This is a genomic window from Thermococcus sp. (assembly GCF_027023865.1).
Classification (GTDB): Archaea; Methanobacteriota_B; Thermococci; order Thermococcales; family Thermococcaceae; genus Thermococcus.
In genome coordinates, this window is sequence record NZ_JALVUC010000019.1 from 101816 (window position 1) to 158559 (window position 56744).

A 56744-nucleotide genomic window follows, 5' to 3' on the forward strand; every position below is an offset into this window, starting at 1 on the left:
AACTTGAACTCTCGGAAGCCAAGTTGACTGAAAAGAAAAAGACGCTCGAAGAGAAAACCTCCAGGATTGAAGGGATCTCCAAAAAGATAGTCGAACTAGAGAAAGATGAGACGACCCTCAGGAAAACCTACGAGGAACTTAAGCGGAAGAACTCCCTTCACCAACGCGCCCTCCAGTTGAAGACTGAGGCGGAGAGGTACAGGAAGGAACTTGAGAAGGCGAGGACCACCCCTGATGAGATCGAAGAAAACCTGAAGACCGTTGAAAAGGCGAAGGAAGACCTAGAAAACCTACGTGAGGAAGCGGCAAGGATAAGGGAGGAGATGGCAAGCCTCAAAGGGCTGAAGGAGAGCCTCCTAGAGAACCTCTCAAAGCTTGAGGGGGCGAAAGTCTGTCCACTGTGCAAGAGACCCATCGGGGAGCACGACGAGGGGGAGATAAAGGCTGAGTACAACGCAGAGATAACTTCCATCGAAAAGAAGCTGATGAGACTTGAAGAGAAGCTGAAGAGGCTCCAAAAGGGAGAACCAGAGCTAAGGAATATTATCAAGAAGGAACCAATGCTCATAAGGCTGAAGAAGACCGCCGACCTGCTGAGGGAGGCCGAGGAGAAGCTTTTCGAGTACGATTTGGAGGAGCTTGAAAAGGCCGCCGAGGAGTTTGAAGATACCAAGGCAAGGCTAATCGAGATAAAGAAGGAGCTGAGACAGTTCAAGGAGGAGCTTGAAGAGTTTGAAGACGCCAGAAAAGAGCTTGATGAGGTAAAGAATAGGCTCGCCGATATAGGAATACAGAAGGAGGAGATAGAGAAGAAGCTGGAAAAGGAAGGCTTTACCTCCTTTAACGGGGTTGAGGTGAGGCTTAAAGAACTCGAGCCAGCCTACCGTGAGTACCTGTCCCTGAAGGGGGTTCCAGAACAGCTAACGAGAGCCAGGGAAAAACTTACCTTCATTGAGCGGAAGCGTGAAGAAAGCGTTAAAACCTTTGAGGAACTGGAGGGGGAGTCAAAGGAGCTGGCGGCGGAAATAGAAAAGCTCTCAAAGGAATTCTCGGACGACAATTACAGGGAGGCCGAAAAGAGATACATGGAGAGTGCGAGGGAGCTTGAGAAGGCGAAGGCAGAGCTTAAAGGGGCGGAAGAACTTAGAGACGAGGTTGCCAAGCTCCTCGACGAGCTGAAAGCCAAGGAAAAGGAAATTGAAGATGCGGAGAAGGAGATAGAAACCGTCGAGAAGGCCATAGCGGATATGACAATCTTTAAGGAGAAGGTGGCAAGGCTCAAGGCGGAGGAGGAGCTTCGCGGGCTGGAGGAGGTTCAGAAGCTCGCGGGAGAAACCTTCTCGGAAATGACAGAGGGCAAGTACCAGGGGATAAAGCTCAAACGGGAAAAAAAGTACGGAAAGGAGAGGATAGAGCTGAAGGTGCTCTACGCCGGGAACGAAGTTGGTTTGGAGTTCCTAAGTGGCGGTGAGAGGATAGCACTCGGTTTAGCGTTCCGCCTGGCGCTCTCGCTGTACAAGGTAGGAAACCTTGAGCTACTGATTTTGGATGAGCCAACACCCTTCCTCGATGAGGAAAGACGGAAGAAGCTCATAGAGGTAATTTCCAGTCAGCTCAGGAAGATACCGCAGGTGATAATAGTTTCCCACGATGAGGAGCTGAAGGACGCCGCCGACTACGTCATCCGCGTGGAGAACGCCGGCGGAAAGAGCAGGGTGGAGGTTGAGAGCCTTGGAGCGTATTGATGACAGGCATATTGAGGAGATCAGACACTTCCTTGAGGAGAGCCGCGGAGAGCTTGAAAGGCTCGTCCCCCTCGTGAGAAAGCACTACCGGTGGGGGAATCTTCCGGAGCCTGAAAAGGCAAGCGTTTACGCCGTGGATGGTAGCAGGATGGCGAGGAGGTTGAGCGGGGCGATAATCTACGCCGTTTCAGCTTCGGCCGTCGGCGACGACATCTACTACTGGAACGACATCGGAACGCTTTTTCCCTACAGCAACGCCGACGACAGAATAAGGATTCACATGGACACCCTGGAGAAGAGGGTGGGTGCACTGGCCGCGGAAACATCGGACCTCGTGCTGATGGACGGCACGATAAGCGGCGCCATAATAAGACCCCCCCACTACGCCAACTCAACGACTCGGAAACTCTACACCGCCCACGGAAGAAACCTGCTCGAGGCCTCGCTGGATTTTCTTGAGGCACTGGACCTCAAGTGGCGCGAGTGGAGGCGCGAATTCAAGAAGGGAATTGTTTCCGGCCCGTCCCTGCTCGCCCGTGGAAGGGAAGGAAAGAGCGTTTTCCAGGTACTCATGGAGAAAGGCTCGAAAAGCCTGAAGAGAAACCTCTGGTGGGTGGCTGATACAGAGAACTTAATAGTCCTCTTTGAGTACCTCGAGTATCTCCACGCCCTTGACAAACTTCTGGGGGGAGAAATAGCCTCGGTGGCCAAGACGTTCTACCGCTCCGACATCATACAGACCGTTGCAGAGAGAGAAAAGCTGAAAAAGGTTCCGATAATGGTGGATACCCCTGTTGTCGCTTCCCTGACCGATAGAAAAGGCTACCTGCGCTTTTCATCGAAGGTCGGCTCAAAGGAGGCACTGGCCCAGATGATCCTCGACCTAATGGAGCACGGTTTTTTCAAGAATCTGCGCGACATCCTCGTCCTCAATGGAAGGAAGATAGAGGGCGCGAGGATAAGGCCTGCCTACGTGCGCTTCGCCGACGGCGGCTTAATTTACCTCCTTGAGGTACCGGAGAAACAAGACTTCGAGGAGACGCTTGCGAAGATCCTCTCGGTGGCAGAGGACGAGTACGTAATCCCACTCGAATACGCTCACCACTCCGTCGTCATAAAGAAGAAGGAGTTCGATGCATATGTCAACGCGGTGCTGAGCGCACTGGTTGGTGAGGATGAGCGCTTCCTCGACTTCTTAAGATATGGGAGGGAGCCGCTGGAGTGAGAGGACGAATAACGTGCCGGATTAGCCCTTCACTGTCTAAAGCCAGGCTTTCTTACTTTTACAACCTCTCCGTTAACCAGAGTCGGCGGGACCTCGCCGTTCTTGAAGGCTATTAGGTTCCTTGCCACAAGCTCCGCCATGCACTCCCTCGCCCCGTAGGTTGCACTCCCTATGTGAGGAGCTAAAACCACGTTCTTCAGTTTAAACAGCTCCTCGTGGTAGTAAGGCTCCTCCTCGAAGACGTCCAGGCCGGCAGCGGCGATCCAGCCCTCCTTCAAAGCTTTCACCAGCACCTCGGTGTCAACCACCTTTCCGCGGGCTATGTTTACCAGAATCGCGGTCGGTTTCATAAGCTTAAGGCGCTCCTCGTTTATCATATGATACGTCTCCCTCGTGAGCGGGACCGCTAAAACCACGAAGTCACTCTCCCCCAGCAGTTCTTCGAGTGGCCTGAACTCCACACCGAGCTCCTTCTCAGCCTCCGACTTCCTGCTCCTCGCGGTGTAAAGGATTCTCATGCCGAAACCCTTGGCGCGCCTCGCTATCGTCCGTCCTATCCTCCCGAAGCCCACTATTCCGATGGTCTTTCCGTAGACGTCGTGGCCAAGGAACATGAGCGGGTGCCAGGCGACTCCTTTCTCCTCCCACTCACCGGAGCGGACGAATTTATCGGCCTCAACGAGCCTTCTGGCGGTAGCCAAGAGAAGCGTCCAGGCAAAGTCGGCGGTGGCGTTCGTGAGCACGTCGGGTGTGTTCGTGACGTAGATACCGCGCTTCGTGGCTTCTTTAACGTCAATGTTGTCGTAGCCGACGGCGTAGTTCGCCACAATCCTCAGCCTTGGGGCGGCGTCGAAAACCTCCTCATCAATCCGCTCGCTGAGCATCGTGACGAGGGCGTCAACCTCACGGATCTTCTCAAGGAGAACCTCCCTAGGTATCTCGTGCTCATCTTCCCAGATCTCGACCTCAAAGTGTTTCCTGAGTAGTTCTAATCCGTTCTCGGGAATCTCCCGCGTGATGAGAACCTTCGGTTTCATCGACACCACCGTAAGAACTTTGGGTGAGGTATAAAAATGCTGTCCCGTACTGGATACCATGATGTTCAAGGGTAGAGTGGGTGGCATCAGCGATGACGGCCTTGGGATGCTTAAAGTTGGGGGTAGGAAGTTCTACGTCCCGTTCGCTTATCCCGGCGACGTTGTGCAAGTTTGGAAGGCAAAGCGCCGCTTCGGTAGGAGAATCGCGCTGGATTTCGAGGTTATCGATGAATCCCCACTGAGGCATGGGGCGAGATGTCCCCACTTTGGAACCTGTGGCGGTTGCCTCTGGCAGGGGCTGAAGTACAAGGAGCAGCTGAGGCTAAAGGCAAAAATTTTTGAAAGGATAACCGGAGTAAAGGCCGAGATAAAGAGTTCCCCCAAGATTTGGGGCTTCAGAAACGTGAGCAACTTCATAGTTATAACCAGCGGGATAGGGCTAAAAGGGTACGGGAATCCCCTAGGAGTGGTCAACCTCCGCGAGTGCCCGGTATTCTCGAAGAGAACGCAGGGATACCTCCGCGCCCTCAGGGGTTTTCTGAAAGAGACCGGTTTAAGACCCTGGAATCCCAGGGAGAAAAGCGGCGAAATCCATTACCTCCAAATCAGAGAGGGGAAGTTCACTGGCGAGGTCATGGTAACCCTCATAGCCCACGTGAAGCCGTCAAATGAGATTCTGAAGGCTTTCAATGACCACTTCTCTCAAGCGGATTCCATCTACTGGAGCCTAAAGGTCGATGGGAGGGACGATCCACGCGGCGAGGCAGGGCTTATAGCTGGAAAACCTTACATACGTGAGCGGGTTAAGGACGTCACCTACTTTCTTCATCCAAACTCTTTCTTCCAGACGAACAGCTACGCCCTGCCGCTCCTCCTGAAGGCCGTTGAAGGCTCCACCGATGGTGAGAGAGTTCTGGACCTCTACTCCGGCGTTGGAACCTTCGGTGTCTGGCTCGCGAAGAGGGGATTTAAGGTTGAAGGCGTTGAGCTGAACCCCTTCGCGGTTGGGATGGCCAATAGAAACGCGGAGCTGAACGGTGTTGACTCCATCTTCAGAGTTGGGAAGGCTGAGGAGACGCCCATCAGGGATTACGACACTGTTATAGTGGATCCGCCGAGGAAGGGGCTGAAAGAAGCGGCCGAGCTTCTCGTGAAAAGTGGAGTTGAGAAGGTCATTTACGTCTCTTGCAACCCGAAGGCGTTTAAACTCGACTACGAGAGGCATCTCAAGGGTGTCTATCATATAGACGGGGCGATTCTCATCGACATGTTTCCGCATACGCCGCACGTTGAGGCGGTGGTGGAGCTCGTGAAGAAGGAATAGGGACCTTAGCCCCCATCCTGCAGGAAAGTGTCAATGCTCGTCTGGCCGGCTTTCTTCGGTTCCCGTCCTTTCACATCACCTTCCAGCTTCTCCGCGATCTTCTTCAGCGTTTTCCAACTCCTCCTGACTATCGGCGGGAAGTTGCTGTGCTCGCGGTAGTATTCCTCAAGGAAGGCCCTTGTCCGCGGGTCGCTGGGGTAGCCACTCCCTATCTCGCCGTACTCCTCCTTCAGCCTCTCTATCGCCCTGTCACGGGTGACTTTCGCGAGGATTGAGGCGGCGGAAACGGGGATGAACTTGTCGTCTGCTTTATGTTCCGCCACGATCTCCGCCTTAAAGTCCAGACCTTTCCTAATGTCCTCGCCGAAGCGGGCCTCCTTAACGTCTGCGGCGTCTATGTAGACCACGTCGGGTTTCACTTTGAGAGAGTTCAAAGCTTTGATAAAGTTCTCGACCTCAAACTCATTGAGGGTGCCTTTCCTTGAGTCTATCTCCTCGGGCCAAAGTTCTATGAGTACGTAATCATCGATGAGTTTGATGATCTCGTTGTAGAGCCTCTCGCGTCGCTTTGGCGTCAGCCTCTTCGAGTCCCTGACACCGAGATCCGCCAGCTTTGGAACGTTATCTTCATCAACGACGACGGCCGCTATGACCATCGGGCCGATGACCGGTCCCCTGCCAGCCTCATCTATTCCAGCCAGCTTCCGTCCCACTTTTTCACCTCCTTAGGAGAAGCGTCCCGTATATCAGCCCCAGCATTATCGTCGCCAGACCGCTGGGTGGGATGTTAGTGAAGTAAGCGAGGGCAACCGAGGAGAGCTGAACGCCGAGGGTAACCAAGAGGCTCATTCCAAGCACCTTCCGCAGGTCACTGCTCACCATGAGGGCTATGGCTCCAGGGAGAACCGCAACCACCTGGAGGGTTATCAGGCCGACAGTTTGGACGATCAAGGCACCGATGGCACCAACTATGGTGTAGAGAATCATGAGGTAGGCGGTTGTGTTGCCACCGTAGCTCTCCATTCCGTCGGGATCAAAGCTGAGGTAGAGGAAGTCGCGGTAGAGGACGAGTATGATGAAGAACAGTACTGCACCGCCGATGGAGAGCGCCTCAAGGTTGGAGAGTGTAATCAAGAAGATGTCACCGGTGAGGTATGAGACTATATCCTCGCTCAGGGGAAAGTAGGGTCTACCGGCCATTACGTTGTAGAGGACACCGAAGCCCAAGACGGTCAGTCCGGCAGCGAAGCTCGCCACTATGCCAACCGCCGAATCCGGAGAAAACCCGCGCTTTTCAAGGTATGCTATGAGGAGGACAACCACAAGGGTGACAAACAGGGCCGTTAGCATGACTAGTGACAGGTTCTCAAAGATCAGGGCGAGTATCATGCCTAAAACCGCGCCGAAGAGAAGTGAGTGGAAGAGGGCATGGGTGAGGAAAGCCAGACCCTTCGTGTTTATCAGAGGGCTTAACATGCCCAGCAGGACGCTCACCATAATGCTCGCAAGGAAGGCGCGGAGGAGATACTCGGGAATCACTTCCCCCCACCCCCATGTCTGTAGAGATGGACATCGCCCGTAATGCAGAAAAGCTTTCCGCCGACTGGAATAACCCTCGCCAGGGGGCCATAGACCGATTTAACGACATCGTCCGTGAGAACATCCTCCGGCTTTCCAAAGGCTATTAACCTCCTGTTTATCAGCATAACCCTGTCACCAATGTCCAGTAGTGGGTTTATGTCGTGGGTCGTGATGACCATCGTGAGACCCTTCCGAGACTTTATCTTGCTGAGAATTCTTGCAACCTCAGCCCGGGCACTGGGGTCAAGTGATGAGAGGGGTTCATCGAGGAGGAGAAGCTTGGGATCGCTTATGAGTGCCCTCGCTAGGAGGATCTTCTGCTTCTGGCCACCGGAGAACTGGGAGAAGAGGCGCTCACCGAGTCCGTCGAGACCTACGAACTCAAGGGCTTCTTCTGCCCTCCTCATAGTCTCGGGTGGGATTTTGAAGTGAACGAAGCCCCTCCTGTAGACCGCACCCATCGCGACAACTTCGAGTGCCGTCAAAGGGACGCGTTCATTGAGGCTGTGGCTTTGAGGCACATAACCTATAAACTCACGCGCCTCACAGGGGTTCTTTCCAAAAACCTCAAGCTTTCCGGTGTACTCCCTGTGGAAGCATGATACGGTTTTGAGTAGGCTGGTCTTGCCTGCACCGTTCGGTCCAAGGAGGAGGAGCGTCTCACCCTTCTCAATGGAAAAACTCACTCCTCCTAGGGCAGGCTTTCCGTTGTAGAGTATCGTGAGGTTCTCTGCGGTTATGGCCTCCATTTCCATCTCCATGTTCATGTTAAGGAGGTCATTTTTAAACTTTCATGCGGTTATAGTGGACAAGAATGTGTACTGAAAGGTTCTTCCAAAAAACCGAAAGTGGGTTGCAAAAATTTTAAAAGCACCAACCCATACCCCAATTATAAAATTTTTGCAAGGCTCAGGTTTATAAGGCTCAAAGTTGAGCGGAGGGAGGTGATGATAATGGCGTATCACAGGCGTGGGAACAACAATAGGAAAAAGAAGAGCAGACAGGTTCAGGGAAATGAGGTGATTCGAGTTCCCCTACCGAGGAACGGGCAGATCTTTGGAGTAATCGAGCAGGCCCTTGGTTCGGGCTGGATGGACGTCCGCTGCTCGGATGGCAAGATAAGGAGATGCAGGATCCCAGGCAAACTCAAGAGAAGGATGTGGATGCGCGTTGGCGACGTTGTCATAGTCCAGCCTTGGGATGTTCAGAGCGACGAGCGCGGCGACCTCGTCTACCGCTACACGAGAACCCAGGTTGACTGGCTCCTGAGGAGGGGCAAGATAAGCAGGGAGTTCCTCACCGGCAGCGAACAGCTGTTCTGAATTGGCCTCTCAGCGACAGGCAGTGATGGAGATGCGCGAGGAAGCCCTTGAGCTTGAAGTTGAGCAGATGCTCCACCACAGGGAGCGAAAGGAAAAGGACAGTGAACTGTACAAGATAGCCAACGAGGTCTTTGACAGAACCACAAATGAGACCCTAGCGTATCTCCACAGAAGGGGCAAAATAGGAACCCTCTATGGTGTCATCAGCACGGGCAAGGAAGCGAACGTTTTTGCAGGGATTGACGCCGATGGGGATAGGATAGCAGTCAAAATCTACCGCACGTATACCACCGAGTTCAGGAGGATGTGGGAGTACCTTGCGGCAGACCCCAGAATCGGTTACATACCGAAGGACATGCGCAAGCTCGTCTTCCAGTGGACGAGGAGGGAATTTAAAAACCTCCAGAGGGCGGTTAAGTACGCCGTAAGGGTTCCTGAACCAGTAGTCTTTTGGAACAACATTTTGGTTATGGAGTTCATAGGCGATGAACTGCCTGCCCCGAGGCTGAAGGACGCCGAACGGGAGTTATCCAGAGAGGATTTTGAGGAGCTCTACAGCTTCACAATGGGCGTAATTGAGCGCCTCTGGAAGCGCGGTGGCATGGTACACGGGGATTTGAGCGAGTACAACATCTTAATATGGGACAGACCGGTTGTCATAGACTGGTCGCAGGCCACCGTGAAGAGGAATAGGATGAGCGTCGAGTTGTTAAAGAGAGATTTACGGAACATTATTAACTACTTCGCCCGAAAAGGCGTTTCGGTTGACGATTACAACCAGAAGCTCCGCGATCTTATTGAGGGGTGAGAGAATGGACGAGTTTGAGAGACTCCTGCGGAAGTACGAGAGGATCGATAAGGATGGCACAGTCCTAAGGAAAGAACCCGAGGAGGAGATGAACTACACTGCAGAGGGCGAGCAGGAGGAGTTCCTGCGCATACCAAGGGAGCGCGTTGGTGTTCTCATCGGGAAAAAAGGTCAAACAAAGAGGGAGATAGAAGAGCGCACAAAGACAAAGATAGAAGTCGATGGAGACACGGGAGAAGTCTTTGTAACTTCCACAGAGGAAACTGATGATCCACTCGCAGTGTGGAAGGCTCGCGATGTTGTCATGGCCATTGGGAGGGGCTTCTCCCCGGAGAGGGCATTTAGACTCTTCAACGAAGGAGAAACCCTGGAGGTGGTCACCCTCACGGATATAATCATCGGCAACGACAAAAACGCCCTGCCCAGGGTCAGGGGTAGGATCATCGGCAGGAAAGGCAGAACAAGGGAGATTATAGAGGAAATGAGTGGAGCTGACGTTAGTGTTTACGGGAAGACCGTCGCCATAATCGGCAACCCCCTCCAGGTTGAGGTTGCGAAGACCGCCATTGAAAAGCTTGCCAAAGGCTCGCCGCACGGCGTCGTCTACAAATACCTTGAAAGGCGCAAGAAAGACCTCGAACTTGAAAGCTCGAACTACTATGAGGCCCTGGAGAGTGAAACCGGAGACTACTCCGAAGGCTCTGAAAACGAAGAGTATTGGGGGGACTGAAGATGGCCGAGGCAAAGCAACTGTTTAAGGAGTTTAAGATACAGAGCGTCAGCGAGTTCTTCAGACGGAACGCGGCAATGCTCGGTTACACGGGCAAGATACGCTCGCTGACCACAGTCATCCACGAGGCTGTTACGAACTCGCTCGACGCCTGCGAGGAGGCAGGGATACTCCCCTACGTCCGCGTTGAAATTGAGGAACTCGGAAGGGAGCACTATATTGTGACCGTGGAGGACAACGGCCCGGGAATCCCTGAGAAGTACATAACCCACGTTTTTGGCAAGATGCTGGCAGGAACCAAGGCTCACAGGAACATTCAGAGCCGTGGTCAGCAGGGTCTCGGTATAAGCGGTGCGGTAATGTTCGCACAGACGACGAGCGGAAAGGCCACGCGCGTCATAACCTCCACCGGGAACGACGAGATAATCGAGGCATGGGTTAAAATAGATGTGGACAAGAACGAGGGTAAAATCGTCAGAAAGGAAAAACACCCAAACCCAAAGGGCTGGCGCGGCACGAGGATAGAACTTGAGGTCAAGAACGTCCGCTACGTCCGCTCGAAGCAGGGAGTTTACTGGTATCTCAAGCTGACGGCAATAGCGAACCCCCACACCCACATCGAGCTTATCGAGCCGGACGGAAAGCTGATAGCATTCCCGCGCTCAAGCGAGGAGGTTCCCGAGCCGCCGGTTGAGATGAAACCCCACCCGCGCGGGGTTCTCACCGATGACATTTACAGAATGGCTAAGAAGACGAGGAGGAACACGGTAAAACGCTTCCTCATTGGAGAGTTCTCGCGCATAAGCGACAAGAAGGTTGATGAACTCGTCGAGTACATAGCGGCCCTAAGGCTCATTAAGACAGAGAAGGACAGGGCCGTTCAGGAGCAACTCTACGAGAGACTTGCCAAAGGTGAGGTTAAGACCGTCCTCCGCTCCTTCAGAGGGTACACCAAGGTCATCAAGCAGGTGGCTAAGATAATGGACGAACCGCCCGAAAAGCTCACCTGGGGGGAGGCGGAGGAGATAGTTGAGGCATTCAAATACATGAAGTTCATGGCACCCCCGACACACGGCCTCAGACCCATCGGAGAGAAAAACCTCGAGAAGGGTCTGACCGGAATCCTCAAGCCGGAGTTCGTGACTGCCGTAACAAGGCCGCCCAAGGTTTACTCCGGTGGGATCCCGTTCCAAGTCGAAGTGGGTTTGGCGTACGGCGGTGAGATTCCGGCGGGGTTTGAACTGCTCAGGTATGCGAACCGCGTTCCCCTCCTCTTCGATGCGGGTTCGTGTGTTACAACACTCGCCGCTCGCTCCGTCGACTGGAAGCGTTATAAAGTCGACGACCTCGACAGGGCGCCACTGGCCCTAATGATAAACGTCATCTCCGTTCATGTTCCCTACACCGGAACCGGGAAGCAGAGCATAGCCAACGTCGAGGAGATTCAGACCGAGATTCGTTTGGCTATAATGGACGCTGCCAGAAGACTGCAAACGTACCTAAGCGGCAAGCACCGGAAGATGGCGCAGGTAAAGAGAAGAAGAACCTTTGAAAAATACGTTCCAGAGATAGCAAGGGCATTGAGCATCCTGATCGGTGAACCTGAGGATGCAGTTAGAGCCTACTTCGCATCATACATAGAGAACCACTTCGCAGAAAAGGAGAATGCGAAGGAGGGGGAGGTGAGCGAGAATGCCTAAAGGCAAAGCCATACACCGCGAAAAGCCAAAGGAGCGCTTTTCATACGACCCCACTAAGGTTCTCACCAAGCTCGAGGAATACGGCAGGAGAATCTTCAAGGAGGTAAAGGCCGGAAGGAACCCCTACTTTGACATACCGATGCGCGGGCTGAACAACGTTTACTTTGATGAGGAAAGGCGCGTCATCAGGATGGGTGATAAGCTCTCAAGGCGCTATTTCCTCAACGTGGCCCACACAAGGAAGTTCATGCAAACGCTCCTTCTCATGGCCTACGTCAAGAGACTCGTCTCCGAGAGGAAGCACGCAAGTCTTCGTGAAGCTTACTACGCCAACAAACACACAATTCCCGGAACCAAAGAGAACACCTTCGAAGACCAGCGCGAGAGCGATCCCATCATAGAGGACCTTGAGAGGATGATGGGTGTATTGAGGGAGGAGATGCACCTAACCGCGGACAGGCGCGGCTACATCTACGGCGACATTGTCATCCGCGACGGAGAGGACGAGTTCAACGCCGGGAAGCTCGGTATGGGCGGCTGGGCCGTTCCCGGAACGGTGGAACACCTTCAGTTCGTTGGGGTGAACGTGGACTATGCCCTCGTAGTCGAGACCGCCGCTATGGCTGACCGCCTGATAGAGGAAAAGTTCGCCCAAAAGCAGAACGCCCTCATCATAGCGACGCAGGGCCAGGCCTCGCGTGGCGTCAGAAGGCTCATCCACAGGCTCCACTACGAGGAGGGGTTGCCAATAATCGTCTTTACCGACGGCGACCCCTACGGCTGGTACATCTACTCCACCATAAAGCAAGGCTCGATCAACCTCGCATACCTCAGCGAGAAGCTCGCAACTCCCGAGGCCAAATTCGTTGGAATGAGCATGGACGACATAGAGCGCTACGGCCTGAAGAACGTTACTGAGAAACTCAAGGGGATCCCGCCCAACAAGAAGGGCGGTCCGACCGGTGACTACAAGAGGATCATTGAGGAGATGAACTACCCGTGGTTCCAGAACAAGGAGTGGCAGAGGCAGCTCAAGATGGCCCTTAAGATGGGAGTCAGGATTGAACAGCAGGCTTTAGCCAACAAGAGCCTTGAGTTCGTTGCCAAGAGGTACCTCCCCGAAAAGATAAACAGCGGGGAGCTGCTGCCATGACGACGACGGAAGAGCTGGTAGCACAGGTCAACAAGATACTGGACGATATTGGCATAGATATGGACGGGTTATTTGAGACCTTCCACCTCCCGTCCATTGCCTATCGTTTGAAGGAGAACCTTTCGCTTTTGCAAGAGCTTGAGAGGGACCTTTCAAAGCGCGTGGGCGAAGTAACCCCGTTCACAAGCATCACCGGGGAAAAGAACCGAGATCCCCACGTCCAGTGGATTTACAGAAAGAAGCGCAACAGGGTTCTCGCCCTAGAGCGTCTCCGCTCGGCAATAACCGCCCACAAAATGGCCCTGGCTTTAATCTCTGCCAACTATACCTTATTCTTTGGGAGAAGGCCAGTAGCGCTCAAGGAGTTAACGAGAGAAAACACGGAGGGAATCAAGGCCGTTCCAAACCTCGTCCAGCTCGGCAGAGTGGAAGTTCTGCCTTACCTGGCTTACTCCGGCGATGTTCTCAAGCTACTCTCAAGGGAGAGCATAGCCGTTAGGGAAGCTTTCAAGGAGATAAAAAGTAGGCTCCGCGAGAAGGGAACGGTGAGGACGCGCGGTTTAAGGATAGAGGTTGAGTACTGGGAGAGCAACAGACTCAAGAAGGCGAGGCTAGACCTCCCCGCCGATGCTGACATCGAAGGAGAGCTTAGGAAGCGCTACGGAAGGCGCTTCCGCTGGAGGGTTCTCAGCTTTGTGAAGACGAAGGGGGCTCTCATAAACAATCACTACACAGTGGACAATCTCTCCCTCGCCTACGCCATCCTCGATCCTGAAAAAGGCGCCGAAAAGCTCGGCCTCGACCTGTTCCGCTACTACTTCCTCACATCCAGCAATGACAGGGAGAACCTTGGCCTCTACCCTGACATAAGGCTCTGCATCGACTGCCACTACTCCCTCTTCGATCTGCCATTTAGGGACGAGCCCGAGTTTAGAACCGGCCATGGGAGCATACTGATAATGAGGAAGTGCGAGATGGAGGAAGCCCTCGTCGGGAAGAGGAAGGAGATATCGAGCATCCCCAACCATCTCCTCGGCGGCGTCCTGCTCTATGGCATGGGTGCATACGACGAGGAAGGAGTGGCTAAGATACTCGGTATAGACAGGGAAGAGCTTGTCGATGCCATAAAAAGGTTCGTCATCTCAGGCCTGCACAAAACCCTATTCGCCGATACGAAGAAGTTCGAGAAGTTCATGCCCAAGAGCGACAGGGCGAAGCAGTTCCTCACCCTTTTACAGGGGTGATCCGATGAGGGTGGAGGTTAAAGCGAAGAACAACGCAGAACTCGTGAGAAAGCTCCGCGAGAGCCTCAGCGATGAGGTTACTGAAGTCTACATCAACCTCCGCCCGACGAAGGAGATACTGGTGAGGATTCTCGAAAACGCCCCAAACGTGAGGAAAATCTCCTGCCCGCCAAGCCTTTATCCAAAGGTCTCGAAGAAGGTTATAGCTGCCCTCGCTCAGATGGGTATAAAACTCCTCCCAGAGGGCTACCCCCGGGGGAGGCCGAGGAAGTACGATGAGGGCACGGTTAGGAGGGTGAGAGAGCTTATACGAGGGGGAATGTCTGCCAAGGAGGTCAGCGAGAGTCTTGGAATCCCCCTGCGGACGGTTTATTACATGGCGAAGCAGGTGGGGGGAGAACGCAGCCGGAGTGGTGGACGTTTTTGACCTACTACATTTAAAAGAGGAAGCCTGAAGCGAGACTGGACTAAAGTGGAAGGTGATTGCCATGCCGATATTTGAGACCCAGGAAGAAACCCCAGAAATCAAAGAGCGCCTCCACCGCGTGGGTATAACCAACCTCAGAACAGTTGCTAAGATAAACTGGAAGGGAAGCGTTTACACGTTTCTCCCGCTCTTTGAGGTCACCATAGACGTTCCCGCGGAGAAGAAGGGCATCCATATGAGCCGCCTGGTTGAGAGCATAACTGAGAGCATGAGCGAGGCAGTTGAGAGCGAGGTTCTGGAGGCCCACTCCTCCCTTGAGGAACTCGGGAAGTGCGTTATAAAGCACATTGAAAAGAAGCACCCGCACAAAAGGGCGGAGGTCTGGATTAAAACCCACCTCGTAATCCCAAGGGAAACGCCGGCGAGCGGAAAGACAAGCTACGAGCCTTACGACGTGGAGGTCGGCGTCATAAAGAACTACGATGGCTCGTTTGAAAAGGTTCTCCGCGTTAAGGTCATTGGCAACACCGTCTGCCCGCACGCGATGGCAAACAACAACGGAAAGACGCACATTCAACGCGCAATTGGGGAGCTTGAGGTCAGGGCGCCCTTCAGTAAGGAAATACCCCTCGAGGACATGATAGACGTCGTTGAAAGCTCCTTCAGCAACCCGACTTACACACTCCTCAAGACGGTCGACGAGAACACCGTTGTTCAGGGCATGTTTACAAACCCCAAGTTCGTCGAAGACGTCGCCAGGGAGATCTTCGCGAAGGCCAGGGAGCGCTTCCCAGGCAAAATCCGCGTTAAGGTCATCAGCAACGAGAGCATACACAAGCACGACGTCATAGCGGAGACGTGGAGCTGAGGTTGAAATTCAAACTGCATTCTCCCCCTTTCCCATAGCCAAACTTTCTTCGGAACTCTGCCACGTTTTGTTAAACTGTTTCGTTAAATTGACTATGATGGAGTTATTAAGTAACCAAATCCACATAAAACTTGACGCAGATAACTATAATGTCAAGCCTCACCGATTTTTTTGGAAATTTAATTTTAAGTTCGAAGTAAACGTTAAATATTACTTAGACGTAGTCACTACCGCCCGTGAGGGCGTATTCTCCGCCCTAGGGCAGGAGGGTCGGCAAACCCCCTGCCAGCAGTTGAAGTTTAAACAGGCACATTTATTAACCTTTCCTTATCCTGCTGGGGCTATTAGAACGAGGGATGGGCGAGCTGAGTGAGGTCTCCCCTTTGGTTCGCTCGCTGGTGGAACTCAAGGCACCCACTGGTACTAGGGAGTCTACGCGAGGGAAGACGTTAAAGATGGAACATCGAGGGCATTAAAAAAGATTTTATAAGAAGTCCGCACCCTCATCGCCAATCACATCCAAAACCCTTAAGTAGTTTAAACGCGTCCTTACCGCCTCCATTCTAAACCGGGAAAAGCTTTATAACCGGACCTTTTAAGTTAAGCCGACAAGCTCATCCAAGGATGGTGGTGTATATGGGAAGAAGGGAAGAGATGATTGCGAAGATTAAGGGATTGATGACCCAGCCTGAAAGGATCAGGAACATGGGTATCGCCGCTCACATTGACCATGGTAAAACAACGCTTAGCGACAACCTACTCGCCGGAGCTGGGATGATAAGCGAGGAGCTTGCCGGAAAGCAACTCGTTCTTGATTTCGACGAGCAGGAACAGGCAAGGGGCATCACAATTAACGCTGCCAACGTTTCGATGGTCCACACATACGGGGGCAACGACTACCTTATCAACCTCATCGACACTCCTGGTCACGTCGACTTTGGCGGTGACGTTACGAGGGCCATGAGGGCCATTGATGGTGCGATAATAGTCGTCGACGCCGTTGAGGGTGTTATGCCCCAGACCGAGACCGTTCTCAGGCAGGCCCTTCGCGAATACGTCAAGCCCGTTCTCTTCATCAACAAGGTCGACCGTCTTATAAAGGAGCTCAAGCTCGGCCCGAACGATATCCTCAACCGCTTTGCGAAGATAATCACCGACGTCAACAGGCTCATCAAGAAGTATGCCCCTGACGAGTTCAAAAGCCAGTGGTTCGTTAGGGTTGAAGACGGTAGCGTCGCCTTCGGAAGTGCCTACTACAACTGGGCGCTCAGCGTCCCTTACATGAAGAAGACGGGAGTTTCCTTCAAGGACATCGTCGAGCTTACCAACAGCGGCGACCTAAAGACCCTCAGAAAGAAGGCCCCGCTCCACGTTGTCGTCCTTGATATGGTCGTCAAACACCTTCCGAACCCACTCGAGGCTCAGAAGTACAGGATCCCGCACCTCTGGAGGGGAGAGGTCGAGAGTGAGATCGGTGAGGCCATGCTCAAGTGCGATCCTAAGGGACCGATGACGATGGTAGTCACTAAGATTATCCTCGACAAGCACGCTGGGGAAGTTTCAACCGGCCGCATCTGGAGCGGCACCGTTAAGACAGGCCAAGAGGTTTACCTCATAAACGCCAAGAGAAAGTCTAGGGTCCAGCAGGTTGGTATCTACATGGGGCCTGAGAGGATCAATATGGAATCCGTCCCGGCCGGTAACATCGTCGCCGTAACCGGTCTCCGCGATGCAATGGCCGGCGAGACTGTTTCTGTTGAACGGATTGAGCCGTTTGAGGCACTTCACTACGCGAGTGAACCGGTCGTTACAGTGGCCATCGAGGCCAAGAACGTTAAGGACCTTCCGAAGCTCATCGAAGCCCTAAGACAGCTCGCGAAGGAGGATCCAACCCTACACGTCAAGATCGACGAGGAGACCGGTCAGCACCTCCTCAGCGGTATGGGTGAGCTTCACCTTGAGGTCAAGCTCGTCAAGCTCAAGGAGGACTGGAAGCTCGATGTCGACGTTTCACCTCCGATAGTCGTCTACCGTGAGAGCGTCACCAAGCAGAGCCAGATAGTTGAGGGCAAGTCCCCGAACAAGCACAACAGGTTTTACATCACCGTGGAGCCACTTCCGGACGAGGTATACGAGGCGGTTCACGAGGGGCTCATCCCGGAGGGCAGGCCGAAGGACCCGAAGGCCGTCGCCAAGAAGCTCGCTGAACTCGGCATGGACTACGAGGTAGCCAAGGGGATAGTGGACGTCTACCAGGGCAACCTCTTCCTCGACAACACCAAGGGTCTCCAGTATCTCAACGAGGTCATGGACCTCCTCGTTGACGGTTTCCACCAGGCAATGGACGAGGGACCGCTCGCCAGGGAGCCGGTCATGAAGGTGATGGTAAGGCTCCACGACGCAAAAATACACGAGGACAACGTCCACCGCGGTCCGGCCCAGATCTACCCGGCTATAAGGACCGCTATCCACTGCGCCATGATGAAGGCCAACCCGGTTCTCTACGAGCCCTACCAGAAGGTCGTCATCAACGTGCCCTATGAATACATGGGTGCCGTCAGCAGGGAGATCAACCAGAGGCGTGGCCAGCTCATAGACATGCGCCAGGAAGGCGAGGTAATGATCATTATCTCCGAGGCACCGGTTGCGGAGATGTTCGGATTCGCCGGGGCCATCCGCGGTGCCACCAGCGGAAGGGCGCTCTGGAGTACCGAGCATGCGGGGTTCAAGCGTGTCCCGAACGAGTTAGCCCTCAACATCATCCGCCAGATAAGGCAGAGGAAAGGCCTCGATCCGAATCCGCCAAAGGAGCAGGACGTCTGCCCGCAACAGTGAGCGGGCTGATTCCTTCCTATCCCCTATTCTTCACCGTTTATCCCACCGTTTTGTATGTTCGTTTGGTTGTTAAACACTCTCATTTTCTAAAACGTTATTAAATGCACCATACAAGTTTAACCCGGTGGTAGCATGGGCGTTGAAGAGCACAAGAGGAAAGCCCCAAGGAGGTTCAAGTTCGCCGTTGTAACGGTCAGCGACACCGGGAGCCGGGGCGAAAAGGAAGACACGAGCGGGAGGTTTCTCCTAGAGGAGCTTGAGAAAGCGGGCCACGAGAAGGTCTACTACACTATTGTCCCGGACGAGAAGATGGAGATCGTGGGGGCAGTGGTTAACGCCTTCAGAGCCGGAGCCGACGTACTCGTTACCTCGGGGGGAACGGGTATTGCCCCAAGGGACATCACTATAGAGAGCATTAGACCCTTCTTTGATAAGGAGCTTACAGGCTTTGGAGAGATATTCAGGTTCCTGAGCTACGATGAGATCGGAACTGCCGCCGTGATGAGTAGGGCCACCGGAGGAGTCATCAAGAGCTCCGGAAGGGCTATGGCAGTTTTCTGCCTGCCGGGGAGCCTTGGCGCCGCGAAGACGGGAATTAAAATCATACTGAATGAGGCGGGACATGTCCTGAAGCACGCGGGTGAGTAATATGAGGGAGTTTAAGAGGCTCACGCCATATAGGGAAGCCCTCAGACTCATGCTGGGGGATTTAGTGGAGATTGGAGAAGTCGAGGAAATTCCGCTTGGAGGCGCGCTTAGCAGGGTTCTAGCGGAGGATATCGTCTCACCAATAGACAGTCCACTATTTGACAGAGCCGCAGTAGATGGATACGCTTTAAGGGCGGAAGACACATTCCAAGCTAGGGAGTACAGACCGGTTGAAATTAAAGTCATCGACGAGATAGTTGCCGGAGAAGGGAGTAAAGTTAAAGTGAAGCATGGAACAGCTGTAAAGCTCACCACTGGGGCAAAGATACCCGAGGGTGCCAACGCGGTCCTAATGCAGGAGATGGCCGAAAGGGATGGGACTATCATAAGAGTTCTAAGGCCCGTCGCCCCCGGGCAGAACGTCGCTTTCGCCGGCGAAGACGTGAAAAAAGGCGAAGTGGTGCTCAAGAGGGGTCAGGTTCTAAGACCCCAAGACTTAGCACTACTTAGGAGCCTCGGTTTCAAGACAGTCAAAGTGAAGAGGAAGCCCCTCATCGGGATAATAGTTACGGGCGATGAACTCATCGAAGAGTTTGATGAGGAGACCCTAAAAGCCGGCAAAATCTTCGACAGCAATTCAGTGATGCTGGAGGGACTTGTAAAGAGGTACTTCGGCGAGCCGAGGTTCTATGGGGTAATCCCCGACGACGAGGAAATAATTGGGGAGGCAATTGCAAGGGCTAAGAAAGAGTGCGACCTCGTTCTGGTTACCGGTGGTTCTGCCTTCGGCGATAGGGATTTTGCGCACCGCTTTGTTAACCTCCTCTTCCATGGGACGACTATAAAACCCGGCAGACCGGTAGGCTACGGAGAGAGGGTCTTCATTATGAGCGGCTACCCGGCGGCAGTCTTCACACAGTTCCACCTTTATGTCAAGCACGCCCTCGCCAAACTCACTGGTGTTATAGATTACGAGACTAGGGTTTGGGCAAAACTCATCGAGAGGGTTCCGAGTCAGCTTGGAAGATACGAGTTCATCAAGATCCGCTATGAGAATGGGGAGGTCAGGCCGATACACAAGAAGGGAAGCGGAATCATAAGTTCCCTTGTTGAGAGCAACGGATACTTGGAGATACCTGAAGACAGCGAAGGTTACCTCGAGGGGGAAGAGGTCTGGGTGACCCTCTACTGAATTATCCTTTCCATTAGGGCCGTAAAGCTCTTCGTTTTGACTATCCCCTGAAGCTCCTTGGGAAGGTCAAGCTGGGGTTCGTCGTCTTTCTCTTTCATCTTTCTGAGAAGGAGAAGCTTTTCCTCCGGTGCATTCATGAGATCTTTAATCGGCGTTTCTGCAACCCATGGGAGCAACTCCCTCACGTCCTTAACATCCCGGCTATCATATGCCATGCAGGTCATCGCAGTACGTTTAACGCTACAGATGTTAATAACGTTTTCTCTTCATATTTGGCACACTATAACAAAGAGTAACACAAACGTGGAAAGTAATGATATGGCCCATCCGTAACCCCCGCTCTCATTGGAGCCTGACGGCAGAACTCGAGCGGGTTAACCCGGACGGGCCTTCTGTGCCCGGCCTGGGTTTCCCGCGGCCATCGTGCTCCGTAACGCGGAAGGCCCTCCCGCGGGGACCTCGCTGTAAGGTCGGGCTGTAGCCCCCGCATCGCCCCCCGGTTCATTCTCCCCGGGGTCCTCGCGCAGGGGCAGTAGTAGTTGAAGGGGAGGAGTATATAAAACTGCTCACTCCATGAGCTTGACGAGCTGTGCGTACTTGGTTTCCTCAAAGCTGTCCCTGTCAATCACGACAATCAGGCTGCCCCTACTGACGAGGGTAAAATCACGGAGCTTTGAGAGGAACTTTAGGAGTGAACTCCAGCTGTTGTAGACCATGAGGTACTCAATGCAGTCCATAACCATAACGCCTCCACCACCAGCCTTCTTGAAGCCCTCGGAGTACTGGAACGCAAGCTCCGTCATCTTGGCCAAGTTAGTAGGTGGGATAACCTTATCGCTGGAGTTCTTGAACGGCACTGCCGTCACAAAGTATGCCTGCCATGCCTTCGGAACATCCGAGAGGTCGCGGAGGAACGCTAGGGCCGGAAAATTCGAGAGTTGCCCTTTGAGATCTTTATATTCATCCACGTCGATCAGCAAAACTCCCCTCTTGAGGTCGAGTTTATGCGGAACCGTCCCCACTGGGACGTTGAACCTCTCTGTTGATGTGAGTTTAAAGAGCGCCCAGACCATCGCCACTATGAGCGATGCTGAGAACATGAAGCCAATGGGGAGGTACCATTTATGGTAGCCAAAAATGGCGGCGGGGATGAGGTGGATTCCGAAGAGTATGATGCTTCCGTAAAGGTATGTCATGATTCTCGGATAAATCTCCTTGAGCGGGCGGAGGAGGAAGCCACCCACTATAACGAAGGCGCTGGCGATTCCAAGGGCGGCGGCCCCACCAACGGTCCAGACAGCATCGCCAGTGTAGAGATAAATGAGAAGGAGGTAGGCCATCAGTGCGGGAGGAATCAGCGAGAAGTAGTATGCAGTCTGGTTGAGTATCGAAATGCCCTCTTCATCCAGGAACCTCACGGCACCGTAGAATATCAGGGCCGAGAAAATCGTTATGGAGATGTAGCCGAGGTAGTTCATGGGAACATTGGGCGATGCGGAGAGGGCTATTGCGATGGCATCAAACAGCCACGCAAGGGAGAATGAAAGCGCTGATACGCGTCTGTTCTTAAAGTATACCCTCAGCATCCACACGAAGGCCGTGATATCCCCCAAGCAGTACAATGGAAAACTCAACACCCACCAGAGCACTAACACCGTCCATTCCCGCATCAAACCTCCCTGTTAGGATCCGAAAATCCATCCCATTCAAAAGGCTCTCCCGGCTTCGCCCGGATTGATGTCTCGTTCTCCACCTTGACCACAAAAACCTCTGGCCGGGCTATGACGAAGGCGGAGCGTCCCCGTTCACCATAATCAACAACCCGCCATCTGTCTTCCTCCCTCTTAACCGGAAAGACCAACGTGAAAGGGTAGTTTGGATAGTATGTAAAGTGCCCCCTCTTCTGCACCCCTACCAGATCCCCAAATAGGTAGTAGCCGTAAAAGGGTATAAACGTTGTCCTAGAAAAGTTCTCCTCAAAATATCCCACAAAGCTTTTGTCTATTCCAACACCGCTGATCATCGCGGTCTCAATCCCCTCCGCGTAGGGTTCGAAGAGAGACATAAGCGGTGGGGCCGTGCGGACGGTGTTTACGGAGGTGTCGGTCTTCATAACGCGTTCTGTGTATTTGACCAGGGGGTCCAGGAGCCTCAGGGTGGCTTCGAGGCCCTGTTCCCTTAGAACCCTCTTGAGGCCGTCCGTTTCCATGCCTATGAAGTAGAGCGTTCCACCGTATCTCCACACCAGCTCGCTCACCTCATCCTGATACCAGCCGTAGGGACCGTGGGCAATCGCCCTCATTCTATGTCCTTCACCGTACACTCCGGAGAGGCCGTAGATTTCATCCAGGGCGGCGTAAAGGTAGGCGTTCAGCGCCTTCAGGTATTGGGCATCCCAGTGGCCGATCGCCCTCTCCCTTGTCGTTCCAGAGGATTGATAAAAGCGCACCCTCCCGGTGTACCCTTCCGGCAGGAACCGGAGCCAGTTTGCCCTTAGGTAATCTTCCTCAACCGCAAACCCACCGTTCAGCAGGTTCTCCATGATTCGAGCGGGGGGACCATGGAAAACCTTATCCACGTCCGGATTCAAGGTATTCCTGACATCTCTCCAGTGGGGGGTGAATTTGGAGTGATATTCAAAGACCTCCCTTAGGTATTCCCCAACCGTGCCTTTGCTGACCCTTAGAGGTCTCTCCATAATCTGGGATAGAATGTTTTCATAGTTCATAGGGAATCTGTACGTGGCAGAGGTATAAAAGTATTTTTGAATTCGTCCATCGTTCTCACCCGGACTCCCCTCGAAAATGTTAAAACTATCTACGTTAACTCATGTTGAGGGTTTATCTATGTCAATCATAGAGGGGAAACTGGACGATGGAATAAAGGGATACCTCGAGTACACAGTTAAGAAGGCCGTTGAAACCACCCCGTTTTGGAGGAAGAAGTTTGAAGATATGGATCCCGCAGAGGTAACCCCCGAGCTGCTCGCAAGGCTAACGGAGAGGGTCAACATACAGCCGCACGACCTATACTCGACGGGGATGATATGGCCGGACTACATCAGGGAACCCAAACTCTTCTACACCGTTATGAGAACGAGTGGAACTACCGGAAGACCCAAGAGGGTCCCCTACACCCAAGACGACCGCATCAGAACTGGAAGGCAGCTTGAGCCGTGGATAAGAGGGTACATGGATAAGGGCGAGAGGATTGCCTCTTTCTTCCCACCGCTTCCTTCATCATCGGGGATGTTTGCCTACGGGGGATTTGAGACTGTCAACGCCAAGACTGCCTACTACCAGGTGCCCATCCGGTACCTCCTTGACAGAAACGCTCTCCTACGCGAGTTCGAGGACATAAAGCCGACCTCAATCTTCTGCCTTACGGCTACAGCCTACAACCTCGGCCTCAACCTACCGGAGTCGATAAAGAACGACATCCAGACGATAGTCGTCGGCGGTGAGACACTAACACCGGAGCTTGCGAAGGCAACCCTCGAACTCTTCCCGAACGCGGTCATCATCGACAACTTTGGCTCGACGGAGGACGATGTAACCGGCTACCGCGTGATAACAGAGAAGAAAAGCTCACCTTTCACTTTCACGGAGTCCGTAGTGATTCTCAAAGATGATGGGGACGGCTACGATCAGTACAAGCGGATATACATCACGAAGGTGATGCGCGAGGGAGAGCTGACAGGCCTTCATCTCTTCAACTACGACATCGGAGACCTCGCGAGGGTTGAGAATGGTAAGGTCAAGAATATAATCCGCGTCAAGGATGTGATAAGCCTCGCCGGGGCAAAGCTCCACATAGACCAGATCATGGGGGTAGTCTACGACCACCCCGAGCTTCTCGACTTTGTGATAATCTACCACCCACTCTCTCCGGAGAATCCCAAACCAAAAGCTGTAATCCGCGTCGCCTACGGGGAGGAAAAACCTGCCGGAATAGAGGATGAGGTGAGGGAACTTATATACGATGCCAACAACCCGATCCGCTACGAGGTCGAGGAATCCAGGCAGGCGGAGCTTGTGATAGAGGCCGTCCCTCTCGAGAAGCTCCGCGCGGACCTCCCTAAGAGGCTCGGCAAGACGAAGAGGATATACATAGCCGGCAAAGACATTTAAAAGCTCCATAAACCCCTTTTCGTTTATTCCTTACTAACTTCATTGTCACAATGCCGAAAAATTATTTAAGACAATTCTCAAATCTCCAGCGGTGGTGCTGATGGACGGAAAAATTATTCATGATGGGATTCACGGGAGTATGAAGCTAACCGGCCTCATCCTCGACCTCGTCAAAACACCCGAGTTCCAAAGGCTCAGGAATATACGACAGCTCGGCCTGGCGTATCTCGTCTACCCCGGCGCGAACCACAGCCGCTTTGAGCACTCCCTTGGCGCGTGGAACATCGCCAAGAGGCTCTCCCAGGAGGTTGGTCTCAGTGAGGACGAGAACATGCTCCTCCAGGTGGGGGCGCTCCTCCACGACATCGGCCACGGGCCGTTCAGTCACACCTTCGAGAGCATATACAAGCATTATGTCAAGGAGCACGATCACATGCGCCTTGGACAGGATATCATACTCGGAAGGACGAACATAACCGAGAGCGAGAACGGCGGCAGGATTCCAGAGATAATCGAGGGCTACGGCTATGACTTCACGCCGGAGGATGTGGCAAACCTCATCCTCGGGAAGGCAAAAAAGACCTACCTCGGCCAGATGCTCCACGGGGATGTGGATGTAGACCAGCTCGACTACCTGATACGGGACGCCCACTACACGGGAGTCGCCCACGGCATAATCGACCTTGAGAGGCTTTTAAAGGTGCTCCGAATCCACAATGGGGAGTTAGTGGTCGATGAGAAGGGCATTGAAGCCGTTGAGGGGATGATGGTGGCGCGCTCTCTGATGTACTCGCGCGTCTACTTCCACCACACGGTTAAGATAGCGGAAGGGATGCTGACGAGGGCTCTGGAATTCGCCCTCGAAGAGGGTCACCTCTGGGACTTCTGGAGGATGATAGACTGCCGTGTGTTGGTTGAGCTTGAGGACCTTGAGGGTCTCCCGGCGGAGATGGTCAGGCGTGTGAAGTACCGCGAACTCTACAAGGCGGCCGTTCTGGCGAGCGCCAACGAGCTGAGCACGGAGGAGAAGAGGGAGCTTTTGACGGCCTACCGGAACGTTAAGAGAAGACAGGAGATAGAGCGCGCCTTAGCCGATGCAGTTGAAGCCAGTGAGGGGGAGGTCATCCTCGAGTTCAGCATAGCAGATCTAATGCTCAGTGAGCCAAGGCTTAAATCGGCTGAGATAAATGTTCTCCTAGAGAACGGCAAGATTCAACCGCTCACAAAGGTCACTCCACTGACCAACGCCCTCAAGAGGCGCCAAACCCCGCGCTGGGCGGTGCTGATAGCTTCACCTGCTGAATATGCTCCAAAGCTCAAGGAAGTCTGGAAGAAGGTGATGTTCTCTTAGGTGTATCCAGAAGTCAACCGAAGAGCTGTCTTTTTATCTCTCTTTTCAGTTCTTCTATAAGGTCTATTAGCTCGTCGGCGTCCCTTACCTCTTCAAGGCTCTCCTTTGGGATGAGCGGCACCTCACTGACAACCTCCTTCCTTGTCCTCTCAAGTATAAAGACTCCATCGGAGTTTATTATCCTCCCCACTTCAGCCACCATCTCTGCCCTCTTCACCGTGGAGCGGGTCTTGCGCTCGTCTATGCCGGTTAGAATTCTAAACTCATCCTCCTTTGAAACGGCGTTGAACGGTGCTTTATTCACCTTAACGACACCGAGACCAAGCCTCTTCAGTCGGTCGAGGATTTCCTTCTCAAGGGGCGTCTCAGGGTTGACGTTGAGGTTGGCCTCCACCAGGGAGTGGAGAACGTCAATAGGCTCAGCCAACGGCTCATCGAAGAGTTCCTCAAGCCTTACCGCGACCTCTAGGGAAACCGCCTGCTCACCACGTTCATAGTTTATCAAGCTCTTCCGTGAGACCCCTAGTAACTGGGCCAGCTCGTTTATCGAATAACCCCTCTCCTCACGGAGGCGTCTTAGGAGTTGGCCGTTAACCCTCACATAGAAGCCACCGCGCTCGGCGAAGATGGCCGGCAGTTCGTTCTCGGCGAGGATGTCGTAGAGTGTTTCAGGCCTCAACGCGTAGATCCCAAAGCGCTCGTAAACCACACCCTCCTCAAGCCCCGCGTTTTTCGTTTTCACACCAACTATGATGGGAGAAGCGTTGAAAAACTGGGCAAGGCGTTTTAAATCCTCGGCTTGATCTTCGGTTACGGTGTCGATGTTGGTGGCAACTTTAATGAACAGCAGCATGAATAACCTGCTCGCAACTAAGTCAAAGCACGAGCCACGGAACTCCATCCGCGCGGTTTTGTAGCCAGTACCCTTCAGCACGGCCTCGACGGTTTTTATAAGCCTCTCCCTGTCCATCATTTTTAAATATGCAAACGGCTTAATAAACTTAAGGTGTTGGAATGAGGCCAATAGTTCTCAAGGGCAAGCTGGTTTCGCTTGGTGTTCCACTCAGGGACGACCTTCACAAGGCGTGGCTCTGGTACAACGACCGTGACGTGAGGAGATACCTGTTAGAACCCGCCGAGGTCTTCTTCTACGAGGACGAGCTTGAGTGGTACGAGACCCTGCGCAAGGAGAAAAAGCATGAAAAGGTTTTCGCCATTGTGGAGAACTCATCCCGATCGCTCGTTGGCTTCATTGGGCTTTACAGGATAGAACAGGGGGACGGTCATGCGGAGCTCGGCTATTTCCTTGCTAGAGAGTACTGGGGCTACGGCTACGCAAGTGAGGCGGTGAAAATGGTTCTTCAGTACGCCTTTGAGTGGCTCAATCTCAGGAAGGTCTACGCCAGGGTTTACGCCCCTAACAAGGCCTCCCAGCGAGTTCTCGAGAAGAACGGCTTCGAACTCGCGGGGAGATTGAGAAAACACCACTACATACCGGAAGAAGGCTTCGTTGATGAGCTGATCTTTGAGAGGTTCAGGGCGGTTGATTTTTAAACCCCTTCCCTTTTCTCCAAACATGTTCATCCACATCGGAATCGATGACACCGACTCACCCAACGGCATGTGTACCACTTACCTAGGGGCACTTCTCTACCGCGAGCTTTCACGGATCGCAGAGCCTCTCGACCTGCCGAGGTTAATAAGGCTCAACCCAAACATTCCTTACAAAACACGCGGCAACGGCGCAGTAGCGATGAGCTTCGGGGCGGATGAAACGGTGATCCCCCAAATTAAGGACACCGTCCTCTTCTACGTGAGCCAGCTTGCTGACTTAGAGCACGAGAACACCAACCCGGGAGTGGTTTTCCTCGAGGGAAAGATCCCGAATGAGCTGAGGGAGTTCTCACTGAAGGCTTTGGGGGAGCACGTTACGATTAGGGAAGCGGAGAGAACCGCTAGGGAGGTCGGGGCCGAGTACTTCAAGTTCAAGCTTGGCCGCGGGATTATCGGTTCCCTCGCGGCCATCGGCTACCCCCTGGAGAGGTTCACCTACGAGCTTCTGGCTTATCGCGAGCCTGAGAACTGGGGGACGCCGAGAAGGGTTAAAGAAGAGAGCGTCTTTCTGGCGGATAAATGGACTTATCCATTCAGCCACGACAACGTTGACCCTCACAAGCGAATCGTTCTCATAACACCGCACGGCAAAGACCCCGTTCTCGCTGGAATAAGGGGGATTGACCACGGCAGGGTTCTCCAAGTCTTTGAGCGCGTTGAGTTCGAAGAGCCGGTCGCGTTCTACCAGCTCTACAAGACCAACCAGAACACCGACGATCACCTTACTCCAAAGAAAATTGGCGAGCTGAGGCTCTACGACAGCGCGGTAGTGAGGGGAAAGGTTGCCGGCCCTTATTGGGAGCACGGAAGGCATGTCTTCTTCGAGCTGGAGGACGAGACGGGGCGGATTCGCGTTGCAGCCTTTGAGCCGACCAAGAAGTTCCGCAACTATGTGAGAAAACTCCTGCCAGGGGATGAGATCATAGCGGCCGGTGGTGTCAAGGAGCACGGGGGTGTCCTCACGCTCAACCTGGAGAAGTTCTATCCGGTTAAGCTCGTCCCGAAGGTTGAATATCGGAAGCCGAAGTGCCCGAAGTGTGGAGGAACGATGAAGAGCAAGGGCGACTACCTCAAGTGCAAGCGCTGTGGCTACAAGATGCCGAGGAAGCTGGTTCCGGTCAAGGTGCCTCGTGACTTGGAGAAGAAAATCTACGAGGTCCCGCCAGACGCGAGGAAGCACCTGTCGAGGCCGCTTGTTCTACCGGGCGGGGAGGAGAAGATTTTAGAGCTTTTGTGATTGTCAGACTTTAGCTTTCCGAGTAACTTTTACCGGGTTAAGAAACTCTGGAAAGATATGGAGCACCGTGCGAAGGAGAATCAGTTCAAGAGCATAAGGGAGAAAGTAAAGCTCAAGAGGCATGTGTGCCCGTGAGAAGGCAGAGGTGCTTAGAGAAGCTTGAGAAGTTCGAGGAGGAGTACGAAAAGGACACGAGATAGAGGACGATGTCACGCTAGGGCACTCCTGTATCCGTTCCAGGTATGCGTGGATGTTACCCTAGACATCGTGGCAATGCTGACGAAAGACCTAGGCATAACGGTCGAGGACGACTACACGAACATAGGCAGGCTTAGGGAGAAAGACGTTCTCAGCAAGGGTGAGGTATCCCTTCTAAGAGTTTACAACGGCCTGAGAAATACAATAGTCCACAAGTACGAGAGGCTCGACCTGCACTCGGTCAAAGGGGGCCTAGATAGAATAAAACGAAAAAAGGTTATTTCATCACATTCCAAACCATCAGTGGGAAGACGAGCGTGGCATCTGCCCATATCTCCACGTAGTCCGCCTTGGCTCTTATCTTTCCCCAGCTTATCCCTTCGCTCGGAGGAGCACCGCTCAGTGAGCCGTCCCAGGGAATAGCGGTGGTAACGTAAATCGCGTAATCTGTGCCGCCGCGGAAGAGGTTGGCGTTGATTATCGCGTGCTTTGGAAGTGAGCCACCTAAGATTATTGATGCGGTCTCTTTGGCGGTAACCGCTAAGTTGTTGAGCTTCACTATGTCGTTGGCGATGTCTATGATAAGTTCTCTGTCTCTCCTCTCTTCCTTGAAGAAGTAGAGCATATCCCCAATGGAGCCGTCTGTTATAGCCGGGCAGAATATTGGCACGTTCCTCTTGTAGGCCCAGTAGATTATGCTCCGCTCCTTCTCCCTCCCAAGTTTCTCGTCCAGGTAACGGCCCATCTCATGGATGAACTCGCTGGCCGTGAGCGGCTTTTTGTGCTCCTTTTCCATCTCAAGAACCCGCTCGAAGAAGGGTATCATGTACTTCTCGAACTCGATGTAACGGTCGTTGGGCACGAAGATGTTGCCTATCCTGTTGATGCCCTTCTCGCGCATCTCGACGTCATTCACCTTCCAGTCACCGAGGATGAAGGGCTTGAGGGCTTTTATGAAGTCCTCCTCGATGCCTCCAGCCGTCGTTACTATGACGTCAACTTTACTCTCCTTCACGAGCCATGCGATCAGCTCGCGCAGGCCGGAGGAGATTATGTTCGAGGTGTATCCAAGGAAGACACGGACTTCTTTTCCATCTGCACGCTTCTTCTCGATCTTCCTCCAAATGTCGATGGCCCTTCCGAGGTGGGTCGCCTGGAAACCTATACGCTCGTAATAATCCAAAACCTCTTCAAGGCTGGAAACTTCGTCAAGCCAAGGGCCCTCTATAGGGGTCCCTTCAACCCCCTCACTCTCCTTAAGGACGATGTCTTTTGGCTCGGTCATGGGTGAAGATTGGAGAAGGGCAATTATAAACTTGTGCCCTACAAGAAGAACAGAGAATAAAAAGGTCAGACATCAAATCTCGTGCACCTTAGTTTCAATAACCTCCTCAACGTTGCCCTTCATGACCTTGCTAATAAGGCAGTAACTGTGGGTGAGATCGACGAGCCTCCCTGCCTTGGCCGCTTCCTCCTTGGGGAGCGAAAGCTCGATCGTGATTAGCATCTTCTCAAACTTAAAGCCCCCATCGCTGTCCCTGGCAAGGAGGGGCTTCACCGTAACCCTTATGCTCTTTGGATGCACTCTGAGCCTTTCACTTATACTGGTCATGGTGGTTATGAAGCACGCGGCCAACGCAGCGGGGAGCAACTGCTCGGGCCAGGTCACGTTTTCTGGCGCCCCCATCGGCGGGACTGAGAGAGGGTTGTCAACCTCGATCTCCCTTTTACCTATCGTCGTCTTCGTCCTTCCATCGCCAATCCACTCGGAAGTGGCTGAGAGGAGTTCAGCCGCAACCTGAAAGTCTATTTGCTTCATAGTATCACCCGCGGTCATTTCTTTTCGATAATCATTATAACACAGAGAATAAAAACTTAACCTTCTTTTGGGCATCGTATACGTGTGTTTTAGGGCATCGTCTCACACTCTAACACTTTTCACCCATGACTGAACCCGTCAGCCTGGCCGTAACCGGAACCGAAAGGACTTTTCCTGGAGCTTTTTTCAGGAGCCACTCCTCTATCTCCCTGGCCCTCGCCCTACCCTCCCTCATCGCCGTTCCGATGTTCCGCGGTGCAACCACATCGCCGGCAAAGAAAATCCCAGCTCCCTTCAGAATTCCCTCGTTGGCACAGACAACCTCCCTGATCGGATTCGTAGGGAGCTGGCCGATGGCGTAGGCAACGACGTCTGCATCCATTACAAACCGCTCGTCGGTGGTTACGACGCTTCCCTCCTCTATTCTCGTCTTCGCGAACTTGACGCCTTGGATCCTTTCAGCCCCTAACACCCTCACCGGGGAAGCCATCTCGATGAACTCGACACCCTCGGCAATCAGCTTTTTAATCTCAGCCTTCGCGTAGCTGTGCTCAAGGGAGCGGCGGTAGACCATTGTTATCTTCTCAGCCCCGAGGAGTCCCGCTTCAATGGCGACGTCAACCGCAGTGTAGCCGGCTCCGATTACCACGACGTGCTTCCCCTTGAGGTCCGGAATCCTCTCCCAAGGGTAGTAACCTATCCTCGCCATTTTTATGTGGTGTAAGAGCGTTAGGGCATCGTAGACACCTGGCAGTTCTGCATCGGGTATTTTCAGCTTCCTTGGCCTCCACGCTCCTGTCGTTATGAGGAGTGCATCGAACTCTCCCAAAAGCCTCTCAAGTGAGACGAAGTGCTCTACCCACTCATCGCCGAGTTCCCTCAGTGAGTCATAGACGACCTTCGTCCTGAAGTGGAAGTGAACGCCGAGCCTTTCAAGGTCCCTCACTCCTTCCCTAACGGAACTTATTGGTATCCTAGCCTCTGGGATGGCAAAGGCGACCATCCCACCCCCTTCTGGCATTTTCTCGTAAACATGAACCTCGTATCTCCGGCAGGCGAGGTAACCAGCGGCGGTGAGGCCGGCAGGTCCAGCACCGATAACCGCTATCCTGAAAGGCTTCGGTTTGGACTTTTTTCTACAGATGTAGAACCTCACCCAATCCCCCCCAAATTTTTCAAAAAATCTGTTTAGAACCGAATGTTATTCGTCTTAAGAGGCTTTCGATGGAAAAGCTGTCAAGATGACGGATTAGGTTACCCTAATCCAGGCAGTAATTGTAGAAACGCCAACCGCAAGGTTATTAGGTTGTGAGGGGTAGGGGATGGCATGAGCGTTAGAATCGACCTTAACGGCCTTGGGGTTATCATCACAGCATCCTCAAGAGGAATAGGTTTCAACGTCGCAAGGGAGCTTTTGAGAAGAAACGCAAGGGTTGTTATAAGCTCCCATAATCCCGATAATCTCAAAAAGGCCAGAGAAGAGCTGTCTGAATTCGGGGAGGTTCACGCGGTTCCGGCGAACCTGTTCAGACAGGAGGATATTGAGAAGCTCGTCAAAGTGGCCTGGGAACTCCTAGACGGTGTCAACGCCCTCGTCTGGAACGCTCCTAACGTGCCCTGCGAGCCCTGTCTCCTCCACGAGGCGGGCTACCTTAACTGGATTGAAGCCTCCGCCCTTCACACTGTTGCTCCAGGCTATCTAACGACGCTCCTCGTCCAGACGTGGCTTGAGAAGAAGATGACGGGCAGGTTCGTCTACCTCAACTCGATCTCAATAAAGGAACCGATGCCCCCCCTTGTCTTGGCAGACATTACAAGGGCTGGGCTGGTTCAGCTGGCGAAGAGCGTCTCAAGAACCTATGGGAAGCATGGGATAAGGGCATACTCGGTTCTCCTCGGTAGCTTTGACACGCCGGGCGCGAGAGAGAACCTAATGGCGGTTGCAGAAGAGAGGGGAGAACCCTTCGCGGATACCTGGGAGAGGGAAGTGCTTTCCAGAACGCCGCTCCACAGGACCGGGAGATGGAGCGAACTCGGCTCGCTCGTGGCCTTCCTCCTCAGCGACGAGGCAGAGTACATGCTCGGCTCAACCGTGGTTATCGACGGGGCGATGACGAGGGGTATTTTCCTTTGAATATTCAGGAAAATCCAACTCAAAAACAGAGGAGGAAACTTCAGAAATAAATCCCCATTTCCTCCGCGATCTTCCTGAGGTGCTCTATCCTGGCTTCAGTCGGTGGGTGGGTGGAAAACAGGTTAGCTATGCTCACGCCCCGGAAGGGGTTAATGATGAACATATGGGCCGTTGCAGGGTTTCCCTCCTGGAGGGGCCTGTAGCGAACCGCCCCCTCAATCTTCATCAGCGCGCTTGCGAGTGCCTGAGGTTTGCCGCTTATCTTTGCTCCACCCTCATCCGCTAAGAACTCCCTGGAGCGACTTACGGCCGCTTGGATGAGCATCGCTGCGATTGGAGCGAGGATTGCTATCATAACCGCCACTATGACGTTGTCCCCGTCCCTGTCGTCACCGAAGCCATCGAATATTGCCATCCATCTGGCCCAGTAAGCGAGTTGAATTATCGCACCGGCCATCGCTGCCGCGAAGGTTCCTATGAGCATGTCCCTGTGTTTGATATGCGTCAGCTCATGTCCCAAAACTCCCTCAAGCTCATCCCTGTTTAGGAGCTTCAGCAGGCCCGTGGTTACAGCGACGACCGCGTGCTTGGGGTCTCTACCTGTGGCAAAAGCGTTTGGGGTTTCCGTTGGGACTATGGCCACTCTTGGGGTTGGAAGGCCGGCCCTCTCGGCCAGGTCCCTCACAATAGCATAGAGTTCCGGAGCCTCATGTTCATCGACTATTCTAGCGTTGTACCAGCTCAGCACAATCCTGTCGCTGTACCAGTAGGTGATGAAGTTGAAGGCTAACGAGAATAGGAACATCATAAACGCCCAGTTTGGCCCGCCAAAGAGGTAGCCTATGCCCATGAGAAGGCCAGTCAATAAGGCCATCAGCAGGCCGGTTCTAAGCCACATCGCCATACCCATCCTCTCACCTCCAAGATTAAACTAACAAAAGGATATAAAAAGTTTCCCTTAAAGGGATCTGGACATGCATTCCCCAACCTTCCGGAGGAACTCTCCCCTCGAGAGGCATCCCTCACCGCGCTTGAGCCTCACCGCTGCCATCTTGTAATTGCCCTTTCCGAAGAAGCGGCAGACATTTTCAGGCTCGTCGATAAGCCTTGCGACCGCTAAAACATCCTTTCCGTGCTCGACGTAGTCTATCACCGTGTCTTGGAAGCCGGTGAAGGTTATGACGCATTTCCTTGAGGGGTTCAATGGCTCAAGGTCCTCATCTATTGGAGGAAGCTCCTTGACGACGCAGGATTCAGGGTAGTTTCCCGACTTTATCTCCTTGATGAGTTCTGGAGGCTCACCTGTCCGCTTGAAATGCTCAATCTCTCCCTTTGGGACGTTTATAGATCTACCAGAGTAGCAGAGCGTTCTCTCGTCGTGATACATAACGTAGGTTCCGCCCTTTAGGAAGAGGAACGCTATCCTCTCGCGCGGGAGGTCAAAGAGGTACCCCGCCGGACTCTCCTTCACCTGATACATTCTACCACCCTGATAAAAATTTCAAAAAAGGCTTATAAAAATCGCTGGTCAGAAAAGGGGATAAAGGGCATCACATGCCCATGTTCATGCCGCCCATTCCACCCATTCCGCCGGGCATTCCTCCGCCTTGGCCGCCTTCTGACTTGCTGGCCTTCGCCGCTATGACGTCGTCGATGCGGAGGATCATTATTGCCGCCTCACTCGCGCTCTTGATGGCCTGCTTCGTAACCCTTGCGGGAGCTATGATGCCCCTCTCGAGCATGTCAGCAGGCTCACCGGCAAAGACATCGATGCCTATTCCAACACCCTTGTTCTTGTGCTCGCTGATGACCTTGACGAGGACGTCGACGGTGTCAAGGCCGGCGTTCTCTGCCAGGGTCTTCGGGATTATCCTGAGGGCCTCTGCGAAGTTCTCTATAGCAAGGGCCTCCTTACCGCCAACCTGCTTGGCGTACTCGTCGAGCTTAATGCTAAGCTCAATCTCAGGAGCACCACCGGCCGGGAGAACCGCGCCGTCCTCCATGACGTCCTTGACGACCTTGAGAGCGTCCTCCAAAGCACGCTCGACCTCATCAACAACGTGCTCGGTTCCACCGCGGATGAGTATGGTGACCGCCTTCGGGTTCCTGCAGCCCTCAACGAAAATCATGTTCTCTCCAGCAACCTTCCTCTGCTCGACAAGCTCAGCCTCACCGAGGTCATCACTGGTGAGGTCCTTAACGTTGGTGACGACCTTGGCGCCGGTGGCCTTGGCGAGCTTCTCCATGTCACTCTTCTTAACGCGTCTAACGGCGAGGATGCCCTTCTTGGCGAGGTAGTGCTGTGCCAGGTCGTCAATACCCTTCTGGACGAAGACGACGTTAGCACCGGTCTCGGCTATTTTGTCAACCATCTCGCGGAGCATCTTCTCCTCCTGGTCAAGGAAGCTCATGAGCTGGTCCGGGCTTGTGATGTTGATCTTGGCGTCTGTCTCGGTCTTCTTAACCTCGAGTGCCTCATTGATGAGCGCTATCTTAGCGCTCTCAACCCTGCCCGGCATCCTGGGGTGAACGCGCTCCTTGTCGATGACAACGCCGCGGATGAGTTCGCTTTCCTCGACGCTCTCACCGGCCTTCTTCTCGATCTTGATGTTGTCGATGTCTACGGTGTAACCTTCCTCGGTCCTCTCGGCAACCTGCCTGACGGCCTCGACGGCGAGCTTCGCAAAGATATCTTTGTGGCTCTCAGCGTTCTTGCCAGTCATCGAGGTCATGGCTATTCTCATAAGGGTTTCATCATCCTCAGGGTCGACCTTTATGGCCATCTGGTCGAGTATTTCTTGGGTTTTTTCGGCGGCCATGGTGTAACCCTTGACGATGATGCTCGGGTGAATGTTCTGGTCGAGTAACTCCTCAGCCTTCCTCAAAAGCTCGCCAGCGATAACAACCGCAGTAGTAGTACCATCACCAGCCTCCTTATCCTGAGTCTTAGCAACCTCAACCATCATCTTAGCGGCCGGGTGCTGGAGGTCAATCTTGTCGAGGATGGTGGCGCCATCGTTGGTGACAGTTACATCGCCGAGGCTGTCGACGAGCATTTTGTCCATTCCTTTTGGTCCGAGGGTGGTCCTCACGGTCTCGGCTATTATCCTGGCTGCGAGAATGTTCAGTCTCTGAGCGTCCTTTCCAACGTACCTCTGGGTCCCCTCCGGCAGAATAACAACCGGTTGTCCACTCAACTGAGCCATTCCACATTCCTCCTGTCAACTCTTTTTTGCAGGAACACTTCGTCAGCACTCTATATAAGTTTTTTGTTCAAAAATTTCAAGATTTAGGATAAAATTTGTTTAAAATACAAAAAGATTCAATAAGATGGAAGAAAAGGCTAAAACCTGAAAGTGAATTAAACCATAGACTTGAATGTTGCCAGAGGTACTGTGCAAGCGATGTGGGGTGATAGGGTGAAGCTGATAAAGCAGGGCGCCGAGGCCAAGATTTACTTGGCAGAGTTTGAGGAGTTTTTTGGGGTAACCCTCCTGCCTGGCGAGCGGGTCATCGTGAAGCACAGGATTCCAAAGCGCTACAGGATAGAGGAGATAGATGTTAAGCTGAGAAAAGAGCGCACCATCAGGGAGGCGAGGATTCTACATAGGGCCAAGAAGTTCGGCGTCAACTGCCCCCACGTCTACGAAGTTGACATAAAGGATATGAAGATCGCCATGGAGTTCATAAACGGCTTCCGGTTGAAGGAGCACCTTGAGGGAATTCCAATTGAAGAGCGGCTGAAGATATGCAGGGAGATCGGGAGGCAGGTGGCGAGACTTCACGGGGCGGGCATAGTCCACGGGGATTTGACAACCTCAAACATGATACTCAAGGAGGGCAAAGTTTACCTCATCGACTTTGGATTGGCCGACTTCGACTCAACCCTCGAGGCAAGGGGAGTTGACCTCCACCTCCTGCAGAGGGCGATGGAGAGCACCCATTACACCTGGGCCGAGAAGGGCTTCAACGCCGTTTTGGATGGTTACGGGGAAAGCCTGGATGAAGAAGCAAGGAGGGAAATTGAGGAAAAACTGGAAGAAATAGAGAGTCGCGGCAGGTACAGGGAAAGGAGCTGGGTGGGTTAACCCCACGGTAGCGCTCATTCCTCCTTGAATGCTCTCAGCACCCTCTCAAAAATCTCCCTCTCTTTTCCGCGCTTCTTCCTGGCGAGCCTTTCCACGATAAGCTCGGGCGTGCTCTTTCCGATCCTCCCGAACTTTGGCTGTCTATCAACTATGAGGTTCAAGTCCTCGTTCAGGCCCTTCGCCTCTATTCCATCGACCCGCGCAAACGGGAGCTCCTTTCTCAGATCCTCCCCGAGATGGGAAACTATGACAACGTTGAAACCCTTCTCGTGAGCCACTTTCAGGAGTTCCCCGATTATCTTGACGGCCGCACCGGGTTCGGTTATCGCCTCGAACTCGTCTATGAGTATCAGCTTCCTCCTGGAGCCTTTGAGCGCCCTGACGAACGAGCGCATGGCGGTTTCAAAGGCGCCGGCGCCGTAGGCACTCCTCTTTCTCCTGAAGAAGAAAAGTTCGTCCAATGACCCTACCCATGCCCTTTCAGCCGGAACCGGGAAGCCCATGTGGGCCAGCAGTGAGATGTATGCGGTAAGCTCGAGCAGGGTCGTCTTTCCTCCGCTGTTGGCGCCGGTGAGGATTACAACGTTCTCACCTCGGAGGTTTTCAGAACCCGGGACTTCAAAGCCCTCCGGAACCGGACCAACGACGTAGCTCACGGGTTGGGGATTATCGATGAAGGGATGTCTCCCGTTGATGAAAGCCACTCCCCACCCATCAATCTCCGGAAACGTAAAACCTTCAGTGAAGCCCTTTACCGCCAGGAGGAAGTCGAGTTCATAAACTCCCAACAGCTCCTCCCTGAGCTTTGGAAGGAGTGGCATAATACTCTCCAGGATTTCCCTGCTCTTAAGGTAGAGCTCCACCGCAAGCTCGCGCTCCAAGACCTCTCTCAGCTCTTCAATCCTCCCGGGTGGGGCCCTGACCGGGAAAAGCTCCTCCCTGGGGAATAGCTCCACCGAAACGCCGAGTCTTGTTGAGAGGTCTTTCTCGGTCCGGGTTATCATGCCAAGTATCTCGTCCTCGACCTTTCCGAAGTGGCGGAAGATGGCTTCGTAGTTTCCCTCCCTGAGTTCCCCGAGAAATTCAACCAGCTCCCTACCACTCAGCGTCAGGCTAAAGTTCTCCAGCTTCTTGGATACATTCTCATTCAGCTCACGCTCCGCTTCGGCAACGGTCTCCTCGAGGGACTCGAGAACCAACCGCTTTTGCATAACTTCCTCCAGCTCTTCAAGTGCATTGAGTATCTCCCTCGCAACGCTTTTTATACCGGTTAGCTCCCCAATCGCTGAGAGCGCCTCAAGTGTATCCCGATTCTCCCAGAGGGGCATCACGTAAAGCTCGGGAGCAATCTGCGAGGGGGCAAGCTCGACGTCGATTCCGTAGCTGACCGTGCTCAGAACGAGGGTGTAGCCTTCCGCATCCTCAGGCGACGTCGAGACGGGGCATAGGCCCAGTTTCTCCGCTTCTTCAATCTCTCCCGGGTCAACTATCAGAACCCTGTCGTGGAGATAGTCCCTTCGGAACTTAACCGGCCGCACGTGCCCTATGAACTCCGCGAGGCTGGTCGAGACCCTCCCGAGGCCCTCTCTGAGGTATGACTGGCGTCGTAGTATCTCCTCTGGGTCGGAAGTAGGTTTGAACTCATCGAGAAAGCGGGCGCTCCCAGGAAGGAGCAAACGCTTCTTTATCTCTTCCCGGATGTTTTTGTATAGTGCCCTCGCCTCAGGATTGAGCCTCACAGCGGCCACCTCTCAGCCCCTGTGCCTCTCGTACCAGCCCCATCCTTTCTTCGGGCCGAAGGCCCTAACGCCCTCATGGACAAGGATTACGCGCAGTCTCTTAGCCATCTCGTGGCTTATATCACCGTGCTCCTCCATCCAGTTGATCACCTCAAGGGCCTCGTCGTCCGTCTCGCACCTCCTGAGGAAGTCTATAACCGTTGGAGTATAGCCCGAGAAGTTCCTAGCCTCTTCATCTTCCTCTGATTCCCCCTCAGACGAGCGGTAGGCGCCCACCGGAAGGCCCCATCCCTCAAGCTCCCTCGCTAGCGCTGGAAAAGTCTCCTCAAACTCCTCCCTGTCGTACTCCTGCCAAGCGAAGTCATCAGGGAGTCTCTTCCTTTTCTTCTCGTCCATCCGGTACACCACAACGATTTCGGTGCAATGGTTTATAAATCGGTGGGTGAAGTTCCGTCCATGAAGGGGTCTTACTTCCTCGTGATACGGCTTGACGGTGACAAAATCGTAAGAACAAAGGCCCGGGAGTTCCCGCTGGGGAAGGGTTACTACGTCTATGTCGGCTCGGCTATGAACTCCCTCGAAAAAAGGGTTAAGAGGCACTTCTCGAAGGAGAAAAGGCTCCACTGGCACATCGACTATCTTCTAAAAGAGGCGGAGCTGCTCAGGGCATACCTAATTCCAAGCAAGGATAGGCTTGAAGAGAGGCTGTCTCTGGAAGTTTCACGCTTCGGCCAGCCTGTTGAGGGCTTCGGCGCCGGCGACGTTAGGGTGAGCACGAATCTCTACCGGTTTGAGGAGAAGCCGGATGAAGTCCTGATGGGAATTCTTGAGGAGCTTAGCCTGAAGTGGAAAAGGGTTAAAAGTGAGGAAGAGATTAGGAAGTTCGGTGGAAGAAGATGAAGCTTCAGCTTGGGAAGGTCGAGAAGTATATCCACGAAAAGCTCAAAAAGGAGAAGCTCCACTTCGTTCTCCTCGACCCAGATGACGTTGACCCAGAAACGGCCGGGAAGATAGCGGAGATGAGTGAGAAGATAGGTGCCGATGCGATAATGATAGGCGGTTCTACTGGTGCGGAAGGGGAAGTTTTAGACGATGTCGTTAGGGCAATTAAGGAGTCATCATCACTGCCAACGATACTCTTCCCCGGCTCCCACGGCGGGATAAGCAGGTACGCTGATGCAATATTCTTCATGAGCCTGCTCAACTCGCGCAATCCCTTCTTCATCACAGGTGCGCAGGCTTTGGGAGCGTTCCAAGTGAAGCGCTACGGTATAGAGCCAATACCAATGGCATACCTCATAATCGAACCCGGTGAAACCGTCGGCTGGGTCGGCGATGCTAGACCCATCCCGAGACACAAGCCAAAGATAGCGGCTGCCTACGCTCTGGCCGGCCGATACCTCGGGATGCGCCTTGTCTACCTTGAGGCCGGTAGCGGGGCAGAGAAGCCGGTTCCCCCTGAGATGATTTCCATCGTGAGAAAAGTCATAGACGTCCCGCTGATAGTAGGGGGTGGCATAAAAACCGGGGAGCAGGCAAGGGCCGCTGTGAAAGCCGGGGCCGACATCGTTGTCACGGGGACGGCGATAGAGAAGGCCGGTTCTCTGGAAATGGCCAGGAAAAAGCTTGAGGAACTCAACAGGGGAATAAAAGGATGATTCCTTTCTTTTGCCGACGAACCACAACTTTTTTATAAACTCCCGGCCAGCTTTAGGCCGTGATGGACTTCAGTGGAACCGACGTGGAGGTGAGAGCAATGAGGGGTGAGGAGGATGACGGTAGTAAAGGCCGCGCTTGGAACCTCAGAAACGTTCAGAGGCAAGCTCAGGGACGCGTTCCTTCTCTCGTTCCCGGCGCTGTTCCTGTGCCTGATATTTGACTTCGTAGGCGGTGCTGTTCTCGGTAAGAACTGGGACACGATAATGAACTACTTCCCGATACTTGTGTTCATAATGCCGGGTTTGATGGACCTCCGCGGCAACATTTTCTCCGCCCTGGCGTCTCGTTTCACGACGAAGCTCAACCTCGGTCTCATCGATAGCGTCCGCGATCCCGAGGTTACAACCCAGATAGTCATGGCCATCCTGAGCAGCAAGATACCCCTCATAGTCCTCTGGGTCGTTGGCCTGTTCATCGTCCACAACATCTTCCAGGACGTTATAGTCCTCCTGATGGTCATAGCCTCTGCGATATTCATCGGGGTCCTCCTCGGCTACGGAACGGCCTTCATAACGATCATTCCCTTCAAGAGGGGCTACGATCCGGACCTGATAGCGGCCCCCCTCATAAGCTCGATGGCTGACCTCATAACGATGCCCACGATGGTCTACTTTGCGCTCCTCTACCTGAACAACAAGGGGGCTTTTTACCTGCTGGCATTCTCGATGCTGGCGGTTCTTATCTTCCTGGCATTCAAGGCCCGCTTCAAGAAGGAGCACAAGAGGGCCTTTGGCGAGCTCGCGGCGGTCATCGGTGCAATGTCCCTTATAGAAACCGTCACAGGCGGCCTGCTCGTCACCTACCAGCAGGTCATCAACGCCGTCATAATCGTCAGCGTCATGTGGCCGAGCGTCAACGACAGCATGGGCAACTTCGGCTCCATAATAGCGGCGAAGGTTTCAACGAAGATACACCTCAAGGGTGCCAAGGCCGTCAGGAGCAGGGAAACCCTCTACGACTTCATCGCCCTTCTCATCATCGCCCCCATAATAGGCTACCTGACGAACCTGATCTCGATGTGGGTGGTGGTTCACTACATCCACAGGCCGGCCAGGATACTCTGGAACTTCGTGCTCGGGTTCCCTCTGATAATCCTCATGGCCATGCTCATCGGGCTGGTCGTGGCACTCCTGGCGGACAGGTACAACTGGGACCCCGACAACGTGGCGATACCGGTAGTTACGACGCTCAGCGATGTTATAGGGACGATGTTCCTCATCTGGGTGGCACTGAGCGCCATGTAATCTCATGCACCTGCGGTTATCCTGAGGGAGAACCCGCCGTTCTTTATCATTTTTCTGAGTTTCTTGCGGAGGGATTCCGGATCGTTCTCCAAAATCTCCAGCTTCACCTCGGAGATCCCCCTGTGGTCGGGCGGAAGGAAGTGCACGGCCCTTATTCTCCCCCTTATCTCCTGCAGGATCTTTGACAGCACGGTTCCTTTCTCCCTGTAGGGGAGCTTCATCTCAAGTTCAACCGTTTTCATGCCTCTCACCTTTCTATTTTATGAACAAAGTCGTATAAAACCTTTTTCATTTACCATGGTAATTTAACCGGCGGACGAATATTCCTGCCGGTTATGAAAAAACCGCGAAAGGGATTTAAGAACACGCCTTGAAGGTCCCAACGCCCCTGGGAAACCGCGGGGGATGAGCGCTTTGGCGAGCCGTGAGTCCCCTTCGCTCCCCGGGGGCACACTCATGACCCTCATTCTTCAAGCGCTGGGTTGAGAGTGATTATCCTTCTCAGTCTCGGCATACTTCAAGGGTTGTACCAAAAGTAGTTTTACAAGAAAAGAGTGAATGACAGCGGTGGGAGCATGAAGAAAGCAATTGGCGTGCTAGTAATTACTACACTCCTCCTGGTGTTCTTTACCTGGAACACTGGCGAGCATCGTGGAAAGGGAACTTCCTCAGGGGATGTCAAAACCTCGGGTGGAAGCTCGATAACCGCCGTCGAATACCAGAGAATGCTGGGCGTGGGCATAAACGTGGACTGGATGGCCTTTGCGAAGGTTAACCACTACTACTTCCACTGGCGCTCAAGTGGAGTGAATATTCCAGAGTATTTCAAAGAGAAGGGCTTCTCCAACGTCAGGATTAGAGTGAGCGAGGACGTCGTTGCGAACAGGACTGCACTCCTCCAGCTCGGCGAAATCGTTAACGACACCTTGAAGGCCGGGTTGATTCCCATAATAACCTACACGGCCCCAGAGCTGAGGGAGAACCCCACGAGCAAATCCGCGCAGGAGCACTTCGTTGAGTGGTGGAGGACCGTCGCCGAGTACTTCAGGGGTTATCCCTACACCCTCTCCTACGACCTGCTCATAGAGTCGAGCGGGGCCATCAAAACCCACCCGGAGATCCTTAACGCGGTTTACAGCCAAACAATACAGGAGATAAGGGCGATAGACCCTTACAGGCTGGTTTTCGTCACGCCGCCGTACACTTCAAGCCCCTTCTATTTAAACGACCTCCACGTCACGAACGATGGTTATACCTTAGCGGAATGGCACATCTACGCATCCGGACCAAAGAAGTGCGCATACAACGAGAGCTACATTGAAAACGCAATTTCAAGCGCCCTGAACTGGTCGCGGAAAACCGGAATTCCCACGTGGTTCGGGGCGTGGAGGCCAAACTGTTACCTGAAAGGTGGAGGAAACGGGAATGAACCGCTGTGCCCGATGGGACTCGAACTGAACTTCACCAGGACCATGGTTTCAGCCCTCTCCAAAGCCGGAATCCCCTATGACATCAATGCGGACGTTCACTTCTTCGACATCTCGAACCTAACGTGGTATAAAAGCCAGGAGAAGGCTCTTGAGATTATCCTCCATCCTCAACGTACGGCGCGGTGATGACCCTCCTGATCTCCCTGGCCTTTTTCTCGCCTATGCCCTCGACCTCCTTTAGTTCCTCCTCGGTTGCTGTAAAGACCCGCTCCACGTTGCCGAAGTGCCTCAAAAGCCTCTTCGCCAGAGTCGCCGAGACATTCGGAAGACCCTCGACTATAAGCCTCTGCCTCTCAGAGAGGGTTAAAGCTTTCTTCTCGCTCCTCAGGCGAACCTCCTTCTTCCGCTCCTCCTGCTCACGTTTGGCCATTAAGTATATGAAACCCGCCGTTTCCTCTTTGGTCGAGGAGAAGAGTATTGGAACGCCCCAGTCGAGGGTTACGGCAGTTATTGCCCCTCTTATTGCGTTCGGGTGGACGTTCCTGATGCCGTAAAGCTCGCCCTCGATGATTATCACCGGTTTCTCATAGGCTTTTTTCAGGCGTTCCACCTGGTCAAAGAGCCTGCCATCGATTATGGACTGTATGAAGTCGTTGGCGCTCTTCCTCTCTATTCCCACCTCTTCGCTGACAACGTAGTCAGCAACATCCAGCGTTCTAACCTCGACTTCCGCTCCGAGTTCCTTCAGAAGCTTCGGAACCCCGCTCCTAAGCTCACGTGAATCGACGTAAACAACGATACCCTTTGGTTTCCTCACAAAAATCGGCTTTATGGGAAGTTCTTTGTCTTCTTCCGGGATCTTTCCGGCTTCCTTTTTATCCTTTTCAACTTTGGAACCTTTTTCCATCTTTGGACTCTCTTCTTTCACTGCCTTTGAGAGTTCTTCTTTCTCCTCCTGTTTTGGCTTCAGGAACGAGTCCAGCGGGGTTATCTTTCCCCTACCCATCTCGGCACTCCCCGAAACTTTTTCCCTTATTTTAGGGTTCTTCTCTTTCGGCCTCTCCTTCTCAAGCTCCCGGGCGATTTTTTTTATCGCTTCAAACATGCCCCTCTCCTTCCGCTTTGAACTCCAGTAATATGCTTCATCCCTCGTTCCCTTCGCCATCAGAACGACGACCTTTCCAGGTCTGTGCCTGCCCGTTCTACCACGACGTTGGATGCTCCTTATCGCTGAAGGCACAGGCTCGTAGAAAACTACGAGGTCAACCTCAGGGACGTCGAGGCCTTCCTCGCCAACGCTTGTGGCAACGAGGACGTTGAACTCTCCCCTAGAAAAAGCTTCAAGGACTTCTTTCTGCTCCTTCTGGCTCATTCCCCTATCCTTTCCCCTGCTGGCCTGCCCTATGAAACGTTCCACTGAGACCCCCATCTCCCCAAGCTCCTCAACGATTTTCCTTCCAGTGTCGCGGTAGTTGGTGAAGACAATTATCTTGGAGTTCTGCTTTCTCTCGAGCTGCTTCCTCACCAGCTCCATCAGTTTTTCCATCTTCGGGTGGTCGATTCCGCTCTCATTCGCCTGAACTAGGAGATAGACCACCCTCCTCATGCGCGGGTCCTCCATGAGTTCCCTGCTCGACTTAGCCCTCTTATCCTCACGGAGCTTTTTGAGGTAGGCCCTTAGAGCGGTTAATCCCTGCGTTTCAAGGAGTTCTATCGCGTGGAGGAGCTTTATGGCCTTGGCCTGATGCATCCTCAGCCTCCCGATTTCGTAGTTTCCCCTTGCAACCTCTTGGTTGATCTTTGAACCGGCTTGGAGAACCTCCCTCTTGGAGACCTCGGGTGAGTAGGTTGAGACGAGCTTGAAGTGGGCAAGCGGTTTGAGGCTCTCCTTCAGCATCTCCCTCAGGAGGGAGCGGACCTCCTTGTAAATCTCCGGAAGTTCGACTTTAATCCACTCAAAGGCGATCTTTTGGACGTAGGGTTTGACATCGGGCGAGCTTTCGGTTCTCATCTCTACGTGCTCCACCCTGAGGTTCTTCACTATCTCGCGTATTTTCTCCTCATCGCTCCCTGGAGATGCTGTCAATCCCAAAACGAGCGGATGTTTGGCTGCTTTCAAATACTCCTTAGCAATGAAGACGTAGGAGTAGCTTCCAACCGCGCGGTGGGCCTCGTCTATAACAAGCAGAACCACATCTTCCAGAGAAATCCTGCCCGTTAGGATATCGTTTTCCACGGTCTGAGGTGTTGCGGTAATGACAATGCTCTCCTCCCAGAGCTTTTTCCTCTTTTCAGGCGACAGTTCTCCAGTCAGGACGTTTATACTCTCCTGTGGAAGGTCAAAGAGCCTTTTAAAATCCTCCGTATGCTGAACTGCAAGGGGTTTCGTCGGAGCCAAAAAGAGAACCTTCCCGTTGTAATTCGATAACCTGTAGTCCGCTATCAGCATCGCTATGAGCGTCTTCCCCAGTCCAGTCGGAAGGACGACGAGGCAGTTGCGCTCCTTGCACCTCGCGTAGATGACTTCCTGATAGACGCGCGGTTCGATTGAATCTCTCCTGAGGTAACCCATGATTTAAAGAAAGAGACCGAGGATAAAAAGCTTCTCATACGAGCCTGAGAAGCCACCGGACGGCAGTGAAGGCGAACGACGTCGGTTGAATTCCTGCGAGTAAGAGGGAGTTATTGACGGCTGGGAGGGTCTTGAGGAGCACGAAAAACCCCGCAAATATCCCAAACACGGGAGAGAACTTGGTCATCTTCAGGGTGAACCACAGAAGTGCTAGACCAACAACAGTGTACACCAGGTACGTAAGGGTGAACATCCAAAGGTTCCCCAATCTAGCGGCGAGAACTGGATTGGCCTCTGAAAAGCCAAAGCGGATTCCATAGATGGTGGTTGTGAAATCCGCCACTGAGGCAACGAGAAAGAGAATCAAAAACCACCGAGTTGATACTCTCATCTATAGTCACCACATACATAGGAACCTACACAGGAAAGGGTTTAAAGTTTTCGCCCAAGTTATCGCATGCTCCTCACAAGGCACGCAGAGAAGAGGCTTATCAAGAGGCTCGCGAAGAGGAGAAAGTCCAAGCGAGTCTATTCCAAGCTCTGGGAGTTTCTGAACCGCTCGGTTAGGATTAGGGTAAACGATGAGGTAGTGATTTTTACGGACGGACGGAAGAGTCTCGTTTCGGTTAAACTCGACTGCAAGATGCTTTCATTGGGGGAGATTAAGAGTAGGGTTGACGGGATAAAACAACCCTGCAAGTGCGTCTTTTCTGATGGGAGGCTCGTGAAGGAAACGATTCCATTGAAATTCCTCGAACTGGTTCCGGATGGTGTCTATTGTTTCTACATCAACCGTGAGAAGAGGAGTTTTTATGTTGGAAGCAAGCCTCCTCTGCTGGCGATAACATTGAGGCCGGCGAAGAAAAGCGAAAGGGAGAACTACGCGCTTTCCTCAATAGGAACGACGAGGATTTCACCAAAAGGCTCCTCCTGGATGAGTTCAACCTTCCCCATATTTGAGAGGAAGAGCAGGTAGAGGAATGTTCTTGCCACGTACTTTGGCGTCGGGTCGAAGACGAGGTCCCAGAAGCGTATCGGCGAGCCGGTCTCACCGTACATCCTGACCACTATCTCATGGAGCCTGTTGACGTGCTTCTGGATGTCAACGCGGAAGTCCTCAACGACGAAGACCTCCTCTTCTATTTCAATCTTCTTCCGCTTCCGTGGCTTCTTCCTCTCTGCTTCCTCAAGGGCGTCCATTAAAGCGTCAAGCAGGTCGTCAAAGGTGTAGTAGCGCTCCATCCTCCTCAACGGAGGTGCGAGAGGCTCGACCTCGACCCTCAGGCGCTCCTCGTGTTGCTCTTCCTCTTCCTCCTCATCCTCGTGGAGCAAAGCCTCGCTCTTCATCCTCACTAGTATCGAAGCGGCTAGGATAGCCCTAGCCGAAACCCTCAGGTCGAGGTCCTTCATCTCACGCAGTCTCTCGATGTACTTCTCGGTGAGGTCGACTATGTCGATGTTCCAGGGGTCGACCTTGCCCATAGTGACGAGCTGGAGGAGGATGTCAACGGGCGTTATCTCCTCTTCCCTTCGTGCCTCCATTTTGCTCACCCTTCCACTCTTCCAAACATCTCCCTGTGCTCCTCCTCGTTCTTCTCCCGTATCTGGGCGAGTATCTTCCTGGCTTTCTCAAGACTGAGAGAGACAACCTTTGAAACACCGTTTCTCATGCTGACGCCGATTATCCTATCCGCGTTTGCCATCATGACGTCGCGGTGGGTCATGATTATGAACTGACTGTTCTGGGAGGACTCCCTGATGAGGTCGGCAACACGCTTTACATTTGCGTCGTCAAGGTGGGCATCTATCTCGTCGAGGAGGTAGAACGGAGCGGGCTTGTAGCGCTGGATGGCAAAGATAAAAGCGAGGGCTATTATTGCCTTTTCACCGCCGCTCATGGATTCAATCCTCTTGACCTCCCTGCCAGCGGGCCTTGCCTCGACCTCTAGACCACCGGCGAATGGATCTTCCTCGTTTTCAAGGGTGAGCTTTGCATCCCCGCCAGGGGAGAGCTTTCCAAACAGCTCTGAGAAGTTTCTCGCTATGGCATTCAGCGTCTGAAGGAATACCTGCTTCTTCTGACCCTCTATCTCTCCAATGAACTCTTCTATGCTTTCCTTCTCAGCGACGACCTGCTCGCGTTTGCTCTTCAGCTCGAGGTATCTGCGCTCGACCACCTCAAAGTCCTCTATGGCCTTCATGTTCACAGGCTCGAGAGAGCGTATCTCCTCCTCCATCTTGATTATCTGCTCCCTGAGGGCGTCAAGTTCGAGCGGAATCTCCGTTATTGAGCGTATGATCTTTGAATCATACTGCTTAAGTTCTTCCCGCCTCTCCGCCAGTGCACCTTCATACTGGGCGAGCTTTATCTTCAGTGTGTTAGCCTCTACGCGAAGCTCCTGCAGTTTTGCCGAAAGCTCATCCTTCTCGCTCCGGAGTTCCACTATCTCGTTTCTAAGCTCCTCGCGTCTCTCGCGGAGTTCCTTAAGCTCATCCTTAACGTTCTCCTCCGCCTTCTTAAGCTCCCCAAGCTCCGTCTCGTACTCATCTATGGCCTTTCTGTTCTCCTCGATGTTAGCCTTCAGTGCATTTATTCTGTTGACGAGGCCCTCTACCTCCTCTTCAAGGTCTGCCTTCCTTGGAAGAAGCTCTTCGTTTATTCTCGCCTCAAGGGACTCAAGCTTACTCTCCACCTTGCTCAACTCGGTTTGGAGCTTGCTTATCTCGGCCTCGACCTCCCTAATGCGCTGGTTCAGCTCCCTCGCCTCCGGGTTCTCGAGGGCTTTCTTGAGCTTCTCGCGCTTTTTCTCCAGCCTCTCTATCCTGCCGCGGAGCTTCGCCATCTCACCCTTTACCCCGTGGATTCTCTCCTCCAGCGCCTTGATAAGCCTCTCGTTCTCCCCAACCTCCTCCGATAGGGCTTTGTCCTCCGCAAGAAGCCTCTCCATCTCCTTTTGGACGACCTGAAGGTCCTTGCTCAGGTCGCTCTTCTTCATGCGCAGGTTGAAGAGCTCGTTCTCGAGCCCCCTGACCTCAAGCTTGAGGGCGTTTACCGCGGATTCCAAAGCTTCTTTCTCGCGTTCCATCTTTTCAACGCGCTTCCGTATCTCCTCCACATTTACCCCAAGCCTTCCGCGGGGTCTATAGTGGCCGCCGGTTATGGCACCACTCCTCTCCAGGAGTTCACCACCGAGGGTGACCATCCTGATTTTACCTATTCCGACGCTTCTCGCTTCATCCATGTCCTCAACGATGAGAGTGTCGCCGAGGGCATAAGCTACTGCATTCCTGAAGCGCGGATCGTAGTGGACTACGTCGATGGCAGGAACACCAAGGGCTGGCTTTTCGCGCATCGAGCGCGACTTTATCTTGTTAAGCGGCAGAAAGGTAAGCCTTCCAAGCTTCTTTTCCTTGAGGAGCTTTATAGCCCTCTCGGCAACACGGTCGTCCTCCACAACAACGTTGTCGTAGTTGCCACCGAGGGCCACCTCAACGGCCAGTGCATATTTCTCATCAGTGACGGTTATCAGCTCACCAAGGGTGCCGTAGAGGCTGGGGATGTTGCTCCCCTTGATGAACTCTACCGCACGGTTTCCGCGAACCTCCCTCTGAGCTTCGGCTTTTATCAGCTCCTCCTTTGCCTTGGCCCTCTCCCCCTCGACCTTTTCCAAAGCTTTTGTCGTCTCCCCAAGCTCTTTTTCTGCTTTCCTGAGCCTCGCCTCGGCCCTTGAGATCTTCTCCTCAACATCATCAAGTTCGGAGCGTTTCGATTCGAGGGATTTCCTAGCTTCCTCAATTCTGGACTTCAATGTCATCCTCTTTGCGTTGTTCTGAGCTATCTTAGCCTTCGCACGCTCTATCTCCTCTCCAAACTTCTTTATGTCGCCCTCATGCATGTAAAGCTCCTTCTTTGCCTCCTCAAGCTCAGCAACGACCTTGTCAAAGTCCTCCTTCGCCACGGCAAAGCTCCTGTCTATCTCGCCGAGCTTCACAACAAGCTCGTTCTTGACGACCTCCTTCTCCTTGATTTCAGTTATGAGTTTCTCTTTCCTCTTGCTCCAACGGGTTATCGCGCTCCTGCTCTTCTTTACCTCTCCGGAGACCTTCTTCAGATCCTCCTTAGCTTTGGCCATACGTCTCTGGCTCTCCTCTATCTCCTTCTCCGCATTCTCGATATTCCGCTTGGCAAGCTCGATCTTGGATTTAACCTCGCTTATCCTCCTCGTTACCTCGAGTATGCCGTCCTCGCTCTTCTCTTCAAGCTCTCCCTCAACTGCACTCAGCTCCTTCTCCTTTGCGACTATTTCCTTTGCAACTTCCTTGAGCCTGGCTTCAACCGCTGCTATCTCGGCCCCAAGTTCCTTGTTTCGAAGGTTACTCTCTCCTATGAGGTTCTCAAGCCTCCTTACCTCCCCGAGGAGGAGCGTAACCTTAGCCTTCTCCACTCTGTCTTTCAAGTCGAGGTAGCGAAGGGCGTCGTTGCGCTCCTTCTCAAGCTTGTCGAGCTGGGCCTTTACCTCCCTTATGAGCAGATCAACACGCGCGAGGTTCTCCTCGGCCTGCTTCAGCTCAGCCATTGCCTTCTCCTTCTTGGAATCGTACTCGGCTATTCCAGAGATCTCATCGATGAGGAGCCTCCTCTCGGTGGGGGACATCTTGATGAACTTCGTGATATCACCCTGCAGGACGAGGTTGTATCCCTCCGGCGATATCATCGCGGCACTCAGAACGTCAAGTATATCGCTCCTGCTCGTCCTCTTACCGTTGAGCCAGTAGGTGCTTCTGCCATCTGGATAAACGCGCCTCTTAACGACAACTTCATCCTCATCAACGGGAAATCCCCTATCCTCGTTGTTGAAGTACATAGCCACTTCAGCGTACTTCGCGGGAGGCTCGCTCTTAGTTCCGGCGAAGATGAGGTCGCTTATCCTCGTCGCGCGCATTGCTTTGGCCGAAAGCCCGCCGAGAACGAAAAGAACGGCATCACCTATGTTGCTCTTTCCAGAACCGTTGGCACCGACTATCGCAGTGAATCCCTTTGAGAATGGAACCACAACCTTTCTGTTACCGTAGGATTTGAAGCCCTTCATTTCAATCTTTTCAATGTAAGGCATAGCTCACACCTAACGCGAGAATGGTGCGGAAGGTTATATAACTTTACCCCGACTCTCAATCGAGTATCCTGCGGAGCATGTGAATTGTCCTCTCGTCAAGGGCACCGCTCACCGTGACGTAGAAGTTAGAACCAGCTAGGACAGCCGTATCGCGAAGCTTGCCCGTGAATTTAAGGGCAGTATCAAGGCCGTTCTCAATGACTAGGTACTCGAAGGCGTCTAGGATTACGTCCGACTGGGAATCCTGAAGAAGCCGCCAGATGGTTTGCTCAAGGATATGAAGCTTTGAAGGATCCACATGTCCAGGGTGGGGTACCTTTGAGAGGTAGATGAGCCTGACGTTGGTAGAGGGATTAATGTTGTACCGTCTCGTTATGACAACTTTCTGGATGTGTGGGTTGGACTGAAGGATGCTATGAAAGCCCTCCTCGTCGAGAAGTCCCGAACCCTGAAACAGGGGTTCCTTCTTGCCAAACCATAGTGACATATGCCTCACCGGTGGACGAATTGAATTTAAGCCACAGCATAATAATAACAGAAATTTATAAAACTTTCCATTTTACTAGATTAATGGACACAATTGGGTATTAGTATTTAACAAAAATAAACAATCAACGAAAAAGGGCAATCAGTTCCTCTGGCAGAGTTCGAGGAGAACCCCCGTCACGGCCTTGGGGTGGACGAAGGCTATCCTCGCTCCCCCAGCACCGGGTCTGGGCTTCTCGTCGATGAGGCGATAACCCTTCCCCTTAAGCTCCGATAAGTGTCCCTCTATGTCGTCGACTCCGAGGGCGATGTGGTGTATCCCCTCACCACGTTTGGCTATGAACTTTGCTATCGGTGAGTCTTCAGACGTTGGCTCTAGAAGCTCTATCCTGCTCTCCCCTACGTGAATTATCGCTGTCCTGACCTTCTGATCCGGGACTTCCTCCACCTCATCCACCTTGAGGCCAAGACCCTCCCAGACTTTTATGGCTTCGTCGAGGTTCTTAACTGCAATCCCAACATGGTCTATCTTCTTAAACATGGTATCACCACCTAAACTTTGAGAGCTTCGCCCATAATCCTTTCGGCCGCTGAATACGGGTCAAGCTTTCTCTCAACGACGGCGTTTATAAGTCCCTCAGTGTTTTCCTCCCTAAGCTTCCCCTCAACCTTTCTCGCCACTTCCCCGGCGACGATGGCCTTTATCTCCTCCCTGGCGCGTTTTTTCCGTCTCTCATCAAGCTCCCCACTTCTCTTGAGGAACTCGTGGTGCCTCTTTATGGCCTCCCAAAGTGGTTTCACGCCCTTCAGGGTGAACGCTATCGTCTCGACTATCGGCGGCTCCCAGCCGAGCTTCCTCCATTTTTCCTTCTCGAACTCGATGGCCATTTTCAGCTCAAGGTAGAGCATCTCAGTCCCTTCCCTGTCAGCCTTGTTTATGGCGAATATGTCGGCTATCTCCATCAGCCCCGCTTTTAAAGCCTGAACCTCATCCCCAAGGCCTGGAACGTTAACGAGGACCACCGTGTCAGCGGTCTTCACGATGTCCACTTCTGTCTGGCCGACTCCTACCGTCTCAATGAAAATGACGTCGCAACCGTAGGCGTCGAGTATTCTAACCGCGTCGTTCGTTGTCTTTGCCAAGCCGCCGAGAGAACCACGAGTGGCCATGCTCCTTATGAAAACACCCGGATCGGTGGAATGCCTCTGCATCCTCAGCCTGTCACCGAGGAGGGCACCACCCGTGAACGGTGATGTGGGGTCGATGGCTATGACTCCAACGACCTTTCCCTCGTCCCTTGCGAGCTTTATGAGCTTGTCCAGAAGGGTTGACTTTCCAGCCCCGGGAGGGCCCGTTATTCCAACGACGTAGGCTTTCCCGGTGTGAGGATAAACGAGCCTCGCTATCTCCTTTGCGTTCTCTTCATCGTTTTCGGCAAGGGTAATAAGCCTCGCCGCGGCTTTTTTATCGCCCTTGAGAAGTGCCTCCACCAGTTCTTCGAAGCTCATAGGGCATCGGGGAGAATAAGAAATGGGGGGATATAAACCTAAGCCTCCTTAAACCTCTTGAGGTTCTCAACGGCCCTGTCAACGAACTCAATGGTCTTCTGAAGGGAGGTTCCAGGTCCGAAGACCTCCGCGACACCCATCTTTTTGAGTTCCTCTGCATCATCGGGCGGGATTATACCACCAGCGAAGACAACGACATCTTCGTTCAGCTTGAGACCCCTTTCCTCAAGGAGCTTTAGTATCCTCGGAATGAGAACCATGTGTGCGCCGGAGAGTATACTTATCCCTAAAACCGGTGCGTCCTCCTGGATCACCGTCTCAACTATCTGCTCTGGCGTCTGTCTTATCCCAGTATAGATAACCTCGTAACCTGCCTCTTTCAGTGCCCTGGCGACGACTTTCGCACCCCTGTCGTGACCATCCAGACCAGGCTTTGCTATGACAACGCGAACCTTTGAACGCTCGACCATGCTCACCACCGTCCCTTTTTAGGCTAGGAGATATTTAAACCTTTGTCAAAGTTCAAGTGTGGGCTTTACTTTGGATATTTTGTCCAGAAGCCTTTTTAACCATAGGATTTACCCCAAGACATGCTGAGGTTCCCACACGACACCCACACCCACACGGTTTACTCAGACGGGAGCGGCGCGATAGCCGACAACATCGCTATCGCCGAGGATAGAGGACTAAAACTTCTCGCGATAACCGACCACAGCCACTACCTCGGGCCTAAAACCCTAAACCGCTACGTCCGGGAGGTTAGGCACTGGGCTGAGGATTCGGAGGTCAGGGTCCTGGTTGGCGTTGAGGGCAACATCACGGTCGACGGCGTTGACGTTCCGGACTGGATGGCAAAGAAGCTGGACTTTATTATAGCGAGCGTCCACGAGTGGCTCGAAACGCCGGAAGAATACCTTGAACTCGTAAAGGCAGCCCTGATGGATGAAAACGTCGATGTGATCGGTCATTTCGGTGCCAACTTCCTCTACATCGGCTTTCCAGGGACGGACGAACTTCAGGAGATCTTTGAGCTTGCGGAAGCCAACGGAAAGGCCTTTGAGATCAGCTCCCGCTACCGCGTCCCGGACGTCGGGTTCGTGAGGGAGTGCATACAGCGCGGAATAAAGCTTACCTTCGCGAGTGATGCTCACAATCCCAGAAGTGTTGGAAACGTGGAATGGAGCGAGAAGGCCTTTTTAAAGGCAGGTGGAGAAAAGGGGGATTTGCTCTTCGGGGAATTTTGTGAGGGCTTATGATACGGGTAGAACAGCTTCAACGACTGCATTTCAATTCTCCTAGAGTCTTATTATCCGGGGGGACGTTCCGTCCCCCACACCCCCTCAAATCCATTCCATCAGAGGTATACATCTCCTAGAGTCTTATTGCAACGTTTTAAAACAGGAAATAGTGGCATTCAGGCGATTTTCGTTCCCCACATCACTATTCGAAAAAAATTTCGTTATGGATTTTTTGATAATCTGTAACACTTCGTTTGATAATAACAAACTGTAATTAAAAACTTCCAAAGGGAAAATAGCAGATGAAACCACGAAAAAAATTTCCAAAACGCTTAAAATCCTAAAAACAGAAGACTTAACGTGATAGAACCTCAAAACCCATTTCTCTAAGCTTCCAGACTATTTCAAGGGGAAAACCAACGACGTTATAGTAATCGCCCTTTATCCACTCAACGAAGAGGCCAGCCTTCCCCTGTATGCCGTAGGCCCCTGCCTTGTCCATTGGCTCTCCAGTGGCTATGTATGCCCGTATCAACCCCTCGTCAAGCTCGCGGAACTTGACCTCTGTAACGGCCTTCCCGCAGTGTTCTTCACCCTTATGGATTATGCAGTAACCTGTCGTGACCCTATGTATCCTCCCGCTGAGGAGTTTGAGCATTTTAAAGGCAATTCCCTCGGTTTTTGGCTTGCCCAAGATTCGGCCGTCTATGCTTACCACGGTGTCAGCACCTATCACCGTAGAATCAGGGAAAACGCGGGAGTAAACCTTCCTCGCCTTTCTCCGCGCCAGTTCTAGGACGTATTCGGCAGGCTCGCTCAGGGAGCACCCCTCACTAGCTCCGCTCGGCACGACCTCAAACTCGGGAATAAAATGGGAGAGTACCTCTCGTCTCCTCGGGCTGGAGGAGGCGAGGATTAAAGACATCAGGTTAAGCACCCCTCAATTTCCCTGACGACCTCTTCAACGTCCCTCTCGAACTCAAAAACACTACGAAGGTTCCCGCTAATTTTTGGACAGTCACTCCCCATCCTTCTGAGCTTCGTATGGACAATGGCCTTCTTTCCATCCTTTTCCAGTGTATACTTCCTGTAAACAACGTCACAGTCGTCGCCCTCAGGAGTATCGGTGGAAACGTTGAAACGTGCCTTTAGAACCCTGTCGATGCCGTTGAGTATCTCCATCGCTATATCGTAGCTCCTGTCCTCTATAACCATCGGAACGCAGATGTGCTCCAGGTTGTGTTTGTCAAACTTGTGAAATGTCTCCGGCATTATGATAACATCATACCTCATCGCAACCACCAGTGAGAAATAGGTGGGAGGGTTAAAAAGTTGTCCTTCATTCTCCTGAACTTTTAAGGTTCGATTCCAGCCCTTCTACCTTCTCCCCCAGCCTTTCCAGCTCCGCTGAAATTGCAAGCAGGAGAAACGCGAGGATGAGAAGGGCCAGCCAGAGCATGATAATCCCCGTTGCCCTGTATTCAAAAGTGCTGTAGGCCAGGAGGGCGGCGGCGATTAGGATGGTGAACAGGGCAGAGAAATCCTCAACGAGCCTCATCTATTCACCCCCAATTATCAAAGACAGGCCATTCTTTACCATTAGAAGAAAAAATAAGAGAAATCATAAAAAGTTTTCTACCCTCAGGTGCTCGCCCATATCTGTATACCTGCATCGATGAGCCTTTTGAGTTCCTTCCCAATAGGAGTGCTCTTGCCCACCTTAACGAGACCCTTCTTGCTCGGCGTTGCCGTGAAGATGTACTGTTCGCCACCGTAGAATTTCAGCGGCTTCTTCGCGTAATCCGGAGAGACGCGGAGCGCTATCGTTTTCTTCTTCTCCTCGACCTCAACGGCAACCTTCTCCTTCGGCTTCGCTTCCTCGCGCTCGGCGAAGCTCTTGACATCGATACTTATGCCAATCTTCTTCTCAAGGTCAGTGATACGCTTGCCCTTCTTGCCGATTATCGCCGGGATGTCGAACTCATCCGCGTAGATAACCGCCTTGTGCGGACTCGTTATCTCAACCTCAGTGTAGAGATCAGGCAGAAACTTCTTTATCTCCTGCTTAAGCCTCCTCTCAGCGAGCTTCAAAGCGGGAGCCTTCTCCTCCTTCCTGACCGGGACGACGCTGACCTCTTCACCGTAGGTGTAAATCTCGTACTCAAGCTCGCCGGTCTCGAAATCACGAACCTCTATAACGGGCCTCGCTAAATCATCCTCCTTCATGCCGTTCGGCACCTTGACGAGGTACTCCAGCGTCAGAACCTTCTCAACACCGCCGGCCTTGATGAAGATGACCGTATCGATTATCTGCGGTATCATTCCAAGCTCGACCCTACCTATAAAACGCTGAACCGCGTCTATCGGCTTCGTCGCGTGGACGACGCCGACCATTCCCACTCCAGCCATGCGAAGGTCTGCATAGATCTTGAAGTCGCTGGTCTTCCTCATCTCATCGAATATCGTGTAATCGGGCCTGACTAGGAGGAGTATGTCTCCTGTCAGCTCCATCCTACCGTTCAAAGCGGTGTACTGTGTTATCTCTTTACCCACCTGGAGGTCGCGCGGCTTCTCCATGGTCTTTACGACTTTACCCATAGAGGCGTACCACTCAGCTAAAGCCTGCGCAAAGGTGGTTTTTCCTTCACCAGGGGCACCGGAAATGAGAATTCCTTGTGCTCTATCCTTAAGGCGCTCTAAAAGATTGTCACCAAGTTCATAGTCCTCTATGCCTAACTTTATAACCGGCCTCACCGCGGTTATTTCTATTCTATCCGAAAAGGGCGGCTTCGCTATGACTATACGATGATTCCTGAGCTGAACAACAGTCGCCCCAGGCTCGTCCATCTCGATGAAACTCTCCGGATCGCGTCTCGCGCGCTCGACTATATCATCGGCTATCTCGTGGAGTTCTTCATCCGTTAGAACCTCGTCCCTGATCGGAACGAACTTCCAGTTTCCGGGCTTTCCCTTCTTGGCAAAGGGCCTTAAACCTCCCTTCAGATGAACGCTCATCGTGGTCTCGTCGAAGAAGTCCTCGAGGCGGTGTCTCGGCTCTTTCTTAGCGGTGAGGTAGACAACCTCTATCCCCTTCGCTATCGCAACGTCTCTCTGCACCCCATCGCCGGTTACAAGGGTGGCTCCAAGCTCCCTCGCCGTCTCACGGACCATGTGGTCTATCTCACCGGCCTTAGCTCGTCTAATCTGCCACTGCTCAGGCCTCCCGCCGTAAAACTCAAATAGGATTCTTCCCTCGTCTGCCATTTTCCTGAGTTTCTTAAGT

The 56744-nt window shown here is 53.0% G+C and carries 55 protein-coding genes and 1 pseudogene (2 of these 56 running past the window's edge); 27 read left to right on the forward strand and 29 right to left on the reverse strand.

All coding sequences use genetic code 11. The features are described 5' to 3' along the window. Together rad50 and MV421_RS06185 are read left to right on the forward strand one after the other, a co-directional pair. Positions 1 to 1745, forward strand: the 3' portion of a protein-coding gene (rad50, locus tag MV421_RS06180) for a DNA double-strand break repair ATPase Rad50 (RefSeq protein ID WP_297503116.1). 940 nt of this gene lie to the left of the window's left edge; the window shows 1745 of its 2685 coding nt (coding positions 941-2685); its start codon lies beyond the left edge, outside the window; its stop codon occupies positions 1743 to 1745. Next, entirely contained in the window at positions 1732 to 2970 is a 1239-nt protein-coding gene (locus MV421_RS06185) for a DNA double-strand break repair nuclease NurA (protein ID WP_297419034.1), read from the forward strand. Before rad50 ends, MV421_RS06185 begins: the two co-directional genes overlap by 14 nt. 29 nt (positions 2971 to 2999) lie before the next feature. On the opposite strand, the gene gyaR is transcribed toward MV421_RS06185, so the two are convergent. Next, positions 3000 to 4007 carry a glyoxylate reductase gene (gyaR, locus tag MV421_RS06190; protein WP_297518155.1) on the reverse strand — a complete coding sequence of 336 codons (1008 nt, stop codon included), beginning with the start codon at positions 4005 to 4007 and terminating at the stop codon, positions 3000 to 3002. Between the two features lie 58 nt (positions 4008 to 4065). Here gyaR and rlmD point away from each other — a divergent pair, with 58 nt between their 5' ends. Next, entirely contained in the window at positions 4066 to 5331 is a 1266-nt protein-coding gene (gene rlmD, locus MV421_RS06195) for a 23S rRNA (uracil(1939)-C(5))-methyltransferase RlmD (RefSeq protein ID WP_297419028.1), read from the forward strand. Between the two features lie 5 nt (positions 5332 to 5336). On the opposite strand, the gene rnhB is transcribed toward rlmD, so the two are convergent. Genes rnhB through MV421_RS06210 form a run of 3 tightly spaced genes read right to left on the reverse strand, consistent with a single transcriptional unit; the run spans position 5337 to position 7661 of the window. Then, complete coding sequence (rnhB, locus tag MV421_RS06200; RefSeq protein WP_297419025.1) at positions 5337 to 6044, reverse strand: ribonuclease HII; 708 nt, start codon at positions 6042 to 6044, stop codon at positions 5337 to 5339. 4 nt (positions 6045 to 6048) lie between these two features. Beyond that, on the reverse strand, positions 6049 to 6870 hold the full coding sequence (locus MV421_RS06205) for a metal ABC transporter permease (RefSeq protein ID WP_297419020.1): 822 nt from the start codon (positions 6868 to 6870) through the stop codon (positions 6049 to 6051). Next, positions 6867 to 7661, reverse strand: coding sequence for a metal ABC transporter ATP-binding protein (locus tag MV421_RS06210; RefSeq protein ID WP_297419045.1), 795 nt, complete (start codon positions 7659 to 7661; stop codon positions 6867 to 6869). The genes MV421_RS06205 and MV421_RS06210 overlap by 4 nt, the downstream gene beginning before the upstream one ends. Positions 7662 to 7865: 204 nt before the next feature. On the opposite strand from MV421_RS06210, the gene eif1A reads away from it, so the two are divergent. From eif1A to MV421_RS06265, 11 genes are all read left to right on the forward strand, one after another. Further along, entirely contained in the window at positions 7866 to 8234 is a 369-nt protein-coding gene (eif1A, locus tag MV421_RS06215; protein WP_297419043.1) for a translation initiation factor eIF-1A, read from the forward strand. A 31-nt stretch (positions 8235 to 8265) separates the two neighbouring features. Further along, positions 8266 to 9042 carry a serine protein kinase RIO gene (locus MV421_RS06220; protein WP_297419040.1) on the forward strand — a complete coding sequence of 259 codons (777 nt, stop codon included), beginning with the start codon at positions 8266 to 8268 and terminating at the stop codon, positions 9040 to 9042. A gap of 4 nt (positions 9043 to 9046) precedes the next feature. Next, entirely contained in the window at positions 9047 to 9772 is a 726-nt protein-coding gene (locus MV421_RS06225) for a KH domain-containing protein (RefSeq protein WP_297419017.1), read from the forward strand. 2 nt (positions 9773 to 9774) lie between these two features. Then, on the forward strand, positions 9775 to 11472 hold the full coding sequence (gene top6B, locus MV421_RS06230; RefSeq protein WP_297419013.1) for a DNA topoisomerase VI subunit B: 1698 nt from the start codon (positions 9775 to 9777) through the stop codon (positions 11470 to 11472). Further along, on the forward strand, positions 11465 to 12625 hold the full coding sequence (locus tag MV421_RS06235) for a DNA topoisomerase IV subunit A (RefSeq protein WP_297419010.1): 1161 nt from the start codon (positions 11465 to 11467) through the stop codon (positions 12623 to 12625). The genes top6B and MV421_RS06235 overlap by 8 nt, the downstream gene beginning before the upstream one ends. After that, on the forward strand, positions 12622 to 13869 hold the full coding sequence (locus tag MV421_RS06240) for a DUF530 family protein (protein ID WP_297419007.1): 1248 nt from the start codon (positions 12622 to 12624) through the stop codon (positions 13867 to 13869). The genes MV421_RS06235 and MV421_RS06240 overlap by 4 nt, the downstream gene beginning before the upstream one ends. A 4-nt stretch (positions 13870 to 13873) precedes the next feature. Further along, positions 13874 to 14296: a DUF1699 family protein gene (locus MV421_RS06245; RefSeq protein WP_297419004.1), complete on the forward strand. Its 423-nt coding sequence runs from the start codon at positions 13874 to 13876 to the stop codon at positions 14294 to 14296. Between the two features lie 61 nt (positions 14297 to 14357). Next, entirely contained in the window at positions 14358 to 15164 is an 807-nt protein-coding gene (locus MV421_RS06250; RefSeq protein ID WP_297419001.1) for a GTP cyclohydrolase IV, read from the forward strand. 636 nt (positions 15165 to 15800) lie between these two features. Further along, positions 15801 to 17999, forward strand: coding sequence for an elongation factor EF-2 (locus MV421_RS06255; protein ID WP_297418997.1), 2199 nt, complete (start codon positions 15801 to 15803; stop codon positions 17997 to 17999). A 132-nt stretch (positions 18000 to 18131) separates the two neighbouring features. Continuing rightward, complete coding sequence (locus MV421_RS06260) at positions 18132 to 18647, forward strand: MogA/MoaB family molybdenum cofactor biosynthesis protein (RefSeq protein ID WP_297418994.1); 516 nt, start codon at positions 18132 to 18134, stop codon at positions 18645 to 18647. Between the two features lies 1 nt (position 18648). Continuing rightward, positions 18649 to 19839 (forward strand): molybdopterin molybdotransferase MoeA, encoded by a 1191-nt coding sequence (locus MV421_RS06265; protein ID WP_297418991.1) that lies wholly within the window; start codon positions 18649 to 18651, stop codon positions 19837 to 19839. Here the strand turns inward: MV421_RS06265 and MV421_RS06270 are convergent. From MV421_RS06270 to MV421_RS06280, 3 genes are all read right to left on the reverse strand, one after another. After that, entirely contained in the window at positions 19833 to 20063 is a 231-nt protein-coding gene (locus tag MV421_RS06270) for a hypothetical protein (RefSeq protein ID WP_297418988.1), read from the reverse strand. The genes MV421_RS06265 and MV421_RS06270 overlap by 7 nt on opposite strands. A gap of 342 nt (positions 20064 to 20405) precedes the next feature. Further along, the gene (locus MV421_RS06275; protein ID WP_297518014.1) at positions 20406 to 21509 is read right to left on the reverse strand and encodes a DUF835 domain-containing protein; all 1104 of its coding nucleotides are present in this window, start codon (positions 21507 to 21509) and stop codon (positions 20406 to 20408) included. Further along, positions 21509 to 22567 (reverse strand): hypothetical protein, encoded by a 1059-nt coding sequence (locus tag MV421_RS06280; protein ID WP_297421373.1) that lies wholly within the window; start codon positions 22565 to 22567, stop codon positions 21509 to 21511. Before MV421_RS06280 ends, MV421_RS06275 begins: the two co-directional genes overlap by 1 nt. Before the next feature lie 118 nt (positions 22568 to 22685). Between MV421_RS06280 and MV421_RS06285 the strand changes: the two genes are divergently transcribed. Then, complete coding sequence (locus MV421_RS06285) at positions 22686 to 23969, forward strand: AMP-binding protein (protein WP_297421372.1); 1284 nt, start codon at positions 22686 to 22688, stop codon at positions 23967 to 23969. Between the two features lie 100 nt (positions 23970 to 24069). Next, complete coding sequence (locus MV421_RS06290; RefSeq protein ID WP_297421370.1) at positions 24070 to 25320, forward strand: HD domain-containing protein; 1251 nt, start codon at positions 24070 to 24072, stop codon at positions 25318 to 25320. A 13-nt stretch (positions 25321 to 25333) separates the two neighbouring features. Here MV421_RS06290 and MV421_RS06295 read toward each other — a convergent pair whose 3' ends face one another. Further along, on the reverse strand, positions 25334 to 26290 hold the full coding sequence (locus MV421_RS06295; RefSeq protein WP_297421367.1) for a transcriptional regulator: 957 nt from the start codon (positions 26288 to 26290) through the stop codon (positions 25334 to 25336). 44 nt (positions 26291 to 26334) lie between these two features. Here MV421_RS06295 and MV421_RS06300 point away from each other — a divergent pair, with 44 nt between their 5' ends. The 3 genes and pseudogenes from MV421_RS06300 to MV421_RS11060 form a co-directional block, all read left to right on the forward strand. Further along, the gene (locus MV421_RS06300) at positions 26335 to 26874 is read left to right on the forward strand and encodes a GNAT family N-acetyltransferase (RefSeq protein WP_297421365.1); all 540 of its coding nucleotides are present in this window, start codon (positions 26335 to 26337) and stop codon (positions 26872 to 26874) included. Between the two features lie 22 nt (positions 26875 to 26896). After that, on the forward strand, positions 26897 to 28171 hold the full coding sequence (gene tiaS / locus MV421_RS06305) for a tRNA(Ile2) 2-agmatinylcytidine synthetase TiaS (RefSeq protein WP_297421363.1): 1275 nt from the start codon (positions 26897 to 26899) through the stop codon (positions 28169 to 28171). Positions 28172 to 28330: 159 nt separating this feature from the next. After that, positions 28331 to 28552 (forward strand): annotated as a pseudogene (locus MV421_RS11060) (hypothetical protein); the annotation flags it as partial. Between the two features lie 94 nt (positions 28553 to 28646). On the opposite strand, the gene MV421_RS06315 reads toward MV421_RS11060, so the two are convergent. The 3 genes from MV421_RS06315 to MV421_RS06325 all read right to left on the reverse strand — a co-directional run bounded on the left by MV421_RS06315 (position 28647) and on the right by MV421_RS06325 (position 31344). Further along, positions 28647 to 29654 carry a deoxyhypusine synthase gene (locus tag MV421_RS06315; protein ID WP_297421361.1) on the reverse strand — a complete coding sequence of 336 codons (1008 nt, stop codon included), beginning with the start codon at positions 29652 to 29654 and terminating at the stop codon, positions 28647 to 28649. Between the two features lie 72 nt (positions 29655 to 29726). Continuing rightward, positions 29727 to 30188 (reverse strand): OsmC family protein, encoded by a 462-nt coding sequence (locus MV421_RS06320; protein ID WP_297421359.1) that lies wholly within the window; start codon positions 30186 to 30188, stop codon positions 29727 to 29729. 109 nt (positions 30189 to 30297) lie between these two features. Further along, positions 30298 to 31344 (reverse strand): FAD-dependent oxidoreductase, encoded by a 1047-nt coding sequence (locus MV421_RS06325; RefSeq protein WP_297421358.1) that lies wholly within the window; start codon positions 31342 to 31344, stop codon positions 30298 to 30300. Between the two features lie 171 nt (positions 31345 to 31515). On the opposite strand from MV421_RS06325, the gene MV421_RS06330 reads away from it, so the two are divergent. Beyond that, positions 31516 to 32322, forward strand: a complete 807-nt coding sequence (locus MV421_RS06330) for an SDR family oxidoreductase (protein ID WP_297421356.1) — start codon at positions 31516 to 31518, stop codon at positions 32320 to 32322. A 40-nt stretch (positions 32323 to 32362) separates the two neighbouring features. Here the strand turns inward: MV421_RS06330 and MV421_RS06335 are convergent, their stop codons facing one another. From MV421_RS06335 to thsB, 3 genes are all read right to left on the reverse strand, one after another. After that, entirely contained in the window at positions 32363 to 33232 is an 870-nt protein-coding gene (locus MV421_RS06335; protein WP_297421354.1) for a zinc metalloprotease HtpX, read from the reverse strand. Positions 33233 to 33280: 48 nt separating this feature from the next. Next, positions 33281 to 33802 carry a hypothetical protein gene (locus MV421_RS06340; RefSeq protein ID WP_297503121.1) on the reverse strand — a complete coding sequence of 174 codons (522 nt, stop codon included), beginning with the start codon at positions 33800 to 33802 and terminating at the stop codon, positions 33281 to 33283. 70 nt (positions 33803 to 33872) lie between these two features. Further along, complete coding sequence (thsB, locus tag MV421_RS06345) at positions 33873 to 35528, reverse strand: thermosome subunit beta (RefSeq protein ID WP_297503122.1); 1656 nt, start codon at positions 35526 to 35528, stop codon at positions 33873 to 33875. 213 nt (positions 35529 to 35741) lie between these two features. Between thsB and MV421_RS06350 the strand changes: the two genes are divergently transcribed. Then, entirely contained in the window at positions 35742 to 36410 is a 669-nt protein-coding gene (locus MV421_RS06350; protein WP_297420314.1) for a Kae1-associated kinase Bud32, read from the forward strand. 14 nt (positions 36411 to 36424) lie between these two features. On the opposite strand, the gene MV421_RS06355 is transcribed toward MV421_RS06350, so the two are convergent. Both MV421_RS06355 and MV421_RS06360 read right to left on the reverse strand, forming a co-directional pair. Then, complete coding sequence (locus tag MV421_RS06355; RefSeq protein ID WP_297420311.1) at positions 36425 to 38149, reverse strand: endonuclease MutS2; 1725 nt, start codon at positions 38147 to 38149, stop codon at positions 36425 to 36427. Positions 38150 to 38161: 12 nt separating this feature from the next. Next, the gene (locus MV421_RS06360) at positions 38162 to 38545 is read right to left on the reverse strand and encodes a DUF2095 family protein (protein ID WP_297420308.1); all 384 of its coding nucleotides are present in this window, start codon (positions 38543 to 38545) and stop codon (positions 38162 to 38164) included. 60 nt (positions 38546 to 38605) lie between these two features. Here MV421_RS06360 and MV421_RS06365 point away from each other — a divergent pair, with 60 nt between their 5' ends. From MV421_RS06365 to MV421_RS06375, 3 genes are all read left to right on the forward strand, one after another. Next, positions 38606 to 39049: a DUF123 domain-containing protein gene (locus tag MV421_RS06365; protein ID WP_297420305.1), complete on the forward strand. Its 444-nt coding sequence runs from the start codon at positions 38606 to 38608 to the stop codon at positions 39047 to 39049. Continuing rightward, positions 39046 to 39807: a geranylgeranylglyceryl/heptaprenylglyceryl phosphate synthase gene (locus tag MV421_RS06370; RefSeq protein WP_297503123.1), complete on the forward strand. Its 762-nt coding sequence runs from the start codon at positions 39046 to 39048 to the stop codon at positions 39805 to 39807. The genes MV421_RS06365 and MV421_RS06370 overlap by 4 nt, the downstream gene beginning before the upstream one ends. Positions 39808 to 39921: 114 nt before the next feature. Continuing rightward, positions 39922 to 41112 (forward strand): magnesium transporter, encoded by a 1191-nt coding sequence (locus tag MV421_RS06375; protein ID WP_297503125.1) that lies wholly within the window; start codon positions 39922 to 39924, stop codon positions 41110 to 41112. Between the two features lie 2 nt (positions 41113 to 41114). Here MV421_RS06375 and MV421_RS06380 read toward each other — a convergent pair whose 3' ends face one another. Beyond that, entirely contained in the window at positions 41115 to 41363 is a 249-nt protein-coding gene (locus tag MV421_RS06380) for a hypothetical protein (RefSeq protein WP_297421228.1), read from the reverse strand. A 324-nt stretch (positions 41364 to 41687) separates the two neighbouring features. Here MV421_RS06380 and MV421_RS06385 point away from each other — a divergent pair, with 324 nt between their 5' ends. Next, entirely contained in the window at positions 41688 to 42728 is a 1041-nt protein-coding gene (locus MV421_RS06385) for a cellulase family glycosylhydrolase (RefSeq protein WP_297421227.1), read from the forward strand. Here MV421_RS06385 and MV421_RS06390 read toward each other — a convergent pair. Next, positions 42697 to 45114, reverse strand: coding sequence for a DEAD/DEAH box helicase (locus MV421_RS06390; RefSeq protein WP_297503127.1), 2418 nt, complete (start codon positions 45112 to 45114; stop codon positions 42697 to 42699). The two genes, MV421_RS06385 and MV421_RS06390, sit on opposite strands and share 32 nt — an antisense overlap. 34 nt (positions 45115 to 45148) lie before the next feature. After that, complete coding sequence (locus MV421_RS06395) at positions 45149 to 45505, reverse strand: DUF5658 family protein (RefSeq protein ID WP_297421223.1); 357 nt, start codon at positions 45503 to 45505, stop codon at positions 45149 to 45151. 66 nt (positions 45506 to 45571) lie between these two features. On the opposite strand from MV421_RS06395, the gene MV421_RS06400 reads away from it, so the two are divergent. Next, the gene (locus MV421_RS06400) at positions 45572 to 46090 is read left to right on the forward strand and encodes a hypothetical protein (protein ID WP_297421221.1); all 519 of its coding nucleotides are present in this window, start codon (positions 45572 to 45574) and stop codon (positions 46088 to 46090) included. Here the strand turns inward: MV421_RS06400 and MV421_RS06405 are convergent. The 6 genes from MV421_RS06405 to MV421_RS06430 all read right to left on the reverse strand — a co-directional run bounded on the left by MV421_RS06405 (position 45994) and on the right by MV421_RS06430 (position 52693). Continuing rightward, positions 45994 to 46656, reverse strand: coding sequence for a ScpA family protein (locus tag MV421_RS06405; RefSeq protein WP_297421219.1), 663 nt, complete (start codon positions 46654 to 46656; stop codon positions 45994 to 45996). The genes MV421_RS06400 and MV421_RS06405 overlap by 97 nt on opposite strands. Before the next feature lie 5 nt (positions 46657 to 46661). Beyond that, positions 46662 to 50228 carry a chromosome segregation protein SMC gene (gene smc, locus MV421_RS06410; RefSeq protein WP_297421216.1) on the reverse strand — a complete coding sequence of 1189 codons (3567 nt, stop codon included), beginning with the start codon at positions 50226 to 50228 and terminating at the stop codon, positions 46662 to 46664. A gap of 55 nt (positions 50229 to 50283) precedes the next feature. Then, the gene (locus MV421_RS06415; RefSeq protein WP_297503129.1) at positions 50284 to 50715 is read right to left on the reverse strand and encodes a DUF835 domain-containing protein; all 432 of its coding nucleotides are present in this window, start codon (positions 50713 to 50715) and stop codon (positions 50284 to 50286) included. A 141-nt stretch (positions 50716 to 50856) separates the two neighbouring features. Continuing rightward, on the reverse strand, positions 50857 to 51255 hold the full coding sequence (gene mce, locus MV421_RS06420) for a methylmalonyl-CoA epimerase (protein WP_297421212.1): 399 nt from the start codon (positions 51253 to 51255) through the stop codon (positions 50857 to 50859). 11 nt (positions 51256 to 51266) lie between these two features. After that, positions 51267 to 52223, reverse strand: coding sequence for a methylmalonyl Co-A mutase-associated GTPase MeaB (gene meaB / locus MV421_RS06425; RefSeq protein ID WP_297421210.1), 957 nt, complete (start codon positions 52221 to 52223; stop codon positions 51267 to 51269). Between the two features lie 38 nt (positions 52224 to 52261). Further along, the gene (locus MV421_RS06430; protein WP_297421230.1) at positions 52262 to 52693 is read right to left on the reverse strand and encodes a cobalamin B12-binding domain-containing protein; all 432 of its coding nucleotides are present in this window, start codon (positions 52691 to 52693) and stop codon (positions 52262 to 52264) included. A gap of 120 nt (positions 52694 to 52813) precedes the next feature. Between MV421_RS06430 and MV421_RS06435 the strand changes: the two genes are divergently transcribed. Next, positions 52814 to 53479: a PHP domain-containing protein gene (locus tag MV421_RS06435; RefSeq protein ID WP_297421208.1), complete on the forward strand. Its 666-nt coding sequence runs from the start codon at positions 52814 to 52816 to the stop codon at positions 53477 to 53479. Between the two features lie 337 nt (positions 53480 to 53816). Here the strand turns inward: MV421_RS06435 and MV421_RS06440 are convergent, their stop codons facing one another. From MV421_RS06440 to MV421_RS06455, 4 genes are all read right to left on the reverse strand, one after another. Beyond that, a complete protein-coding gene (locus MV421_RS06440; protein ID WP_297420202.1) occupies positions 53817 to 54386 on the reverse strand; it encodes a Maf family nucleotide pyrophosphatase in 570 nt (189 codons plus the stop codon). Further along, positions 54386 to 54754: a hypothetical protein gene (locus MV421_RS06445; RefSeq protein ID WP_297420240.1), complete on the reverse strand. Its 369-nt coding sequence runs from the start codon at positions 54752 to 54754 to the stop codon at positions 54386 to 54388. The genes MV421_RS06440 and MV421_RS06445 overlap by 1 nt, the downstream gene beginning before the upstream one ends. Positions 54755 to 54800: 46 nt before the next feature. After that, the gene (locus MV421_RS06450) at positions 54801 to 55019 is read right to left on the reverse strand and encodes a hypothetical protein (protein ID WP_297420205.1); all 219 of its coding nucleotides are present in this window, start codon (positions 55017 to 55019) and stop codon (positions 54801 to 54803) included. An 83-nt stretch (positions 55020 to 55102) separates the two neighbouring features. Continuing rightward, positions 55103 to 56744: the 3' portion of a PINc/VapC family ATPase gene (locus MV421_RS06455; RefSeq protein ID WP_297420208.1), read on the reverse strand. Its footprint extends 167 nt past the window's final position; the window shows 1642 of its 1809 coding nt (coding positions 168-1809); the start codon falls outside the window, past its right edge; the stop codon is at positions 55103 to 55105.

Coding starts and splice junctions, on each gene's coding strand:
- MV421_RS06435 (WP_297421208.1), top strand. CDS start 52,814: ATGCTGAGGTTCCCACACGACACCCACACCCACACGGTTTACTCAGAC.
- MV421_RS06300 (WP_297421365.1), top strand. CDS start 26,335: ATGAGGCCAATAGTTCTCAAGGGCAAGCTGGTTTCGCTTGGTGTTCCA.
- MV421_RS06450 (WP_297420205.1), bottom strand. CDS start 55,019: ATGAGGCTCGTTGAGGATTTCTCTGCCCTGTTCACCATCCTAATCGCC.
- MV421_RS06400 (WP_297421221.1), top strand. CDS start 45,572: ATGCTCCTCACAAGGCACGCAGAGAAGAGGCTTATCAAGAGGCTCGCG.
- MV421_RS06370 (WP_297503123.1), top strand. CDS start 39,046: ATGAAGCTTCAGCTTGGGAAGGTCGAGAAGTATATCCACGAAAAGCTC.
- MV421_RS06405 (WP_297421219.1), bottom strand. CDS start 46,656: ATGGAGGCACGAAGGGAAGAGGAGATAACGCCCGTTGACATCCTCCTC.
- tiaS (WP_297421363.1), top strand. CDS start 26,897: ATGTTCATCCACATCGGAATCGATGACACCGACTCACCCAACGGCATG.
- MV421_RS06290 (WP_297421370.1), top strand. CDS start 24,070: ATGGACGGAAAAATTATTCATGATGGGATTCACGGGAGTATGAAGCTA.
- MV421_RS06210 (WP_297419045.1), bottom strand. CDS start 7,661: ATGGAGGCCATAACCGCAGAGAACCTCACGATACTCTACAACGGAAAG.
- thsB (WP_297503122.1), bottom strand. CDS start 35,528: ATGGCTCAGTTGAGTGGACAACCGGTTGTTATTCTGCCGGAGGGGACC.
- MV421_RS06320 (WP_297421359.1), bottom strand. CDS start 30,188: ATGAAGCAAATAGACTTTCAGGTTGCGGCTGAACTCCTCTCAGCCACT.
- MV421_RS06395 (WP_297421223.1), bottom strand. CDS start 45,505: ATGAGAGTATCAACTCGGTGGTTTTTGATTCTCTTTCTCGTTGCCTCA.
- gyaR (WP_297518155.1), bottom strand. CDS start 4,007: ATGAAACCGAAGGTTCTCATCACGCGGGAGATTCCCGAGAACGGATTA.
- MV421_RS06270 (WP_297418988.1), bottom strand. CDS start 20,063: ATGACCTGCATGGCATATGATAGCCGGGATGTTAAGGACGTGAGGGAG.
- MV421_RS06255 (WP_297418997.1), top strand. CDS start 15,801: ATGGGAAGAAGGGAAGAGATGATTGCGAAGATTAAGGGATTGATGACC.
- smc (WP_297421216.1), bottom strand. CDS start 50,228: ATGCCTTACATTGAAAAGATTGAAATGAAGGGCTTCAAATCCTACGGT.
- MV421_RS06260 (WP_297418994.1), top strand. CDS start 18,132: ATGGGCGTTGAAGAGCACAAGAGGAAAGCCCCAAGGAGGTTCAAGTTC.
- meaB (WP_297421210.1), bottom strand. CDS start 52,223: ATGAGCTTCGAAGAACTGGTGGAGGCACTTCTCAAGGGCGATAAAAAA.
- rlmD (WP_297419028.1), top strand. CDS start 4,066: ATGATGTTCAAGGGTAGAGTGGGTGGCATCAGCGATGACGGCCTTGGG.
- MV421_RS06375 (WP_297503125.1), top strand. CDS start 39,922: ATGACGGTAGTAAAGGCCGCGCTTGGAACCTCAGAAACGTTCAGAGGC.
- MV421_RS06330 (WP_297421356.1), top strand. CDS start 31,516: ATGAGCGTTAGAATCGACCTTAACGGCCTTGGGGTTATCATCACAGCA.
- MV421_RS06220 (WP_297419040.1), top strand. CDS start 8,266: ATGCGCGAGGAAGCCCTTGAGCTTGAAGTTGAGCAGATGCTCCACCAC.
- MV421_RS06280 (WP_297421373.1), bottom strand. CDS start 22,567: ATGAACTATGAAAACATTCTATCCCAGATTATGGAGAGACCTCTAAGG.
- MV421_RS06225 (WP_297419017.1), top strand. CDS start 9,047: ATGGACGAGTTTGAGAGACTCCTGCGGAAGTACGAGAGGATCGATAAG.
- MV421_RS06250 (WP_297419001.1), top strand. CDS start 14,358: ATGCCGATATTTGAGACCCAGGAAGAAACCCCAGAAATCAAAGAGCGC.
- MV421_RS06415 (WP_297503129.1), bottom strand. CDS start 50,715: ATGTCACTATGGTTTGGCAAGAAGGAACCCCTGTTTCAGGGTTCGGGA.
- MV421_RS06335 (WP_297421354.1), bottom strand. CDS start 33,232: ATGGGTATGGCGATGTGGCTTAGAACCGGCCTGCTGATGGCCTTATTG.
- MV421_RS06390 (WP_297503127.1), bottom strand. CDS start 45,114: ATGGGTTACCTCAGGAGAGATTCAATCGAACCGCGCGTCTATCAGGAA.
- MV421_RS06385 (WP_297421227.1), top strand. CDS start 41,688: ATGAAGAAAGCAATTGGCGTGCTAGTAATTACTACACTCCTCCTGGTG.
- mce (WP_297421212.1), bottom strand. CDS start 51,255: ATGTTTAAGAAGATAGACCATGTTGGGATTGCAGTTAAGAACCTCGAC.
- MV421_RS06315 (WP_297421361.1), bottom strand. CDS start 29,654: ATGACCGAGCCAAAAGACATCGTCCTTAAGGAGAGTGAGGGGGTTGAA.
- MV421_RS06275 (WP_297518014.1), bottom strand. CDS start 21,509: ATGCGGGAATGGACGGTGTTAGTGCTCTGGTGGGTGTTGAGTTTTCCA.
- MV421_RS06360 (WP_297420308.1), bottom strand. CDS start 38,545: ATGGACGAGAAGAAAAGGAAGAGACTCCCTGATGACTTCGCTTGGCAG.
- MV421_RS06295 (WP_297421367.1), bottom strand. CDS start 26,290: ATGGACAGGGAGAGGCTTATAAAAACCGTCGAGGCCGTGCTGAAGGGT.
- MV421_RS06365 (WP_297420305.1), top strand. CDS start 38,606: ATGAAGGGGTCTTACTTCCTCGTGATACGGCTTGACGGTGACAAAATC.
- MV421_RS06445 (WP_297420240.1), bottom strand. CDS start 54,754: ATGAGGTATGATGTTATCATAATGCCGGAGACATTTCACAAGTTTGAC.
- MV421_RS06265 (WP_297418991.1), top strand. CDS start 18,649: ATGAGGGAGTTTAAGAGGCTCACGCCATATAGGGAAGCCCTCAGACTC.
- eif1A (WP_297419043.1), top strand. CDS start 7,866: ATGGCGTATCACAGGCGTGGGAACAACAATAGGAAAAAGAAGAGCAGA.
- MV421_RS06430 (WP_297421230.1), bottom strand. CDS start 52,693: ATGGTCGAGCGTTCAAAGGTTCGCGTTGTCATAGCAAAGCCTGGTCTG.
- MV421_RS06235 (WP_297419010.1), top strand. CDS start 11,465: ATGCCTAAAGGCAAAGCCATACACCGCGAAAAGCCAAAGGAGCGCTTT.
- MV421_RS06245 (WP_297419004.1), top strand. CDS start 13,874: ATGAGGGTGGAGGTTAAAGCGAAGAACAACGCAGAACTCGTGAGAAAG.
- MV421_RS06440 (WP_297420202.1), bottom strand. CDS start 54,386: ATGTCTTTAATCCTCGCCTCCTCCAGCCCGAGGAGACGAGAGGTACTC.
- top6B (WP_297419013.1), top strand. CDS start 9,775: ATGGCCGAGGCAAAGCAACTGTTTAAGGAGTTTAAGATACAGAGCGTC.
- MV421_RS06240 (WP_297419007.1), top strand. CDS start 12,622: ATGACGACGACGGAAGAGCTGGTAGCACAGGTCAACAAGATACTGGAC.
- MV421_RS06340 (WP_297503121.1), bottom strand. CDS start 33,802: ATGTATCAGGTGAAGGAGAGTCCGGCGGGGTACCTCTTTGACCTCCCG.
- MV421_RS06285 (WP_297421372.1), top strand. CDS start 22,686: ATGTCAATCATAGAGGGGAAACTGGACGATGGAATAAAGGGATACCTC.